52 protein-coding genes and 1 riboswitch (2 of these 53 only partly in view) are annotated in these 57,671 nt (G+C 44.8%); of the genes, 23 read left to right on the top strand and 29 right to left on the bottom strand.

Annotated elements, in window-relative coordinates:
* The 3 genes from FNC98_RS05795 to ltaE form a co-directional block, all read left to right on the top strand.
* Positions 1 to 146, top strand: the end of a protein-coding gene (locus tag FNC98_RS05795) for a cobalamin-binding protein (RefSeq protein WP_260680493.1). The gene continues 769 nt to the left of window position 1, outside the view; 146 of the gene's 915 nt are visible here — the last part of the coding sequence; its start codon lies beyond the left edge, outside the window; it ends in the stop codon at positions 144 to 146.
* 119 nt (positions 147 to 265) lie between these two features.
* Positions 266 to 436, top strand: a riboswitch (cobalamin riboswitch).
* A 28-nt stretch (positions 437 to 464) separates the two neighbouring features.
* Complete coding sequence (locus tag FNC98_RS05790) at positions 465 to 2,414, top strand: TonB-dependent receptor domain-containing protein (RefSeq protein ID WP_143580365.1); 1,950 nt, start codon at positions 465 to 467, stop codon at positions 2,412 to 2,414.
* Between the two features lie 1,708 nt (positions 2,415 to 4,122).
* Positions 4,123 to 5,160: a low-specificity L-threonine aldolase gene (ltaE, locus tag FNC98_RS05785; RefSeq protein ID WP_143580364.1), complete on the top strand. Its 1,038-nt coding sequence runs from the start codon at positions 4,123 to 4,125 to the stop codon at positions 5,158 to 5,160.
* Between the two features lie 100 nt (positions 5,161 to 5,260).
* Here the strand turns inward: ltaE and astB are convergent, their stop codons facing one another.
* Positions 5,261 to 6,598, bottom strand: coding sequence for an N-succinylarginine dihydrolase (gene astB / locus FNC98_RS05780; RefSeq protein WP_143580363.1), 1,338 nt, complete (start codon positions 6,596 to 6,598; stop codon positions 5,261 to 5,263).
* A gap of 379 nt (positions 6,599 to 6,977) precedes the next feature.
* Between astB and FNC98_RS05775 the strand changes: the two genes are divergently transcribed.
* The 3 genes from FNC98_RS05775 to FNC98_RS05765 all read left to right on the top strand — a co-directional run bounded on the left by FNC98_RS05775 (position 6,978) and on the right by FNC98_RS05765 (position 9,757).
* Complete coding sequence (locus tag FNC98_RS05775) at positions 6,978 to 8,702, top strand: acetolactate synthase 3 large subunit (protein WP_143580362.1); 1,725 nt, start codon at positions 6,978 to 6,980, stop codon at positions 8,700 to 8,702.
* Complete coding sequence (ilvN, locus tag FNC98_RS05770; RefSeq protein WP_143580361.1) at positions 8,702 to 9,202, top strand: acetolactate synthase small subunit; 501 nt, start codon at positions 8,702 to 8,704, stop codon at positions 9,200 to 9,202. The genes FNC98_RS05775 and ilvN overlap by 1 nt, the downstream gene beginning before the upstream one ends.
* 132 nt (positions 9,203 to 9,334) lie before the next feature.
* Positions 9,335 to 9,757, top strand: a complete 423-nt coding sequence (locus FNC98_RS05765) for a GNAT family N-acetyltransferase (RefSeq protein ID WP_143580360.1) — start codon at positions 9,335 to 9,337, stop codon at positions 9,755 to 9,757.
* Positions 9,758 to 9,848: 91 nt separating this feature from the next.
* Here the strand turns inward: FNC98_RS05765 and FNC98_RS05760 are convergent, their stop codons facing one another.
* The 8 genes from FNC98_RS05760 to FNC98_RS05725 form a co-directional block, all read right to left on the bottom strand.
* Positions 9,849 to 11,366, bottom strand: coding sequence for a parallel beta-helix domain-containing protein (locus FNC98_RS05760; RefSeq protein ID WP_143580359.1), 1,518 nt, complete (start codon positions 11,364 to 11,366; stop codon positions 9,849 to 9,851).
* Positions 11,359 to 12,705 (bottom strand): cytochrome-c peroxidase, encoded by a 1,347-nt coding sequence (locus tag FNC98_RS05755; RefSeq protein ID WP_221932921.1) that lies wholly within the window; start codon positions 12,703 to 12,705, stop codon positions 11,359 to 11,361. The genes FNC98_RS05760 and FNC98_RS05755 overlap by 8 nt, the downstream gene beginning before the upstream one ends.
* Before the next feature lie 14 nt (positions 12,706 to 12,719).
* The gene (locus FNC98_RS05750) at positions 12,720 to 13,373 is read right to left on the bottom strand and encodes a c-type cytochrome (protein WP_143580357.1); all 654 of its coding nucleotides are present in this window, start codon (positions 13,371 to 13,373) and stop codon (positions 12,720 to 12,722) included.
* 137 nt (positions 13,374 to 13,510) lie between these two features.
* Positions 13,511 to 14,560, bottom strand: coding sequence for a helix-turn-helix domain-containing protein (locus tag FNC98_RS05745; protein WP_143580356.1), 1,050 nt, complete (start codon positions 14,558 to 14,560; stop codon positions 13,511 to 13,513).
* A gap of 444 nt (positions 14,561 to 15,004) precedes the next feature.
* Positions 15,005 to 15,349: a hypothetical protein gene (locus FNC98_RS05740; RefSeq protein ID WP_143580355.1), complete on the bottom strand. Its 345-nt coding sequence runs from the start codon at positions 15,347 to 15,349 to the stop codon at positions 15,005 to 15,007.
* 160 nt (positions 15,350 to 15,509) lie between these two features.
* Positions 15,510 to 18,176, bottom strand: coding sequence for a TonB-dependent receptor (locus tag FNC98_RS05735; RefSeq protein ID WP_260680492.1), 2,667 nt, complete (start codon positions 18,174 to 18,176; stop codon positions 15,510 to 15,512).
* Between the two features lie 233 nt (positions 18,177 to 18,409).
* Positions 18,410 to 18,673, bottom strand: a complete 264-nt coding sequence (locus tag FNC98_RS05730; protein ID WP_143580353.1) for a hypothetical protein — start codon at positions 18,671 to 18,673, stop codon at positions 18,410 to 18,412.
* Between the two features lie 84 nt (positions 18,674 to 18,757).
* A complete protein-coding gene (locus tag FNC98_RS05725) occupies positions 18,758 to 21,418 on the bottom strand; it encodes a TonB-dependent receptor (protein WP_143580352.1) in 2,661 nt (886 codons plus the stop codon).
* A 216-nt stretch (positions 21,419 to 21,634) separates the two neighbouring features.
* On the opposite strand from FNC98_RS05725, the gene FNC98_RS05720 reads away from it, so the two are divergent.
* The 5 genes from FNC98_RS05720 to FNC98_RS05700 all read left to right on the top strand — a co-directional run bounded on the left by FNC98_RS05720 (position 21,635) and on the right by FNC98_RS05700 (position 26,158).
* On the top strand, positions 21,635 to 22,270 hold the full coding sequence (locus FNC98_RS05720) for a GDSL-type esterase/lipase family protein (protein WP_143580351.1): 636 nt from the start codon (positions 21,635 to 21,637) through the stop codon (positions 22,268 to 22,270).
* Between the two features lie 368 nt (positions 22,271 to 22,638).
* Complete coding sequence (locus FNC98_RS05715) at positions 22,639 to 23,199, top strand: DUF882 domain-containing protein (protein WP_143580350.1); 561 nt, start codon at positions 22,639 to 22,641, stop codon at positions 23,197 to 23,199.
* A 370-nt stretch (positions 23,200 to 23,569) separates the two neighbouring features.
* A complete protein-coding gene (locus tag FNC98_RS05710) occupies positions 23,570 to 25,108 on the top strand; it encodes a DNA-3-methyladenine glycosylase 2 family protein (RefSeq protein ID WP_143580349.1) in 1,539 nt (512 codons plus the stop codon).
* A gap of 35 nt (positions 25,109 to 25,143) precedes the next feature.
* Positions 25,144 to 25,626: a methylated-DNA--[protein]-cysteine S-methyltransferase gene (locus FNC98_RS05705; protein ID WP_143580348.1), complete on the top strand. Its 483-nt coding sequence runs from the start codon at positions 25,144 to 25,146 to the stop codon at positions 25,624 to 25,626.
* A 178-nt stretch (positions 25,627 to 25,804) separates the two neighbouring features.
* Positions 25,805 to 26,158, top strand: a complete 354-nt coding sequence (locus FNC98_RS05700; RefSeq protein WP_143580347.1) for a hypothetical protein — start codon at positions 25,805 to 25,807, stop codon at positions 26,156 to 26,158.
* 633 nt (positions 26,159 to 26,791) lie between these two features.
* Here FNC98_RS05700 and FNC98_RS05695 read toward each other — a convergent pair.
* On the bottom strand, positions 26,792 to 27,196 hold the full coding sequence (locus FNC98_RS05695) for a hypothetical protein (protein ID WP_143580346.1): 405 nt from the start codon (positions 27,194 to 27,196) through the stop codon (positions 26,792 to 26,794).
* A gap of 647 nt (positions 27,197 to 27,843) precedes the next feature.
* Between FNC98_RS05695 and FNC98_RS05690 the strand changes: the two genes are divergently transcribed.
* Both FNC98_RS05690 and FNC98_RS05685 read left to right on the top strand, forming a co-directional pair.
* A complete protein-coding gene (locus FNC98_RS05690; RefSeq protein ID WP_143580345.1) occupies positions 27,844 to 28,671 on the top strand; it encodes a MipA/OmpV family protein in 828 nt (275 codons plus the stop codon).
* 142 nt (positions 28,672 to 28,813) lie between these two features.
* Positions 28,814 to 29,089, top strand: coding sequence for a hypothetical protein (locus FNC98_RS05685; RefSeq protein WP_143580344.1), 276 nt, complete (start codon positions 28,814 to 28,816; stop codon positions 29,087 to 29,089).
* Positions 29,090 to 29,123: 34 nt separating this feature from the next.
* Here FNC98_RS05685 and rluB read toward each other — a convergent pair whose 3' ends face one another.
* From rluB to rnm, 5 genes are all read right to left on the bottom strand, one after another.
* Positions 29,124 to 29,978 carry a 23S rRNA pseudouridine(2605) synthase RluB gene (rluB, locus tag FNC98_RS05680; RefSeq protein ID WP_143580343.1) on the bottom strand — a complete coding sequence of 285 codons (855 nt, stop codon included), beginning with the start codon at positions 29,976 to 29,978 and terminating at the stop codon, positions 29,124 to 29,126.
* A gap of 30 nt (positions 29,979 to 30,008) precedes the next feature.
* Positions 30,009 to 30,578, bottom strand: a complete 570-nt coding sequence (gene scpB / locus FNC98_RS05675) for an SMC-Scp complex subunit ScpB (RefSeq protein ID WP_143580342.1) — start codon at positions 30,576 to 30,578, stop codon at positions 30,009 to 30,011.
* 72 nt (positions 30,579 to 30,650) lie between these two features.
* On the bottom strand, positions 30,651 to 31,430 hold the full coding sequence (locus FNC98_RS05670) for a segregation and condensation protein A (RefSeq protein WP_144035473.1): 780 nt from the start codon (positions 31,428 to 31,430) through the stop codon (positions 30,651 to 30,653).
* Between the two features lie 93 nt (positions 31,431 to 31,523).
* Positions 31,524 to 32,144 carry an L-threonylcarbamoyladenylate synthase gene (locus tag FNC98_RS05665; RefSeq protein ID WP_143580341.1) on the bottom strand — a complete coding sequence of 207 codons (621 nt, stop codon included), beginning with the start codon at positions 32,142 to 32,144 and terminating at the stop codon, positions 31,524 to 31,526.
* Between the two features lie 38 nt (positions 32,145 to 32,182).
* Positions 32,183 to 33,016 carry an RNase RNM gene (rnm, locus tag FNC98_RS05660; protein ID WP_144035472.1) on the bottom strand — a complete coding sequence of 278 codons (834 nt, stop codon included), beginning with the start codon at positions 33,014 to 33,016 and terminating at the stop codon, positions 32,183 to 32,185.
* A gap of 395 nt (positions 33,017 to 33,411) precedes the next feature.
* Between rnm and FNC98_RS05655 the strand changes: the two genes are divergently transcribed.
* From FNC98_RS05655 to FNC98_RS05620, 8 genes are all read left to right on the top strand, one after another.
* A complete protein-coding gene (locus FNC98_RS05655; protein WP_143580340.1) occupies positions 33,412 to 35,109 on the top strand; it encodes an anthranilate synthase component 1 in 1,698 nt (565 codons plus the stop codon).
* Positions 35,109 to 35,717, top strand: coding sequence for an aminodeoxychorismate/anthranilate synthase component II (locus FNC98_RS05650; protein ID WP_143580339.1), 609 nt, complete (start codon positions 35,109 to 35,111; stop codon positions 35,715 to 35,717). The genes FNC98_RS05655 and FNC98_RS05650 overlap by 1 nt, the downstream gene beginning before the upstream one ends.
* A gap of 31 nt (positions 35,718 to 35,748) precedes the next feature.
* Positions 35,749 to 36,756, top strand: a complete 1,008-nt coding sequence (trpD, locus tag FNC98_RS05645) for an anthranilate phosphoribosyltransferase (RefSeq protein WP_143580338.1) — start codon at positions 35,749 to 35,751, stop codon at positions 36,754 to 36,756.
* The gene (gene trpCF / locus FNC98_RS05640) at positions 36,749 to 38,146 is read left to right on the top strand and encodes a bifunctional indole-3-glycerol-phosphate synthase TrpC/phosphoribosylanthranilate isomerase TrpF (protein ID WP_143580337.1); all 1,398 of its coding nucleotides are present in this window, start codon (positions 36,749 to 36,751) and stop codon (positions 38,144 to 38,146) included. Before trpD ends, trpCF begins: the two co-directional genes overlap by 8 nt.
* Before the next feature lie 91 nt (positions 38,147 to 38,237).
* Positions 38,238 to 39,452, top strand: coding sequence for a tryptophan synthase subunit beta (gene trpB / locus FNC98_RS05635; RefSeq protein ID WP_143580336.1), 1,215 nt, complete (start codon positions 38,238 to 38,240; stop codon positions 39,450 to 39,452).
* A complete protein-coding gene (gene trpA, locus FNC98_RS05630) occupies positions 39,449 to 40,267 on the top strand; it encodes a tryptophan synthase subunit alpha (RefSeq protein WP_143580335.1) in 819 nt (272 codons plus the stop codon). The genes trpB and trpA overlap by 4 nt, the downstream gene beginning before the upstream one ends.
* A 200-nt stretch (positions 40,268 to 40,467) precedes the next feature.
* Entirely contained in the window at positions 40,468 to 40,635 is a 168-nt protein-coding gene (locus tag FNC98_RS05625; RefSeq protein WP_143580334.1) for a DUF2897 family protein, read from the top strand.
* A 212-nt stretch (positions 40,636 to 40,847) separates the two neighbouring features.
* Positions 40,848 to 41,096 carry a GlsB/YeaQ/YmgE family stress response membrane protein gene (locus FNC98_RS05620; RefSeq protein WP_143580333.1) on the top strand — a complete coding sequence of 83 codons (249 nt, stop codon included), beginning with the start codon at positions 40,848 to 40,850 and terminating at the stop codon, positions 41,094 to 41,096.
* A 136-nt stretch (positions 41,097 to 41,232) separates the two neighbouring features.
* Here the strand turns inward: FNC98_RS05620 and FNC98_RS05615 are convergent, their stop codons facing one another.
* Both FNC98_RS05615 and FNC98_RS05610 read right to left on the bottom strand, forming a co-directional pair.
* Positions 41,233 to 41,955, bottom strand: a complete 723-nt coding sequence (locus FNC98_RS05615; RefSeq protein ID WP_185968076.1) for a DUF4919 domain-containing protein — start codon at positions 41,953 to 41,955, stop codon at positions 41,233 to 41,235.
* Between the two features lie 509 nt (positions 41,956 to 42,464).
* Positions 42,465 to 42,743 carry a peptidylprolyl isomerase gene (locus FNC98_RS05610; protein ID WP_143580331.1) on the bottom strand — a complete coding sequence of 93 codons (279 nt, stop codon included), beginning with the start codon at positions 42,741 to 42,743 and terminating at the stop codon, positions 42,465 to 42,467.
* A 178-nt stretch (positions 42,744 to 42,921) separates the two neighbouring features.
* Between FNC98_RS05610 and can the strand changes: the two genes are divergently transcribed.
* On the top strand, positions 42,922 to 43,515 hold the full coding sequence (can, locus tag FNC98_RS05605; RefSeq protein WP_143580330.1) for a carbonate dehydratase: 594 nt from the start codon (positions 42,922 to 42,924) through the stop codon (positions 43,513 to 43,515).
* Between the two features lie 90 nt (positions 43,516 to 43,605).
* Here the strand turns inward: can and FNC98_RS05600 are convergent, their stop codons facing one another.
* On the bottom strand, positions 43,606 to 44,973 hold the full coding sequence (locus FNC98_RS05600; protein WP_221932920.1) for a metal-dependent hydrolase family protein: 1,368 nt from the start codon (positions 44,971 to 44,973) through the stop codon (positions 43,606 to 43,608).
* Between the two features lie 92 nt (positions 44,974 to 45,065).
* On the opposite strand from FNC98_RS05600, the gene FNC98_RS05595 reads away from it, so the two are divergent.
* Positions 45,066 to 45,266, top strand: a complete 201-nt coding sequence (locus FNC98_RS05595; RefSeq protein ID WP_143580329.1) for a hypothetical protein — start codon at positions 45,066 to 45,068, stop codon at positions 45,264 to 45,266.
* Here the strand turns inward: FNC98_RS05595 and hppD are convergent.
* From hppD to nuoH, 11 genes are all read right to left on the bottom strand, one after another.
* On the bottom strand, positions 45,263 to 46,315 hold the full coding sequence (gene hppD / locus FNC98_RS05590) for a 4-hydroxyphenylpyruvate dioxygenase (RefSeq protein WP_143580328.1): 1,053 nt from the start codon (positions 46,313 to 46,315) through the stop codon (positions 45,263 to 45,265). The two genes, FNC98_RS05595 and hppD, sit on opposite strands and share 4 nt — an antisense overlap.
* 608 nt (positions 46,316 to 46,923) lie before the next feature.
* Positions 46,924 to 48,684 (bottom strand): DEAD/DEAH box helicase, encoded by a 1,761-nt coding sequence (locus FNC98_RS05585; RefSeq protein WP_143580327.1) that lies wholly within the window; start codon positions 48,682 to 48,684, stop codon positions 46,924 to 46,926.
* 318 nt (positions 48,685 to 49,002) lie between these two features.
* Positions 49,003 to 50,022, bottom strand: a complete 1,020-nt coding sequence (locus FNC98_RS05580; RefSeq protein ID WP_143580326.1) for a lyase — start codon at positions 50,020 to 50,022, stop codon at positions 49,003 to 49,005.
* A 115-nt stretch (positions 50,023 to 50,137) separates the two neighbouring features.
* On the bottom strand, positions 50,138 to 50,899 hold the full coding sequence (locus FNC98_RS05575; RefSeq protein ID WP_143580325.1) for a DUF4097 domain-containing protein: 762 nt from the start codon (positions 50,897 to 50,899) through the stop codon (positions 50,138 to 50,140).
* A gap of 309 nt (positions 50,900 to 51,208) precedes the next feature.
* Positions 51,209 to 52,705: an NADH-quinone oxidoreductase subunit N gene (locus FNC98_RS05570; RefSeq protein WP_143580324.1), complete on the bottom strand. Its 1,497-nt coding sequence runs from the start codon at positions 52,703 to 52,705 to the stop codon at positions 51,209 to 51,211.
* Entirely contained in the window at positions 52,702 to 54,180 is a 1,479-nt protein-coding gene (locus FNC98_RS05565) for a NuoM family protein (RefSeq protein WP_143580323.1), read from the bottom strand. Before FNC98_RS05565 ends, FNC98_RS05570 begins: the two co-directional genes overlap by 4 nt.
* Positions 54,177 to 56,024: an NADH-quinone oxidoreductase subunit L gene (gene nuoL / locus FNC98_RS05560; protein ID WP_260680490.1), complete on the bottom strand. Its 1,848-nt coding sequence runs from the start codon at positions 56,022 to 56,024 to the stop codon at positions 54,177 to 54,179. Before nuoL ends, FNC98_RS05565 begins: the two co-directional genes overlap by 4 nt.
* A gap of 2 nt (positions 56,025 to 56,026) precedes the next feature.
* Complete coding sequence (nuoK, locus tag FNC98_RS05555) at positions 56,027 to 56,335, bottom strand: NADH-quinone oxidoreductase subunit NuoK (protein WP_143580321.1); 309 nt, start codon at positions 56,333 to 56,335, stop codon at positions 56,027 to 56,029.
* A complete protein-coding gene (nuoJ, locus tag FNC98_RS05550; RefSeq protein ID WP_143580320.1) occupies positions 56,332 to 56,847 on the bottom strand; it encodes an NADH-quinone oxidoreductase subunit J in 516 nt (171 codons plus the stop codon). The genes nuoK and nuoJ overlap by 4 nt, the downstream gene beginning before the upstream one ends.
* Before the next feature lie 22 nt (positions 56,848 to 56,869).
* On the bottom strand, positions 56,870 to 57,385 hold the full coding sequence (gene nuoI, locus FNC98_RS05545; RefSeq protein ID WP_143580319.1) for an NADH-quinone oxidoreductase subunit NuoI: 516 nt from the start codon (positions 57,383 to 57,385) through the stop codon (positions 56,870 to 56,872).
* Positions 57,378 to 57,671 carry the 3' portion of an NADH-quinone oxidoreductase subunit NuoH gene (gene nuoH / locus FNC98_RS05540; protein WP_143580318.1) on the bottom strand. 711 nt of this gene lie beyond the right edge of the window, so only the last 294 of its 1,005 coding nucleotides appear in the window; the start codon falls outside the window, past its right edge — the gene reads right to left on this strand; its stop codon occupies positions 57,378 to 57,380. The genes nuoI and nuoH overlap by 8 nt, the downstream gene beginning before the upstream one ends.

Raw genomic sequence — 57,671 nt, 5'->3', positions numbered from 1 at the left:
AGCATAAGCAGATGTTACGCCCCGATGCCGATATCTTGCATCGCATGACGTTACGACTGCCAAGCGAGATCACCAAGCTTTGCGAGCAAATCGACCAAAGCCGCCAAGTTTACGATGCGCTAAACAATGGGGTCAGAGTCAATTAGTAGAAATACAAACTTATGAATATCAAAGGGTTAAGTGCCATTAAACAATGACTCTGACCCCATAAAAGGAATTTGCCTGCATAAAACTTGCAGGCAAAATGTGGTACTGACCATTAGGTCAGTGAAGTGAATGCTGAAGTGCTCGTGGCAATGTTTGTTAGAACGAGCAATTAGGGAATCAGGTGCTGGGCTATCGCCCAAAATCCTGGACTGCCCCCGCAACGGTGATAAATGGTGGTTTATAACTGTCGTTTTAAGTCCGGAGACCAGCTTCAGCGAATTTTTTCAGGTGCGGTGGGCGCCTTGTGTGAGGAAAAAATGAAATCTAAAGCAATAAAAACAAATCGACGCAATCAGATTGCGTTGCCTGTAACCGCTGTGTCTCTAGCCTTAATCGCTAACACCTCGGTAATGCAACAAGCGAATGCCGAACAAATATCGTCCGTTGAAGATAGAATCTTAGTTACCGCTAATCGCAGCGAAGAACCAAGATCTTTAAGCTTATCGTCAAACGTGGTGATCACCTCGGTCGATATCGAACGTCTGCAGGCAAAAAATGTCAGTGAGATCCTTGATCAAGTTGCGGGTATGTCAGTGACATCTCAAGGCGGTCCGGGACAAGCCAGTTTCGTATTTACCCGCGGTAGTAATTCCAACCAAACGCTTCTTCTCATCGACGGGGTACGGGTAAATTCTGCAACCCTTGGCTTAACCGACTTTTCACAAATTGCGCCACAGCAAATCGAGCGCATTGAAATCATTAAAGGCCCTCGCTCATCCCTTTGGGGCAGTGATGCAATCGGCGGCGTGATTCAGATATTCACCAAGCACTATTCCCATGGCTCAGGTAATGTTGGCGCCAGTATTGGTAGCCATGGCTATTTGCAGGGCTTTGCCGGTATTGGCTTTGGTAATGACGATCACAATTTAAGCCTGAGCGTGAATGCTGAGCAGAGCGATGGTTTTAATATATTTGAATCGGATTCGAACAATCTTTATGACATCAACGAGCCAGATGAAGATGGCTTTGAACGCATGAATCTGTCGGTAAATGGTGAATCCTATATCAATGACGATTTACGCCTGGAATTAGTGGGCCGCTATCAAAAAAGCAATAATGAATACGATGCTTCCTATCCCGATTCACCTTGCTGGAACGACCCATCGCAATCCTGCCCGGCATTTTACGCCAATGAGCAGGACAGCGAAAACTCGCATATCAAACTTGCCAGTGTTTATGAAACCAGTGCTATCACTTCCAATTTATCGTTAGCAATTATCGAAAACTCCGCCAAGACATTCGGTAATGGCATTGACCGAGCTGACGGTGATGAAATCACTACCAAGCGCCAGCAAGTCGCTTTCATTAATCAATTTAGTGTTGCCGATGGTTTTCGAGTAAACCTTGGCCTTGACTGGTACAACGAAGAAGTCAGTACCAACCAGGATAAAGACCCCTGGACTGAAGGATTTCAGGAGTGGCAAATCGACAGTCGCGATGTCACTGCCGTTTTCGTTCAAGGCCGTCAAACCATTAACTCGTTGATTTTGGAAGGTGCGGTTCGTTATGACGATATCGAGAAAATCGGTGACAAAACCACTTACAACCTATCCGCTGGTTACAAAGTATCGCCAAACCTATTGGTAAGTCTGAACCGCGGCACTGGCTTTAAAGCGCCAAGTTTTAACGACCTATACTGGCCAGGAAGTGGTAACCCGGATCTGGAACCGGAAGAAGCGAGCAGTAATGAATTACTTGTCCGTTATTCTTTCGATTTTGGCCAATTGGAGCTTGCCGCTTTCGATTCTGATATTGATAACTTAATTGCCTGGGCACCAAACGAGTTTGGTTTGTGGCAGCCTAGTAATGTCAATGAAGCGAAAATCAAAGGCATTGAGAGCACACTTGAGTTACTGCTTGGTGCAACCACGAATACCCTGGCGGTATCTTATACCGATGCCAAAGATGCGGTTACCGATGCCGACCTTATTCGTCGTCCGGCGCTTACCGCGAACTACACCTTAGGGTATGAATGGCGAGATTATAACTTTACTGCCATCGCCAGTTATCGTGACAAGAGCTATGACAGTGGTATGCGTGAGCTACCAAGCTTCACCCGTTTTGACCTTGGCGTACAGTACCAGGTTATCGAAGATTTGCAGCTCGACTTTAAAGTGAACAATATCTTCGACCGTGAATATCAAACCGTTAGCCAGTATGTTGCTGACGGCATCAACGGCTATGCTGGGGTAACTTACAAGTTCTAGTCCAGTTTTCGATTTAAGCGGCATGGAATCGATTCATGCCGCTTTGCTCTTCATCTCCCACCTTCCAACCATCGTCCACCTTCCACCTCCCGCCTTCCACCGAAAATAGCTCCTTGCATTTTCGGCATATAGGCTGTTCCTGGCCAAAGCCTTCTAACTGCATCATCAACCCGTCATTTCCAGCTACGACTGGAAATCAAAGCCTTGGCCTAAACTTGAGATCTCCTTTTTCAAGGAGATGACGTGGTTAGAAAATTTTGAGCTAGCGTCATAGACTCCGGTCATTTCCAGCTACGACTGGAAATCAAAGCCTCGGCCTAAGCTTAAGATCTCCTTTTTCAAGGAGATGACGTGGTTAGAAAATTTTGAGCTAGCGTCATAGACTCCGGTCATTTCCAGCTACGACTGGAAATCAAAGCCTTGGCCTAAACTTGAGATCTCCTTTTTCAAGGAGATGACGTGGTTAGAAAATTTTGAGCTAGCGTCATAGACTCCGGTCATTTCCAGCTACGACTGGAAATCAAAGCCTTGGTCTGAGCTTGAGATCTCCTTTTTCAAGGAGATGACGTGGTTAGAAAATTTTGAGCTAGCGTCATAGACTCCGGTCATTTCCAGCTACGACTGGAAATCAAAGCCTTGGTCTGAGCTTGAGATCTCCTTTTTCAAGGAGATGACGTGGTTAGAAAATTTTGAGCTAGCGTCATAGACTCCGGTCATTTCCAGCTACGACTGGAAATCAAAGCCTTGGTCTGAGCTTGAGATCTCCTTTTTCAAGGAGATGACGTGGTTAGAAAATTTTGAGCTAGCGTCATAGACTCCGGTCATTTCCAGCTACGACTGGAAATCAAAGCCTCGGCCTAAGCTTGAGATCTCCTTTTTCAAGGAGATGACGTGGTTAGAAAATTTTGAGCTAGCGTCATAGACTCCGGTCATTTCCAGCTACGACTGGAAATCAAAGCCTTGGTCTGAGCTTGAGATCTCCTTTTTCAAGGAGATGACGTGGTTAGAAAATTTTGAGCTAGCGTCATAGACTCCGGTCATTTCCAGCTACGACTGGAAATCAAAGCCTTGGTCTGAGCTTGAGATCTCCTTTTTCAAGGAGATGACGTGGTAGAAAATTTTGAGCTAGCGTCATAGACTCCGGTCATTTCCAGCTACGACTGGAAATCAAAGCCTTGGTCTGAGCTTGAGATCTCCTTTTTCAAGGAGATGACGTGGTAGAAAATTTTGAGCTAGCGTCATAGACTCCGGTCATTTCCAGCTACGACTGGAAATCAAAGCCTTGGTCTGAGCTTGAGATCTCCTTTTTCAAGGAGATGACGTGGTTAGAAAATTTTGAGCTAGCGTCATAGACTCCGGTCATTTCCAGCTACGACTGGAAATCAAAGCCTTGGTCTGAGCTTGAGATCTCCTTTTTCAAGGAGATGACGTGGTAGAAAATTTTGAGCTAGCGTCATAGACTCCGGTCATTTCCAGCTACGACTGGAAATCAAAGCCTTGGTCTGAGCTTGAGATCTCCTTTTTCAAGGAGATGACGTGGTAAAAAGCTTCTGAGCTATTTTGATGGTGTCAGAACTTTCTTCCTCTTTCCTCTTTCCTCTTTCCTCTTTCCCTACTAGCTTGCAGCTTCCACTTATCCATATTAATCTTGCTGACATCTCCACATTAATGATGCGATACCCTTATCGCCACGGACAAACAGCAAACCATGACTACTTATATCGACTTTCGCAGCGATACCGTTACCCGCCCTACCCCGGAAATGCTAAATGCCATGACGGCTGCTCAACTCGGCGACGACGTTTATGGCGACGACCCAACCGTGAATGCTTTTGAGCAAAAAATGGCTGAACTTAGTGGTTTTGAAGCCGCGATGATAGTGAGCTCAGGCACCCAATCTAACCTTTGTGCCCTGCTTTCCCATTGTCAGCGTGGCGAAGAGTATATTGTTGGTCAGCATTATCACACGTATTTATATGAAGCCGGTGGCGCCGCGGCACTTGGTGGCATTGTGCCGCAACCGATTCCGGTATCCGCCGATGGCAGTCTGGCTGCTGATGCGATTAAAGCGGTGATTAAACCCAACGATCAACACTTTGCGATGAGCAAGCTTATTAGTCTGGAAAATACCCATCACGGGAAAGTGATCCCCGTTGAATACTTTAAAGCCATCAGGGATTTGGCGAATGAGCACCAGTTAAGTGTGCATTTAGACGGCGCCCGGGTATTTAATGCTCTGACTGAACTCAATATTGATTTGAAACAGCTATGCCATTACGTCGATTCAATTTCCGTATGTTTTTCCAAAGGCCTGGGCACGCCCATGGGCTCTGTACTTTGCGGCAGTGAAGCCTTTATCAGTAAAGCCAGACGTTGGCGAAAGATGCTAGGCGGCGGCATGCGTCAGGCAGGTATTATTGCAGCGGCGATGGATTATGCCCTCGACAATCATGTTGCTCAGCTTAAAAACGATCATAAGCGATGCCAGGAATTAAGCTCGAAATTGCAGGGCATTAACGGCGTTACTGTAACCGCCTGCGATACCAATATGCTGTATTTCAAATTAGCAGATAGCTTCAATCCAGCCTTAGTTGCTCAGCTTCTTAAAGCAGAAGGCATTCTGATAAGCGCTGGCGATGAAATTCGGTTGGTTTGTCATCGCGATATTAGCGATGCCGACGTGGTGTACTTTGCGCAAAGCCTGGAAGACATTTTGACGATTATGTCGCAGGTAACAGCCGAATAAGCAGATTAAAGTGGAAAGCTCAAAAATGAGCAGATACAAAACGGGCTTGTCATTAAATACGACAAGCCCTTTCTTAAGTTATTAAAAATAGATTCCGTCATTAACGTTGGAAGCGATACACAGAACCAATATTTAAGATTTGCGTTAATTCATCAAGTGCAGCACGGGATTCAACCAATAGGTTTGGATCACGCAAATCATCAAAGCTCAAACGATCACGATAGTGCTTTTCAACCCAGTTCACTAGTGTGCCGTACAACTCATCGTTCATCACACAGTTTGGATTTACTGCGGCAAGTTCCGCTTCTTTTAACGCCACTCGCAAACGCAGACACGCCGGGCCACCGCCGTTTTTCATTGACTCATTAACGTCAAAATATTTGACCTGTTTGATCGGGGTATTTTGCGTTACCAAATTGTCCAAATAAGCTTTAACACGCTCATTTTCATGACAGTGCATCGGTGCAATGATTGCCATCGTGCCATCCGCTAAGGTGATAATTTGAGTATTGAACAGATACGTATTTACCGCATCCAATACGCTTACATCATCACTGCTTACTTTGATGCAATGTAAATCGTCACCGCTGAACTTCTGACGCAGCTCGCCTAAGAACTCATCGGTATTTAAAAACGCCTGCTCGTGATAGAACAATACGTTTTGGTTACCGACAGCAATAACATCATTGTGGAATACACCCTGATCGATAACCGCAGGATTTTGTTGAACATAAACCACACGGCTGTCATCCAGCTGGTGCAAACGGGCTACTGCCTGGCTGGCTTCTAATGTCTGACGCGCTGGGAATTTGATTGGCATCGGCTTAGAGCGGTTGAACGCATAGCGACCAAAAGTGAAAATCTGCACACCAGCTTCATCGTATTCAGAACATAAACGCGTGTGGTTCGCCGCACCTTCGTCACCGAAGTGGTCGTTATCATTCAGGTGTAAGTGATGCGCGAATACCTTGTCATCATTAAAAACCGCTTTCAGGATATTACCTGTGGTTTCTGGCTCTAATGAACGGTGAAACTTATTGGTTAAGTTGGCGGGCGTGAAATGCACTTTACCATCCGCAGAATCCGCTGACGGGGATACCGTCGCAGCATTGGCAGTCCACATCGAAGATGCTGAACAACAGGCAGACAATACCGCTGGAGAAACTTTTGCTGCCTGCGCAAGTACTGAAGCATCGTCACCACTAAAACCAAGACGACGTAAAGAGAAAATGTCTGGACGTTCCTGAGGCGCCAGCACACCCTGAACCATGCCCATATCGTGCAGGGCCTTCATCTTTTTCAAACCTTGCAAAGCTGCATTTTTCGGACTGGATAAGTCCTGGGCATTGGAAAGCGATGCAACATTTCCTTCTGATAAACCCGCATAATTGTGGGTTGGTCCAACTAAGCCGTCAAAATTTACTTCAAAACTCTTCATACTTCGCCCCATTTGGTGGTTTAATACTCAACAAAAATCTGTTCAGTTTTTGTCATTGTTTGTTAAATTTTGCAGCTATTGTAACGACTTAAATTCCCTTGTAAATGGCACGTTCGGAGCAAAATTGCGAATTTTTCGGCCAATTGTTAATTAGTTGTTGACAACACCAAACAAACCACTTAAATATAAATGAACAATTCTTAATTATAAATCTACAGTGAAATTTATTAACTCAGTCATCACTCTCCTGCTGGTCGTGGTTTTATTACCAAGGGCCGGGTTTTGACTGAATAATTAAGAAACGCATAAAAATTCACGAAACCCTCGCCTAACCACCGAGGGTTTTTTATTTTTTCAGGCTTAAAAAAAGGCAAAAAAAATGACAACAGAGTTGTACAGTGGTTCCCAATTATTGATTAAGGCCCTGGCCGAGTTGGAGGTGGATTACATCTTTGGCTATCCCGGAGGGTCAGTTTTGGATATATATGACGCGATTTTTCAGCAGGACAAAGTCGAACATATCCTCGTCCGTCACGAGCAAGCTGCCACCCATATGGCAGATGGCTACACCCGCGCTACCGGTAAAACCGGTGTGGTGTTGGCAACGTCAGGTCCTGGCAATACCAATTGCATAACCGGTATTGCAACTGCATATATGGATTCCATTCCTATGGTAGTTCTGGCTGGCCAGGTTCCATCACAGTTAATTGGCGACGATGCTTTCCAGGAAACCGATATCATCGGTTGTTCCCGCCCGATTGTTAAACACAGCTTTAACTGTCGCTCTGTTGTTGAATTACCTAATGTCCTTGCCAAGGCTTTTTATCTGGCAGAAACCGGCCGACCAGGCCCGGTCGTTATCGAATTACCGAAAGACATCTTAATGCCGAATAACACGGCGCCATTTGTGTTAGATAAAGAAGTAAAGCTTCGCTCCTATAACCCGAATGTCAAGGGACACAGCAAACAAATTCGTAAAGCGGTTAGCACCATTTTAGGCGCTGAGCGTCTGGTTATTTACACCGGTGGCGGTATCGTTTTGGCTGATGCCAGCGACAAACTAACCGCATTAGTAGAACGTTTAAATGCGCCAACCACCAATACCCTAATGGGCCTTGGTGGTCTGAGTGGCTTACACCCTAATTTCCTTGGAATGCTTGGTATGCATGGTTCGGTTGAGGCCAATAGGGCCATGGCCAATGCCGATGTTATCCTTGCCCTTGGTGCTCGTTTTGACGATCGGGTAACCAACAAGGTTGAGAAATTCTGTCCAAACGCCACCATCATTCATGTTGATATCGACCCAACGTCGATTTCTAAAACCATCAATGCTCACATTCCAATTGTTGGTCTGGTTGATGTCGTCATTGATCAATTGATGGCAGGATTAGATGAAGCCAACCATCAACGTGATGAAAACGCTTATGCCGATTGGTGGCAGCAAATTAATGAATGGCGTTCATTGAACAGCTTCAGCTATGAAAAAGACCCTGAGCGTATTAAGCCCCAGGAAGTGGTCGAGTCCATCTATAAGCATACCGAAGGTAAAGCCTACGTTACCTCTGATGTAGGTCAGCACCAGATGTTTGCAGCGCAGTATTATCCGTTTGATAAACCTCGCCAATGGATAAACTCCGGTGGCCTTGGCACCATGGGCTTTGGTTTCCCTGCCGCCATGGGCGTTAAAGTTGCATTCCCTGACGCAGATGTGGTTTGTGTTACGGGTGATGGTTCGATTCAAATGAACATTCAGGAATTATCCACCTGTTTGCAATACAACCTTCCGGTAAAAATTGTCTCCTTAAATAATCGCTCGCTAGGTATGGTAAGACAGTGGCAGGACATGATTTATGGTGGCCGTCACTCGTCTTCTTATATGGAGTCATTGCCGGATTTTGTAAAACTGGTGGAATCTTATGGTCATGTGGGCATTCAGGTGAATCACCCAAGTGAGCTCGATGAAGCAATGGAACGTGCATTTGCACTGAAAGATCGTCTGGTTTTCGTCGATGTATTGGTTGATGAAACCGAACACGTTTACCCAATGCAAGTGCGTTTTGGCGCGGTTGATGAAATGTGGCTGAAAAAGGGAGAGAAAGTCTAATGCGCCGTATTCTATCTATTTTGCTGGAGAATGAACCCGGCTCTTTATCCCGAATTGTCGGATTGTTTTCGCAACGTGCTTATAACATCGAAAGTTTAAGTGTGGCGCAAACCGATGACGCCAGTTTGTCCCGTATCACCATTACAACTCGCGGAGATGACAAAGTACTTGAGCAGATCACTAAGCAGGTAAACAAGCTTATTGATGTTATCAAGGTTGCCGATTTAACCGAGCGTGCTCACATTGAACGTGAAATTGTTTTAGTTAAAGTGTTGGCGATGAGCGACAAAGCTCGTACTGAAGTAAAACGCATTGCCGATATTTTCCGCGGCGATGTCATCGATATTGGTAAGCAGATATACACCATCCAGCTTACCGGCGATGAGGAAAAAACCTCAGCATTTATCAAAATCCTGAGCCATGAGACGGAAATCATCGAAGTGGTTCGTTCCGGCACCGTCGGCATTGCCCGCGGCGAAAAAGCCCTGCGCGCTTCTTAACCGAAGCGCTTTTGATGAGGGTCAGAGTCAATTATCAAAAAACATTACTGATAATTATCAGTAGTTTACACCTTATAAGTTAACGACTCTGTCCCCCTAAAATTTCCAACTCGATTTCCTATACGATTTTCCATGTCAGATTTTTTCATCGAAACCGCCGATAAATCCGATAAAAAAGCGATTCAACGCTTTTACAAGCAGCAGCGCTATTCCGCCCGCTTTCTTGGTGACGACATGACCTACCTGGTCCGCGATAATCAGGACATCATTGCCTCGGTTATTATCTCTTTTAAAGACAGTCATTCGTTTCTGCATGCTTTGGTCGTAGCAGAATGTTGGCAGCATCAAGGTCTTGCGACAAAATTACTTATCGAATGTCAGAAACATTACCCAAGACTCATATGTTTTTGTGCACCCGAACTAAGCCCCTTGTATACCAAAAATGGCTTTACCGCCGTGTCATTGATTGACCTACCAGAAGATCTACAATTGCGTTTTAAGGCCTACCGTAAAAACCACGAACTAGTGCCCATGATTTGGCGCCATTGCGAATAACCTCATTTTCTTGAATATCTATTGTTAGGTAATTAACAGGTACAAAAAAGCCAGGTCAAATACCTGGCTTTTTCATGCATAAACTAACGGATTAGTTTTTAGCGGATAACATGTATTTTGCTACCGCTAGACGAGTCTCTTCATCAAGATAGTTTTGCGGTGGCATTTCCGGGAAGTCATCACGCTTCTTGGTTGGGTTGGCAATCCACTCAGCTAAGCCTTCAGGATTATCCATGTACAATGCCTGGATGGTTTGTACCGGAGGACCAATCATAGTGCCTGAGTAGGTATGACAACCAGTACAGATACCAAGGTAAGCAATTTTACCACGCTCAGATGGGTCGATATCACGCGGTGGAACTGGAGAATCTAACAGATAAGTGTCAATGTTGTCAGTATTGGTGAAATCACACTCTTTCCAATCATCTACACCAACGGTCACATAACGGTGACGGTTGATGATACATGAATCGATACCACCACCAACTTTTACGATATCCGGCTTACCTTGTTTGAACTCAGTTAGCATTAACGCTTTGACTTCATCAATGGTGTCGTAGCCGTTATCCATCATCAGGTTATCCAAAATCATAGTACGATCTGGGTAAGGTTCTGAGTCTGGGTCACCAGTAGCATTACCAAATGAGATATGGTCAGAAATCAGGATACCTGCGGTTTTGTTGTTAGTGATAATATTGCCTTCAATGATGACATCATCGCCAGCCCAAACTACGATACCTGAACCTGGTGGGATCATCGCAACCATAGAGCCTGGAATTGCGAAGTTTTCGTGGTTGTTATCAACCACAAAGTTGTTACGGATAATAACGTCATAGGTGGTTTTGATTGGCAGACCCGGAGTGATGAACGCCAGGATACCGCCGGTGTTGTTGTGAACATAGTTGTTCTCAACAATGGCATGACGAGAGTTTTCGATTTCAATACCGGCTACCGATTCAAATACGTCGTTGTATGCAACCTGAATATTGTCACTCATACCAACGTAAATCGCCGCATCTTCAATACCAGAGATTACGTTGTGCTCAACCACACCGTTTTTACCAAGTTGCGGGAAGATACCGTAGATACCGGTATCAACGATTACGTTGTTGCGGATCACAAAGTTGTTACCCGCCTGACCCATGATACCGTTACCCTTGTATTGAGTAATTTTCAGGTTCTCAACAACGAAGTTGTTACCTGAATATAAAATCGCATCATTGAGCACGCCTTTACCGTCTAAAGTTGCGCGCTCGCCTTCTTTAATAACACCTACTAAAGAAATGCTTTCTTTGTCGACGTAAACGGTTTCGTGATAGGTACCTGGCATAATTTGAATGGTGTCACCTGGTTGCGCAGCTTTTACCGCGTCCATGATTAACTCACCTTCATTTACGACGATAACATTACCTGTAGCTTTTAAGTCGACAACTTCTGTGGTTCCGGCCTGAGCCTGGATATCCTTCGATTTGTCGTAACCACCGGTAAAGCTCGCGCCACCAGCACTTGAGGTGATCACTGGCGCACTATTTTTACCGCCATAATACGTGCCCCCAGCAAAGGCAGCAGCAATCAGTACTGCCGATAATATAACCTTTCCTTTACTCATAAATATCTCCGCTTACTTCCTCTGTGTGTTCTTGTTGTTGATTGTTAATGGATGATGCCCCCAACTTTTTATTATTGCTCACTGAAGGCATCGGTTTATCCCCTGATAAAACTTTATTGTTCTGCAGACTCGCTGCATATTTTGCATCTACCGCTGGCAAACCTGATGGTAAAACCGATGGTATTTGCGGTGTCAGACTTTCATCCGTTAAAGCATGGAGAAAATCGACAATTCGGTCCAGTTCTTCATCGGTCAGATTTGGTTCCCAAATATGCCAATGAATGATTAACTCTTCCCCTTCCGGCACCGCATGTCCACGGCCCTTGGTATAAAATCCTGCCGCTTCTCTTAAGCTTTTCATACCACCAGAATGCATGTATGGCGCGGTTTTGGCAATATTGCGAAGCGTGGGTACTTTAAACCCGCCACGCATACGCTTGTCATTGAATGGCACTTCCGCACCCGGGTCAAAAGGCATACCTTCTGGCTCTGGCGTACCAATCACCGCAATTTGATTATTGGTAAACAGTGGCGGTTGATGACACTCAGCGCACCTTGCCACGAAGGAACGGAAAATATTCATCCCCTTAATTTCATTTTCACTCAATGCATCATGAAAGCCATGGGCATATTGATCATATCGCGAGTTCAGTGAAATTAATGAGGTCTGGAATGCCGCTAAAGCAGTTGCCACTTGCTCGATTTCAATTTGCTCGGTTTCTGGAAATGCCTGTTTGAACATGCTCGGGTAGCTGTCATTGCCGCGCAACGATGCCAATAGCTGTTGCGGGTTGTTACCCATCTCTTTTGGGTCAAACAATGGGCCAACGGCTTGCTCTTCCAGGGTATCGGCACGACCATCCCAGAAGAATCTATCTAAAAACGCCACGTTCCATAAGGTTGGTGCACTGCGCGGCACTTTCTCCCCGGTTACACCGACGCTTCTGTCCATATCATCACTAAAGCCTTTGTCCGGCTGATGACAACTGGCACAGGATAGTGAACCATCTTTTGACAATAACGGATCGAAAAACAAGTAACGACCTAAATCGATTTGCGCCGGAGTGAAGCCATCACGATGATCAGGCAATGAGGTTTGGGTGCCGCCTACGCCGCGGTTTTGTACCGAGTTATAAAACTCGTACATGGTGCGCAGCATGCAATGGCCTTTGGCGTTTTTCTCAAAACTTGGTGGACAATGTTGCTTTAATTCGAAGTTCGCCGCGTCGCTCGCCTGAGCTTTTGACATGGAGGCGAATACCAGTGCCAAAGACAGTCCTGCGATCAGGGCGATTCCTAAACTTATCAGGTTTTGAAATTTAGATTTAACTGCAATCATAAATTTCATCTCAATTATTTATCTAAGGTTTGGATAAATGAAACGATGTCCTTGAGATTTTTATCATTGCTGATGGTGTTAGCCATCATACGCATTTGACGACCGTATTTATCATCCTGATGATAGCCGCGAATACCCGCTTTGTAATTTTGTAATTGGCGAGTTAAGTAATCTGCTGAAAGTGTGGTGAGATTTGGTGATTTTAACGCTTCGTTTCCTTTAGCGTTATTGCCGTGACAGGCTGCACACTGTGATGTGTATTGGCGGTTACCATTGCGCAGGGTATCGGCATCTAGTTCAGGTTTAGCAGCAGCTTCTACTTCGAAGGTCGCAATGTAGGCCAATACATCAGCTTTGGCTTTTTCATCGGCAACCAGTTTCGCCATCGGTACCATTTGCATACCAGCAGTATCACCTGCTTGGGTACCACGTTTGCCGGCATTGTAATTATCCAGCTGCATCGATAAATACCAGGTGTACTGACCTGCTAACGATGGTGCTTGCATGGCGTCATTACCCTGGCCTTTATCACCATGACAAGCGACACAGGTTTGATATAGATTTTTACCGTTTTCGGCATCACCCTGAGCTTCAGAAAAAGCCATTGCCGAATTAAAAACCAGAGACAGGAATCCCAAAGTAAAAAAAGAGGAAATTGTTTTTGTCATTTTACTTATCACGAAAGTCACCTTTGAGGTCTGCAATATGTTCTATCTTCAATCGTAGTTGGTTCAACTATACAATTTGCAGATTTAAATGCTTACGGATTCGTAAAAAAGTCTGACGGATTCCTTGAAAACCCGCATTATTTATAGGTTATCCCGCTATTTTTACGATATTGGCTTGGGGTGACACCATGGGTGTCTTTAAACGCCTTATTGAACGAACTTAGCGATCGAAAACCGCTATTCATAGCTAACGTCAGGATTGGCGTTGATGAATTTTCCGGCACCAGCAATTGCTTGCTGACTTCTTCGATACGGAAAAAATTCAGGTAGTCATTAAAGTTCCGATAACCTAAAACGCCATTGATTAACGACCGCAGTTTTTGTTCTCCAAAGCCCAAATGGCGGGCAAGTTTTGCTATGGTCAAACCTTCCTGTTGATACAACTTTTCTTCTCGCATTGCTTGTTCGAGTTGTTGCAATGGTGCCTCATTGCTATCAACTATTTCGACATTTTGCTTAGGCGGTTCGAACATGGAGTTAGGTCTGGTTTGCAACAACATGATATTTAACCCGGTTGCAAGAATGGCCAACATACCGAGCTTACCGGTAATCAACCAGAGACCGCTCACCCCTAATAGTTGCTCTACCACAATCACCAATAAGATATATGCTGCGCAAAAACTAATGACAGAACCGCGGATAAAACGACGTTCAGCAACCAAATCGTCACGCCAGAATTTCAGGGCGATAAACAATGCATAGGACATTAGCCCTAGCTCAATCAGCATGACGCAAACTTTAATGACCGATGCCAACATGGCTATTGAATCGGGCGGCGGATTATTCAACGCCAACAAAATTTGTGCCATTGAGGCTAATGCCAGGGGCAGGAAGGCCAGTGAATATTGCCAGGGTTTTATCTCAATGCGGTCACTAAATACACTCAAGCCGACTAGGTAAAACACCCCGGGTAAGATATTCGATGCAACAAAGACCACTACCCAGGCAACACTGTACAACGGCAAGGTGCCGAACATCTGTGGGATCAGGTACAACATTACGGTCGCCATCAGGATGCAATACAAACGTACCTGCAATGACTGCTTTGCTCGGGGAAAAAGAATCAAAAATGCCAGGGTAAATTGGGCAAAAGCAAAGTGACTTAAGAACAGGTTCAATGAACTCATTTAAGGGAAGAAAAACCGGGTTGCTGTTTGAATGTGGGCAGAGATTAACATTGCACCTAAGCATTTGCCAGTGATTTGCCATATTGCAATTGAGTCAATTTTTAGTGAAAACAAAAAATGTTTGTTTTTCAGAATCTTTGTCTAAAAATACGGCACAATTAGATTGATTGCTCTAATTTAACTGGTCCGATCTTGTTGACAGCAAAGGAATTATTTGGGATTTTAGTCCCTGATTTAACCGTGGTTAATATCTAACCAAAATTAGAATATTTGTTCTAGAAGGTTAATTTTAGTGCACCTAAGGATGGGTACATAGAAAGCAAATGTGAGGTAAAAAATCAGGTTTGTTTTTGATTTCTGTAAGAAAATAGGATTAGGTATGCTTGTTTGAAAATGTGCATATCTAATCCTTTTTCTACTATCTTAAAATCTTTTTTCTACTATTTATAATCCATTCTTTGACAGAAAATCGACAAAATGTTGGCGATTGTGCTGGTATGTGCCGTCCACCCCAAGATACGCGATCAGGAAGCTACCTGACTCACCCGCTTTAAACAATAATTCTTGATGAAGTAAGATATCTTCGTTGTAGGTGTAGATGCTTGGCGAATCCCTCACTTGTTTTGCTTTCGCTTGCTGCAGCGAAAATTGCTCAAGCCAATAATCCTGAAACTCTGCAAAATCTTTCGTCGCTGAATTGATAATACCAATTGCACTGCAAGTGTTAATCGATATTGCGAAGTCCTTCCTTTTCTGTTGTTCTTCCTGACATTCAAACCATGGATACACAGGGTTTGTTAAAAACCAATAAACCACAATAAACAAAGGAAATCAAAGAACTACAGGATCATAACAATTCACTGCCGACAGCCTATTTTGACATGTTTTTAAGGTATAAAAAAAAGCGGGTGCTCATCACCCGCTTTTCAAAAGCTTAAATCTGACTTGATTAGAAGCCGTATTTAACTTCTACGCCGGCTTCTAAACCACGGTTTACGGTAACGTATGGCGTACCTAGTACATCAGCAGTACGACCGCCTAAGCTACCTTCAACATAACGGTTATCTAGCAGGTTTTTACCCCAGATAGCCAATTCCCAGTCTTCGTCTTCACTCGCCCAGGAAATACGTGCGTTAAGATCTTTACGGTCATCGAAGTAATTTGGAATGTCTTCAACAAACGCTGGCTGACCTACTTCAAATACACGAGTGTTTTCTGCAAACACATAATCGATGTGTAAACGGGTATCACCAAGGCCAATGTCCATCATCCAGTCATAAGTCAGGGTGTAGTTTACGCTAGACTCACCAGAGATAGTCATTGCAGGGATCAGCTCACCAACCGCATTGTAGAAAGCTTCAGAGTCCTGATCGGTTTCACGATAATCAGTTACCGCACCAAATACCATGCCATCAACGATTTCCCACTCAAGGGTGATTTCCACACCATTAAGCTCAAGATCTTCGTTAACAACCGTAGGCAATGCCTGGTTTTGGCCTGGAGGCTTAGATTCAACGCTACGTTGTCTGCCATCAAGGATGGTGTGGTAGAAAGCTAACGTGGTACGTAAGCTATCCGCTAGTACGCCCTTATAACCAATCTCCAGGTTGTTAACTTCTTCTGGCTCAAATGGCTGTGCGGCACTTGAGATATTCAGAGAATCATAACCACCGGCCTTGTAGCCTGTCGCATAAGAGGCAAATACCATGTGATCATCGTTAATCTGGTAACCGGTACCGATTCGGCCAGTTAACTCGTTCCAGGAATCTTCCGCGCCGAACATAGGTACTGCCGGGAACAGGATATTCGTTACACCCGGACGTTCCTGAGCAAATTCTGTTTCGGTAATTTCCCAGGTGAACTTTTTGTCATCACGGGTATAACGTAAACCAAAGAAAGCATTCCATTTATCAGTAAACTGATAATCGAAATCAGAATAAACACCGTAACTGGTGAATTCACCGGTATTTACAAAATTCTCTGACCAGAACATACCACCAAAGCTAGGGCCGAAAATTCTAGGCTCACCAAACATTTGCGCTGCTAAGTCATAGGTTAAATCGCCTGTTGCAGCTACAAAACCAGCACTCGCGTCCATACCAAAAGCAGACAACACGTTTGCCCACTCATCGGCGTTCCATAGGTGATCCATTTCTAAACCAGAATCAGCGTAGGCTTGATCAACAACATCAGAGAAGCTGATTTGACCGATACAAGCGGTTGGATCCGGAGCACCTTGCAGATTACACGCATAGATTGCCGCCGCAGCGTCAACATCACCGCCTGTCATTGCCAATAAACCCGCCTGTTCAAGGCCAGAAAGTACTTGTCCACCAACAACTTGTTTAACCTGACCGTTAAGGTCTTGGGTTACAAGACGAGCTACGGTATCGGTAGTAACGTTGATTTCAGATTCCTGCCAAACGTCTTCTTTTGAATACGTGAAACCACCCACGTAACTTAACTTGTCACCGGTGTAGTTAAACTGCAATTCGTTATAGAAAATATTGGAATCTTCGTTGTTTGACGTATCAAGATAACGGGTGATATCGGCCGTACCGTCCTCTTCACCGCGGTTTACGGTTTGCCACTCACGGTAGCTGGATACCAACTTCATTGACCAGTACTGGTCAAATTCGTGATTTACTTTCAGGGTGTAAGCCGTCATATCACGACCTTCCTGACCATTACGTAAATCGTTTTCAACTTTATCCGGGAATGGGTTGAAGTTACCTGGAACGCCGTCACCCGGGTTTTCGTCATATGCATAAGGGCTTAAACCGATAGCCATTGGAGGAGCCTGATCCAGGTCATCCCAATCGTATGAGAAAGTAACATCCGTACGATCGCTTACCTGCCATTTGATGGCAACACGCGCTGCATCATGGTTTTCTGCACCAATATCCCAGATTTTCGTACCTTCGTTCCATTCTGGACGGGCAACGTTTTCGATAAATCCGTCTTGTTCGTTGGTTAAGAAGTTTGCACGCACGTATACGTCTTCAACCAATTCGAAGTTGATCATACCTTCGATACGAACCAGGTTATCGGTACCAAATGTACCTTTAACGAAACCTTCAAAATCTTCCTGCGGCGCATTTGGGATCATGTTAACAACACCCATTGCCGCGTTTTTACCAAATAACGTACCTTGTGGCCCTTTCAGTACCTCGATACGTTGCATATCGGAGAACAGCACGTTTTGTGCGGCACGCGGCATGTATACGTCATCAAAGAAGGTTGCAGAAGACGGGTCCTGACCTACGGAAATATTTGGGCTGGAGATACCACGAATGGTTACACCCGCCTGAGTCATACTACCTTCAGAAAAGTCGAATCCCGGAATGAATTTATCGATATCTTTCAAAAGAATCGAGCCAGATTCTTCGATAGTGTCAGAGGATACTGAACCAACGGTAACCGGAACTTTCATGACATTCTGTACACGCTTTTGCGCAGTAACGACGATTACGTCATTAATGTCTTCTTCTGGTTCGTTTTGTTCAGCCGCAAATGCGGTAAAAGAGGCCGCAGCCAGTGAAGTTGCCACTGTCTGAGCAATAAGTTTTTTTCGAAATCTTGCGCCAGATTTCCCTGAGTTTAGTGTTAAGGACACTTCATTTCCCCAATAATTGTTTTTATATTCGGTTCGCTTTTGCATTCACAAAAAGCATTATCAGGTTCTTGAAGGCTAAATTTTAGTGAGCTGCACCCCTTGCAGCTAGGCGTATTGATATCACAAGCGGGTCGGAACAGAAAGTAATATTTGTGAATTTATAGGGGATTTTGTTGGCAAGATGTCAAAAACCGCGCTGATCGAGCAAAAAACGCACAATGCATTTCAATGACTTATCGACAATTTTGTCGATTAATTAGGTAACCAAGAATCTGCCGATAAATTACTGTCAATAAATCCACTGCGCCGTAAAGCATGCTGAGTCCACCAGTCATCAGGGCAATTTCTCTAACCGGTAAGCCGCGCACAAAATCACTGCCAGCATCCATACCAACAAAATTAGCAACCGTAGTTGCAATGAAACAGCCAGTGATAATCAACAGTAATGGGTTGGTAAAAACAGAGATGTTGAATCGTTGAATGAAATCAGCTGTCATAAACCGTGTAAAAAAAAGCGAAGAATATGAGGTCATACTCTTCGCTATTCGATTTGGTTTAGTTTTCGGGTTAGTCAGTGACAGTTAAAAACCGTACTTAACCTCAACACCGGCCTCTAAACCTCTGTTGATGGTAACGTATGGCGTACCTAGTACATCCGCGGTACGTCCACCTAAGCTGCCTTCCACATAGCGATTGTCCAACAGGTTCTTACCCCAGATGGCAAGTTCCCAGTTCTCGTTTTCACTGGCCCAGGATAAACGTGCGTTTAAGTCCTGACGGTCATCGTAGTAGTTCGGGATATTTTCCACAAAGGCAGGTTGGCCAACTTCAAACACACGGGTGTTTTCTGCGAATACATAATCGATGTGTAAACGGGTATCGCCAAGACCGATATCCATCATCCAGTCATAGGTAATGGTATAGTTAACGCTGGACTCACCAGAAATGGTCATCGCCGGGATAAGCTCACCCACGGCATTGTAGAACGCTTCAGATTCCTGGTCTGTCTCACGATAATCGGTAACCGCGCCTAAAATCATGCCATCGATGATTTCCCACTCAAGAGTTACCTCAATACCATTTAGCTCAAGATCCTCGTTAACAACCGTAGGTAGTGCCTGATTCTGACCCGGAGGCTTAGATTCGATACTGCGCTGTCTGCCATCCAAAATGGTGTGGTAGAAGGCAAGTGTCGTTCTTAAGCTATCAGCAAGAACCCCTTTATAACCAATCTCAAGGTTTTTAACTTCTTCCGGCTCAAACGGCATGGTCGCGCTGGAAATGTTTAATGAATCATAACCACCGGCTTTGTAACCCGTCGCGTATGATGCGAACACCATGTGATCATCGGTGATCTGGTAACCCGTACCGATACGACCTGTTAGCTCATTCCAGGATTCGTCGGCGCCAAACATAGGTACAGATGGGAACAGGATGTTGCGCACCCCAGGACGTTCCTCAGCAAATTCCGTTTCAGTAATTTCCCAGGTAAATTCTTTATCGTCACGGGTATAACGAAGGCCAAAGAAGGCATTCCATTTATCGGTGAACTGATAATCGAAATCGGAATAAATACCATAACTGGTGAAATCACCGGTATTGATAAAGTTTTCAGACCAGAACATGCCGGCAAAACTAGGACCAAAAATCAGAGGCTCGCCAAACATCTGCGACGCCAGATCATAGGTTAAATCCCCGGTACCCATGACAAACTCAGGACTCGCATCAATACCAAATGCAGAGAGCACATTGGCCCACTCATCCGCATTCCACAGGTGGTCCATTTCTAGACCAGAATCGGCATAAGCCTGATCGACAACGTCATTAAAGGTCACCTGACCGATACAATTAGATGGGTCAAGTCCCTGTAAGCTACAGGCATAGATGGCTGCGGCGGTATCAACATCGCCCATAGCCATATCGATTAAGCCAGCTTGTTGCAAGCCATTCAGTACTTCACCACCAACAACCTGTTTTACCTGACCATTCAAATCGCCGGTAACAAGGCGGGCAACAGTGTCGGTTGTAACGTTGATTTCAGTTTCCTGGTAAACGTCTTCTTTTGAATAGGTAACACCACCAACGTAACTTAGTTTTTCACCAACATAGTTAAACTGTAATTCGTTATAGAAAATATCGGATTTTTCGTTGTTCGACGTATCCAGATAACGAGTGATTTGTGCGGTACCGTCTTCATCCTGGCGGTTAACCGTTTCCCACTCACGGTAACTTGTTACCAGCTTCATTGACCAGTTTTCATCAAACTCATGGTTAATTTTCAGGGTGTACGCGGTCATATCACGACCTTCGACACCGTTGCGAACATCGTTTTCTGCTTTATCGGCGAATGGGTCGATATTACCCGGAACGCCATCGTTAGGATTTTCCCAGGCATATGGACTCAAACCAATGGCCATCGGTGGCGCTTGCTCAAGATCATCCCAGTCAAAGGAGAAAGTGACATCGGTGCTATCGCTTACCTGCCATTTAATTGCGGCGCGAGCAGCATCGTGGTTTTCCGCCCCCAGCTCCCAAATTTTTGTTCCTTCATTCCATTCCGGGCGAGCAACGTTTTCAACGAATCCATCCTGTTCATTGGTTAGGAAATTGGCTCGAAAATAAACATCTTCCATCAATTCAAAGTTGATCATGCCTTCGATACGTACCAGGTTATCAGTACCAAAGGTGCCTTTGATAAAACCTTCGAAATCTTCCTGAGGCGCATTCGGGATCATGTTCACAACACCCATCGCCGCATTCTTACCAAACAGCGTACCTTGTGGACCTTTCAGTACCTCAATACGTTGCATGTCAGAGAACAATACGTTTTGTGCCGCGCGTGGCATATAAACGTCATCAAAGAAGGTTGCCGAAGATGGGTCGAGGCCGACACTGATGTTCGGACTGGAAACACCACGAATGGTAACCCCAGCCTGAGTCATCGTACCTTCGGAAAAATCAAATCCCGGGATAAATTTATCAATATCCTGTAATAGAATCGAACCGGACTCTTCTATCGTATCCGATGAAACGCTATCTACAGTGACAGGAACTTTCATGACGTTTTGCACACGTTTTTGCGCAGTAACAACGATAACGTCATCAATGTCTTCTTCAGGCTCTGACTGCTCAGCGGCCAATGAGGTGAATGATGCCGCAGCCAGTGAAGCAGCCACTGTCTGTGCGATTAGCTTTTTGCGAAATCTAGCGCCAGATTTCCCTGAGTTGATTGTAAGAGACACTTATTTTCCCCAATAAATTATTGTTATATTTAGCGTTTATTAGGTTCAAAAAGGTTAAGTTTTAGTGAGTCGCAACCCTTGCAACTGATTTATTGATATCACAAGGGAGTATCAAGGCAAAGCAATTTTTGTTATCTTTTTGCAAAATTTGTCTAACGTTCGTTAATTTTCCCCACAATTTCAACGACATTCCATGCCATTAAAAGCCGTAAAAAAATGATTAAATTAAATAACTTCTCTCTCTGCAAACGCATCTCTCATTTTGCAACTGTATGCCTTTTCGCTTTACTTACCTTTGGTTGTGGAGGCCCACAGCTCAGTGCTCTGGATAACGATGCCACGATTCTCGCTTTTGGCGACAGCCTGACCGCAGGTAAAGGTGTGCCAGCTGCACAGAGTTACCCAACGGTGTTACAACAATTAACGGGATTGAATGTGATAAACGCCGGTATTTCCGGGGAAGTCACTGAGGATGGCCTGGCGCGCTTGCCGCAAATCCTGGATACCGAATCGGTAGACTTGATGATACTGATTGAAGGTGGCAATGATATTTTGAGAAATATGGACTTGAATCAAACTAAGCAAAACCTCGATCAGATGATTCAGCTCGCGAAAGCAAGGGGTATTGAGGTTGTATTGTTCGGGGTGCCAAAGAAGAGCCTTTTCTCTGACAGTGCCGACTTTTATCAGGAATTAGCCGACAAACACGATTTAATTTTTGAAGATGAAATAATCGCCTCGATGTTACGCTCTCCAGAGTTAAAATCAGACAGCGTTCACTTTAACCAGCAGGGTTATTACCAACTTGCCGCTCGAGCCCACGAGTTATTGCAGGACCACGGGGCGTTGTAAACATAGAAAATGAGCGCGTAATTAAAATTTAGTTTCGCGCTCAACTTGCTTTCTATTACTTTCACAAGACTCTCCTGAAAAACCCATCAAAGCTTATATAAGTACAAGGCTTATATGTAAACAGCCTGTAATCCCAGGGTAATAAAATGTAAATAGTGCATTTTTTATCCTTGCTTGTTACAAAGATGTAAACAATATTTCTCCGCGATTAATCATTGTAAAACATGATGTTAGAGACATTGTTAACAATACATAGCAATGGTTAATTATCGACCTATTGATGTCTTTTTAAAGAAATCTTAACCTTTCTCCACACTCTTACTGAATCTCCTGTTTTCTCTATTCAGTATCAGCCAAAGTGAGGTTATATGAGCACTGTTTCTAAAAATCGTCGAAATTTTATCCGTGGACTTGGTGGCATTGCGCTACTGGGTGTTACGGCGCCATTAATGAGCAACAAAGCGTATGCCAATATCATTACTGGTAATGGTAAAGCCCTGCGATTTTATAATCGTCATACCCAAGAAAAAGTTCAGGGTGTATTTTGGCAAAATGGTCAATATAACAAACAGGTTTTGGCATCATTTGACCATCACCTGCGCGATCATCGTCAACAGGAAGTGGCAAGTCTGGATCCGAAACTGTTCGATTTTCTCCATGCCATCTGTGAAAAGTTAGGCCTGGACAAAGAAATCCATATTATTTCCGGTTACCGCTCGCCGAAAACCAATGCGATGCTGGCCGGTAAAAGTACAGGTGTTGCCAAGAAAAGCTATCACATGCGCGGCATGGCGATGGATTTTGCTATCCCCGGCGTTGATTTAGCCTTGCTGCGTGATACCGCAAAGGCCTTGAAGCTTGGTGGCGTTGGCTATTACCCGGATTCTGGATTCATCCATATCGATACGGGTCGGGTTCGTAGCTGGTAATTTTTCACTATAATGTCGGGTTTTTGCAGGTAATCTAAAATGTGATGCCATACAATAATACCAATCCCATTAAATTATTGCTCACTCAGTGAGAATTTAAAGGCTTTTAGACAAGGCTTTGATTGCAGAGAATGGTTATTCCATTGTCAAAATCAGTAACGCGGGATAAACGCCTTTAAAACTCACCCGTAGGGAGTTAGTGAGAGGCCCATTTACTGCCCTATATTTCATTAATATAGAATGACTATATCAATAAAATCTATGTTGCAAATGAACCTCGGCCCTAACTCTGAGTTGTGCACAAACTTAGTGGGATTGGTATAGGGTCACTTGGTTGACCATATATTAGCTTTTTTTAGTATGGTGGATTATGAATCGTCCTCGAACTGACGATACACATACTGATTCGGAACCCTCAGAGCAATTTGACTTTACGGTAATTGATCCTGAGGTGTGTCATCGCGCTCGAATGAGTCGCGATGAACGTTTTGATGGCCAGTTTTATACCGCCGTTTTAAGTACTGGTATCTACTGTCGACCAATCTGCCCTGCCCGTTCCCCAAAAGAAGAAAACGTCCGCTATTACTTCAGTGCCGCACAGGCTGAACATCAGGGATACCGTCCCTGCAAACGCTGTCGTCCCGAATTAGCACCTCAATCTCGGCACTCGACATTATCATCCATGCTGAAGCAGGTTAAAGGTGATCCGGGTATTAAGGTTAAAGACCTTGCCAGATCACTTCACATCAGTGAACGGCAATTACAACGTCAATGTCAGGACGCCCTGGGCATGACACCTAAAGCTTTTATCAATCAACAGCGCGGAATTATTGGTCGCAAATATCTGATTGGTTCGAATTTATCGGTTACTGACGTTGCTTATTTAAGTGGTTTTAATAACCTCCGCAGTTTTAATCAACATATAAAAAGCCAATATGGTTGCAGCCCGATAGAACTTCGTGAACAAAAAAATCGACCGGTGGATAATACCCAAAGCTTTGACTATCGACTCAATTATCAAGGGGAGTTGAACTGGCCACTGATGCTGTCATTTTTAAGAGGACGGCAAATTCCCGGGGTTGAATATGTTGACGACAACAGTTATCAACGCAGTATAGAAATTGACGGCATTAGCGGCTGGTTTAAGGTAACCAATGCCAGTGGTGAAAACCTCAATATCAATGCTCTGAATTTAGAAATTTACCTCACTGATTACTCGGTATTAGATAAGGTCGTGCGCCGGGTAAGACATATGTTCGATTTAGACTGTGATCTTGAGCGAATTCGCAAAACGCTAAGTAGTGACAAACGGCTTGCAACGATTGTGGCTGACAATCCAGGACTGCGTCTTCCCGGTTGTTGGGACATTTTTGAATTTACCATTCGTGCCATCCTTGGCCAGCAGATCACCGTTAAAGCGGCGACAACCCTTGCTGGCAGGATTGCCAATCGATTTGGCACACCGGTGACATTACCGGACAGTCTAAACGCTAAAGTCGATAACCTGTTTCCGACGATTGATTCGGTGATGGCTCAGTGTTTCGGCAATTCTGCTGAGCTGAAGGATTTTCAGGATCTTGGCATTACCACCACACGCCAAACCACCTTGCTCGACTGGCTACGCTTTTACCAGCAACATCAGCATTGGTTTAACCCACAGGTAGATTTTGAAAAGTTCGTCGATTTATTGTGCCAGCAAAAAGGTATTGGCCCCTGGACTGCTCATTATATTGCGATGCGTGGTGTCGGCGTTGTCGATGCGTTTCCGGCCGAAGATCTGGGGATCATTAAGGCGCTTGCGGTTGACGGGGTAAGACCGAAGAAAAAAGAGATTTTAGAAAGCGCAGAAAAATGGCGCCCGTGGCGTGCCTATGCGGCCATTTATTTGTGGCACTCGCTTAGTAATTAATAGAGATAACAGAGACAATTAAAAGAGCAAAAACTATGTATTATCATGTTTTTACCAGTAAATTTGGCGATATTGCGTTGCTGGCCAATGAGCAAGGGCTTACGGAACTGAGTTTTCAACAAGGTAATGTACCTATCGACATCAAGGCTGAGTATCAACATGCGCCGGAAAAATTTACTCAGGTATGTGAACAATTGACCGAGTACTTTGACGGCAAGCGCACTGAATTCGATATCAAACTGGCGCCAGTTGGCACTCAATTTCAAAAACAGGTTTGGCAAGCGCTACAGAAAATACCATTTGGCAAAACCAGCAGTTATGGTGAGCTGGCAAACAGCATTGATAACCCGAAAGCCGTTCGCGCCGTGGGCACAGCAAATGGCGCAAATAAAATTGCCATCATCATTCCCTGTCACCGCGTCATCGGCGCCAATAAAACGCTTACCGGCTATGCCGGTGGATTGGATTTAAAGGCAAAATTACTCTCGCTAGAGGGTGCCGAATTTAAAGCGAAGTAACCAAAATCATCTGGCGTAACTTCGCAGATTCAGAATGCGGAGCGCGGCTAAGGCCGCTCGCAGACGGCAGTTATTCTTTATACTTTTTCTAATCACTGAATTCTCCACTCTGCATACTAATTTTGTTATCATCTTTTCACATTGAAACGCTCGATTAGATAACTTAGATAAGATCAAAATGGAAGCAGTACTGGTTAGCCTGGGGCTGGCAATCATCGCCTTTATGGTTTGGAAACTCATTCAGGCCCGACAATACAATGGATTTATCGATTGGTTAAATGTTGAGGTAAAGCCGCAGGTTCTAGAGACCATTGAACAGAAGCTTATCGAATCACGCTGCGAGTTAACGCCAAATAACGAAACCCATATCAAAGCCACCAAAACCTATTATGGCGCCTACCCTATTCGTATTTTTGAAGCGGCGCTGGCCCGAGAAATTATTCCGGTAGAATGGCTCAACGATAGTAAACATAAACGCTTCGCTGCACACATGATGGCAGCGCAAGGGCAATATCGGGCTAAACGGGAGTAGAGACTCGCTGAGTACGTATCGTAAACGATACTTCGAGTGCGTGACAGAAAACGTCACTGCGAGTACACAATCAAAGATTGTTCCGGGTACGCGACACAAAACGTCGCTTCGAGTAAAAAGCAAAAACCCTTGCGTCATTCCCTGATACTACAGGGAATCTTAGCTAGAGCCGAATGTCTCTGAAGTGCCAGGAACGGGAGTTGGAACTCCCTTAGTACGTATAGTAAACGATACTTCGAGTGCGTGACAGAAAACGTCACTGCGAGTACACAATCAAAGATTGTTCCTAGCACGTGACAAACAGACGTCACTCCGAGCACGCTGATTTCATCAGCTCCTGGTACACGTCGTTTTGAGTGAGGTAAGCTTCACTGGTGGAAGGTGGAAGTAAAAACCCTTGCGTCATTCCCTGATACTACAGGGAATCTTGGCTAGAGCCGAATGTCTCTAAAGTGCCAGCCAGAGTCATACGCTACCCCATTTATTTACACCGTCATCCCCTGCTCCGACAGGGGACCTCCCTTCGTTTTACTGATACTTGTTTACTTAGCTCTTTAGTTAAGAAGTTGAAATAAATAGGATCACAGCACGCGATAGGAGGTCCCGCATCAAGTGCGGGATGACGGCGTATTATTAAAAGAAAGTGGGAGGTTCAATAAACTCAAACTTATCAATTTGGTGCAAGCTGATAACACGATAATGTCCGGGCTTACCAAACAATAAATTTTCATCTTCTATCCTCGCAAAGCAGCTCAAAGAATGGTTATTGAACGGTACTACCGAGACGACTGGCTCTTGTCGATCAAATTCGATGTAAGATAACTCGTTTCCTAAAGACTCCAGAAACCTATAATATGCAGGGTACTTACTTAAGATAAAAGTCCCAATCAAGATAGACACTGCTGCAACCGCAAGTACCACCGACAACCATTGAGATAATTCAAATCCAATATGCAGAGCCGCTGCGAGAGCAATGATAACGATTAGAATTTTAATTGAACGTGGGGTGAGCCTTAATCCATTAAATCTTTTTTCCATTTACTTCCTCAACTCAAAAACAATAACCACGATGCACCAGTAAAACACTTGTGTTTAATTACAAGCTGCAACTAAAAATCGTTGATTTGATGTACAAAATTAGAGAACTAATACAAAACGATACGGGCACTAGGATAAAATTTGCAAGTGTTGCCTCAACGAAGGTGAACAATATCATTTCAGGCTCGTACGTTTGCTGGTAGTAAACATCAACGGTTAAAAAAGCCAAAAACAGGAGATAAGTTAGAATGCCAACGCCAACCAGACGCGTGTAAACGCTGCGTTTATGAAAAACAAATCCGGCAAATAACGCATATATAGCTAGTCCTGCTATCAACTCGATAATCCCTTTGTTGTATTACGGTGACCTAGTGCTTTCAACGAACAAAATGGTGACTCAAAACATCGGGTTCATTGAATATACACATTAACTTTTTCAATAGGTTAACGTCAAACCCAGTTCTAGAAAAAGCGCGATATCAACGGTTCATAGAAAATGGGCTTGGAAAGGGTTAGCTGATATTCTGCAATGGTTTTTAAAAAGAACACAGGTGCTAATCTCGATTCAAAAACTTAGCGTATACTTATCCTCGTATCAACTACAGGGGGGCAGTGCTCTGCCTCAATACCTCAGGCGGGGGGGTCCTATGAAAAACGTCAACGTTTTACTTCTTGCAGTGTCTGCAAATTTATTTACCTTTCAACCAGCAATAGCACAAGATGACAACGCAGCTTTGGTGCCATTGCCTTCCCTCGAGGATTTCACTCAGGGAGAGGATGGCTGGGCTTTTGGGCTAGGTTTAGGTGTTGAATACGAGTCTGCGTACGAAGGCTCGGACGAATACGAATTCGAAATCGATCCTGCGGGCGCCGTGCAATGGCGAAGTGGCGATAATATTTTTTACTGGGCAGGTGAAGCTCTTGGATGGCGAGGGTTGCGTTCTGAGATCTGGCTTTTCGAGGCACTATTGGCGTTCGAAGAGGGGCGTGAAGAAGGTGATTCCGACGATGGCCGATTGGATGGTCTAGGCGAAGGAGAGGAAGGTTTAGAGCTGGTATTACAAGCTCGTCGTGCATTTGGTGCCGATTGGCGATATTGGCTGGATGGCCGGATAGTGGCCGGTGAGAATGGAAATCTTGGCCTTTTTGGCATCGGACGTCGTTTGGGTGACCAAATCGATGGCAGCGGCCATGAAATCGCTATCGCGGTGGTATTTCATGACAGCGATTATGCGAATAAAGACTTTGGTATAGACGCTGAGCAATCGATTGCATCTGGCCTGGAACAGACGGATTTAAACGGAGGTTTTCGCTCAATTGGATTTAATTACAATTATCGCCACTACATAAACGACAACTGGCAGATTTTTGGCGAGGCCGTTTATGAGCATTACAGCGGCGACATCAAAGATAGCCCGATCGCGCGTAGCGACTATGAAGCGGAAGTAGGGCTTGGGTTTATCTATATATTCTAAAACCAATTCAATTTAGTCTTTGTGCAGCTCAGAATTAAGGAAGAGGTTCAAGCGAACCTCTGTTGGGCTGATTATGTGAAATTTGAATTCCACTTTAAACAACTCATACTCTTTAAATGCATGGCAAATTGTTGGAGTGAACATGGACCTTGAACAAAGAGACGAAGGCGTTATCGCCGTGATGGTAAAGCGGTTTGAAGACATCACTTACCCGCGAATTGCTGAGATGCGCGAAAAGGTAAATGGTGGCGGTGTGCTTGATGACAGAGACATCGCGTTTCTAGATAAAACCTTCAAAGATGGGCATCAGATGCTGTCCGTGTTAAAACGTCATCCAGACTATGATGCTTTGGCCAAAGGTGTCCTTTTGATGTACGAAGAAATCATGACCAAATCCCAGGAAAACAGCAAAAAGTAGAGCGATGGGGCAGCCGATGCCCCCATAGCCTTGACTAGCGTTTTTTAGGTGCCTGACGACGTTGTTGATGCTTCTTAACGTTGCGGCGAATCTTGCGGCTTTTGGTGTTATCGATGCGTTTTTCGTCGACCTTCACTTTCGATTGGGTTTCAACCGGCAACTGCACCAACTTGCGATAGTAGTTCACATCTTTTAAGCCAAGCTCTAACCAGCCCCCCAGAGGTAAACGGCGCTCCATTGTCATGTCACCATAACGAACTCGGATCAGACGAGATACCTGCACCCCCTGACTTTCCCACAATCGACGAACTTCGCGGTTACGACCTTCCGTTAACACCACATGGAACCAATGGTTGCGTCCTTCACCACCGCGATAGGTGATTTTCTTGAACTTAGCCATACCATCTTCAAGTTGCACACCATTGCGCAAACGCTGCAGCATGGCTTCATCAATCTCGCCAAATACACGAACCGCGTATTCACGTTCAACTTCATGGGATGGATGCATCAGGCGATTAGCTAGCTCACCATCATTGGTAAAAATCAGCATGCCTGAGGTATTGATATCTAAGCGGCCAACAGCAATCCAGCGGCTGCCGGTAAGTTTCGGGAGACGATCAAATACCGTTGGTCTGCCTTCCGGGTCTTTTCGGGTACACATTTCCCCTTCTGGCTTGTTATAAACCAGAACCCGGCAGATTTGCTCTTTTTCATCAACGATTTTAACCGCATGACCATCGAGTCGGATTTGTTCCGTGCCTTCGACACGGTCGCCAAGGTAGGCGACTTTACCATCAACACTGACACGACCAGCGCTGATCATGGCCTCCATCTCACGACGGGAGCCCTTGCCGGCACGAGCCAGCACTTTTTGCAATTTTTCAGACATTTATGTTCTCATAAACAGAAGCTTAAGTTGTTACGCTTCCACTAACTCTTCAACCTGTTCAGAATCGAGGTTAATTTCAGAAACTGGCATGAGTTCTGGTAACTCAGACAGTGATTTTAATGAAAAATAATCAAGAAATTCATCGGTCGTCGCCAACAGAGCTGGACGCCCTGGAACTTCTTTGTGGCCTACCACTTTGACCCAGTTACGTTCTTGCAATGTCTTAATTATATAACTAGACACAGAAACGCCACGAATATCTTCAATTTCGCCGCGAGTAATGGGTTGGCGATAGGCAATTAAAGACAATGTTTCTAACATTGCCCGGGAATAACGCGGTGCTCTTTCTTTCCACAGTAACGCGATCTGTTCAGAGTGTTCATTAGCCGCCTGAAAGCGATAGCCACTGGCCACTTCCACCAGATGAATGCCCCGCTCTGCATAATCCTGCTGCAATTCACTAATAATTGCCTGAAGTTGTTTGCCGGATAATGCGACATCATCTTCCAGGGTCGTTTGCATGGCTTTAATCGACAAAGGACCGTCGGCCACAAACAACATGGATTCAATCAGGTTTTTTAATTGCTTGTTATTATTCATAATTCGCCCTTCCCTTGAATCTACTCTGGTTATCAATACTTAAATTAATAGTTGAACTAAACCTTTAAACGCCTACGCGGATTTGACCTGAATATGGCCAAACACCTGAGATTGCACGCATTCTATCAAAGATTCCTTGATCAACTCCAGAATTGCGAGGAATGTTACCACCACCCCAGCTCGGCCTTCCTGAACCTGAAACAAGTCGCTAAATTCAACGAACTGCCCAGGTTGCAATTTCGCCAGGATCTGACTCATACGCTCGCGGGTCGATAGGTTTTCTCGTTGAATGTGGTGGTGCTCAAACGCTTCAGCGCGTTTCAATACACCCTGCATTGCCAATACTAAATCCTGTAAATCCACCTGAGCCTCGACAACGCGGGGCTTATAGGACTCCGGTAAATCGACATTTGGCAGATGAATATCCCGTTCAAGACGCGGCAACTCATCCATATCTGCAGCGGCCTGCTTGATCACTTCGTATTCCTGTAATCGGCGCACTAGCTCAGCACGAGGATCTTCCTCTTCGTCTTCAACCGTGGTTTTCGGCAGCAATAATCTCGACTTAATTTCCGCGAGAATGGCCGCCATCACCAAATACTCGGCTGCCAGTTCTAACTTCAATGACTTCATGACATCGACATATTCCATGTACTGGCGGGTAATTTCAGCAATCGGTAAATCGACAATATCAAACTTTTGTTTGCGGATAAGATACAACAACAAATCCAGAGGCCCTTCAAAGGACTCAAGGATGATTTCCAGCGCATCAGGGGGAATAAACAGATCCTGAGGCTTTTCTACCACCGCCTCGCCATGGACAAGCGCCAGCGGCAATACTTGCTGCTGCATTTCTCCCTGGTCAGTGTTTAACGCGGTTGTCGTTGCTGTGGTCAATGCCAACTTCCCTTATCTATTGATTTTATTGTCGTTTAACGTCTTCGATTAAGAAAACGGTCTTGGGTCACCTTCACCGAAGCGGATAACAATGGGATAGTCATCTGTCATGTCGACAACGGTTGTTGGTTTTTCTCCAAGATATCCGCCATTTAGGATCAAATCTACCTGTTTCTCTAAGTTATCACGGATCAATTCCGGATCATATTCTGTGCTGTCGTTACCTGGCAGGATCAAACTGGTAGACATCAAAGGCTCACCTAATTCTTCAAGCAGCGCCATGGCGATATTGTTTTCAGGGATCCGAATACCTATGGTTTTCTTCTTCTCATTTAACAAGCGCTTCGGGACTTCCTTGGTGCCTTTAAAAATGAAAGTGTACTTACCCGGTGTGTTGTTTTTCAGTAAACGAAAATGGCTGTTATCAACGCGAGCGTAAGTCGCTAATTCCGATAAATCTTTGCATAACAGAGTGAAGTTATGCTGTTTATCGATATTGCGAATACGGCAGATCCGTTCCAGTGCGGCTTTGTCGCCAATATGACAACCCAATGCATAACCCGAATCTGTAGGGTAAACAATCACTGCCCCCTGGTGGATCATTTCACAGGCTTGCTTAATTAGCCTTGGTTGTGGGTTATCGGGGTGCATATAGAAAAACTGACTCATGGTTTATACCTCGTTATGCCATGTATTTATTATTATTTTTATTCCGACCAGTGTTGCCAGACGACCTGAGTATCTTCGGGTACGCGCAGATTGCGTCCCAGATCACTCCAGCGGGTAGGATAATGAAAGTCTGAGCCCACCGATGCCAGTAAGTCGTACTCTTTGCAAAAAGCGAACAGCAATTGCTGTTGCTGAAGATTCATTTGCGGCGATGCAACTTCCATCGCCTGACCATCTGCGGCTTTAAAATCAACGATAAGGCGACGCAGCCACTTGGTGGATAGATCATATTTCATCGGATGGGCAATCACCGAAATACCGCCTGCAGCGCGAACGGCGGCAACCGCTTCATCAATTTCCACCCAACCTGGCTTTACATAAGCGCGCTTGCCCTTGCCTAAATACTTATCAAAGGCTTTTTGCATACCAGTAACATGGCCTTGATTGAGCAATACCTTGGCAAAATGCGCGCGGGTAATGCTACCCTCTCCCGCCAGTTTTTTCGCTTCATCGTAGGCGTCTTCAAAACCGGCTTTGGCAAGCTTTTCACCAATTCGAATCGCGCGATCTTCACGGGTGTCCTGTTGCCTTTGAACAATATCAATAATGGCGGGATGATTTTCATCAAAATTTAAGCCAACGATGTGAATTTCAAAGCCTTGCCAACTGGTAGATATTTCAATGCCGTTGATAAGTCGGATAGGTAAATCGTTTTCGGCAATATGAGCTTTGGCAATAGGGATTGCAGCCACCGTATCATGGTCGGTAATGGCAAGCTGTTCAATTTGATAAGTACTTGCCCGGTCGATTAATTCCTGAACGGTGAGATGGCCATCCGAACATTGAGTATGGGAATGTAAATCAACGCGAATATCATGCACAGACGCAACCTTATTCGCAGGCGATTCATCTGCGATTTTATCAGCGTTTATTTCACAACCTGAGGTATCCGCCGAGGTTGTTGAATCTGTTTTTGAATGAGTGTCGCCACTTTTTTTCAAGAGTTTTTACTCCAGAGGTTGACTTACAGTAAATTTTGCTGTTTTCTATAAAAAGAATTTTACATTTTACGTGGAAACAGACCGTAATGGTACAGGCAAAGCAAGCAATTACTATGATTATTTGGTGGTGGCATAACTCAACATAGTGGGTTATGAGGCTTTGCGCATTCGCGAAAAATTACTTAAAACCCGCTTTTTAGCGGGTTTTTTCGTTTTTAGGCTTATAAATCAATTAGTTATTAGATATATAGTTTCGGCAAAAAATAATGAATCATTCTCAACCGACACAATCGGCACATACATCAACAGCGAAAGTAGGATTTAAGACACAGGTACAAACCGAAATCCTCGCCGGTACCTATCAGGCAGATCCGCTGTCTTTGTTTGCTCAGCTGACCCGGGACAAGCACCATTGCCTGCTACTCGAGTCCGCAGAAATTAGTGATAAGCGTGCGCTGAAAAGTATTTTGCTTATCGATACCAGTTTAAAACTGGAATGCCACGGTAATCGTGTCGACCTATTTGCCTTAACCAATGACGGCCAAACCTTGTTAGAAGCATTAAAAGTTTACTTTGGCGGCGATGCGTTTAAAAACATCATTGATGTTGAGGATAATCTGGCAACGGCAAACATACCGAATCATTGTCTTGGTCAATGTCATTTAGTTTTTTCCGCGCCTGATTCTACCCTTGATGAAGCTTCACGGCTTCTGGCCAGTAATCCATTTCAGGTATTACGTGTATTGCAAAATATGGCGCCAGATAGCGCTAGTCCTTATGCCACGTTTTTAGGCGGTGCTTTCGCGTTTGATTTAATCAGCGTCAGTGAAGACTTACCCGAAGTCGCGAACAGTGCCAACCAATGCCCGGATTACGTATTTTATCTGGCACAATCTTTGGTATTGATTGATCACCAGCAACAATCGACCGAGTTTATCGCAAATTGTTTTACGGAATCAGAAAGCCTGCAGGTAAAACAAAGCCTGATTGAACTACACCAGCAATGTGAGCAATTAGCTTTGCCCGGTACAGATGGCAGTGGCAAAGCTGGAGCTGACGGCGAGGTAAACGAATTGCCGGTTTGTGTCAATGTCAGTGATGACGAGTTTTGTCAGCAGGTTGAAGCACTAAAAGAGCATATCCGCGCCGGTGATATTTTTCAGGTGGTACCATCGCGTACCTTCTCCATCGAATGTCCTGATACCGTGCAGGCATATCGCCAGTTAAAGAAGACCAACCCAAGCCCTTATATGTTCTACCTCAAGGACGAAAGCTTTGAGTTATTCGGAGCGTCTCCAGAATCGGCATTAAAATTTACCGCCAGCAATCGCCAGGTTGAACTCTACCCTATTGCCGGAACCCGAGGCCGAGGTTTTCGCCGGGACGGCAGTTACAGCGCCGATTTAGATGGTCGTATTGAACTTGAACTGCGCAACGACGTAAAAGAAAAAGCGGAACATTTAATGCTGGTAGATTTGGCTCGTAATGATATCGCCAGAGTGAGTGACGGCGGTACTCGTCATGTTGCCGAACTGCTTAAAGTTGATCGCTACTCCCATGTTATGCATCTGGTTTCTCGGGTTATTGGCACATTGCAGCCGCAGCTTGATGCCCTGCATGCGTATCAGGCATGTATGAATATGGGTACGCTTTCCGGAGCGCCGAAAGTTCGCGCCACCGAATTAATTCGTCAGTTTGAAGGCGAGCGTCGCGGCAGTTATGGCGGTGCAGTCGGCTACTTAAATGGAGACGGCGATATGGATACCTGTATTGTTATTCGTTCAGCATTTGTTCAGGACAATACCGCCCATATCCAAGCGGGCGCGGGCGTTGTTTACGATTCAGACCCACAGGCAGAGGCGGATGAAACCAGGCAAAAAGCGCAAGCGGTGATCCGCGCCATCCAATTAGCAAATAAGGTTAATCGCACTCAAAGCAAAGACGGTTCAGGAGAGAAAGCATAATGGAAAACGTCAAACTATATATGCTGGATAATCTTGATTCCTTTACCTACAACCTGGTCGATGAATTTAAAACATTAGGTTTTGCGCCGGTAATTTACCGAAATACCGTCAGTGCCGAATATATTTACCAAACAATGCTCGCAGAAACGGATCCGGTGATCCTGGTGGTTTCACCAGGTCCCGGTTCTCCGTCCCAGGCCGGCTGTCTGATGGAACTTTTAGCGCTTTGTTGCGGCAAGTTTCCAATACTAGGCATTTGTCTTGGCCATCAGGCATTGGTTGAACATTACGGCGGTAAAGTGGATAGAGCGGGTGAGATTGTGCATGGCAAAGCGTCATTAATAGACCATAGCGGTGAAGGTCCATTTGTAGAACTACCCAGCCCTTTGCCAGTGGCACGTTATCACTCGCTAATCGCGACGAAAATGCCAGAAGCTTTATATGTGATTGCCGATTACCAAGGCATGGCGATGGCCATCGAACATCCTCAGGACAAAGTTCTAGGTTTTCAGTTTCATCCGGAATCACTGCTAACGTCGAAAGGCAGTCAATTACTTGAGCAGAGCTTTGTGCATCTGTTAAACCAAGCGCAACCAACATCGAAATAAAGAATAAAGATTAAGTACTAGGAAACGCATCATGTCACAAATACTCGAACAATTAATGGCTGGCAACGACCTTAGCATTGCTCAGTCTGAACAGTTTTTTTCTCAGGTAGTTAATGGCGAAATTCCTGGCGAATTACTTGCCAGCGTTTTAACCGCATTAAAAATGAAACAAGAAAGTCCTGATGAAATCGCTGGCGCGGCGATTGCCATTCGCGATGCGGCTACCGATTTCCCGTTAAAATGCGACGGTTTAATTGATTGTGTAGGTACCGGCGGTGACGGCGCCCATACCATTAACATTTCAACAACTGCGGCGATTGTGGCTGCGGCCTGTGGCCTTAAGGTTGCCAAACATGGTAATCGCAGCGTTTCCAGTAAATCCGGTTCCGCAGATTTGCTAGAAGCATTTGGCGTAAACCTGCAAATGTCACCGGAAACGGCAGCAAAATGTATTGAAGCATCAAACCTTTGCTTCTTATTTGCGCCTCAATATCACAGTGGTTTTCGCCACGCAGCTCCGGTTCGAAAGGCCATGGGTGTGAGAACCTTGTTTAACATTCTTGGTCCTTTGGTAAATCCAGCAAGCCCGAGCATCATGTTGCTTGGCGTATACAGCCCGGCTTTATTAAAACCAATGGCCGAAGCGTTACAAAAAACCGGGGTGAAACGCGCCTGGGTCGTGCACGGTAGTGGCCTGGATGAAATTGCCATTCATGGTGAGACTCAGGTGATTGAAATTGATGGTGATAGCCTTAGAGAAAAAGTGGTTTCACCAGAAAACTTTGGTCTGGCTCAGTACAAACTTGAAGATATTCAAGGCGGAGAGCCTGAAGAAAATGCCGCTTTCACCAAAGCGATTTTAGCGGGTGATGGCGAGGATGCGCATCGAGATGCCGTGGTGATTAATACCGCCGCCCTACTCTACCTTGCAGGTAAAGCCGACAGCCTAAAACAAGCGGCGGACATGGTATTGACGGTACTGGCCTCAGGTGACGCGTTAAAGACTTTAAACACCATGGTGGAGACCAGCTGTGGCTAATATATTGCAAAAGATTGTTGAAGACAAACGCATTGAAATTGCACAGCGCAAACAGGAATTTCCCCTTGCCAGTTTCATCTACACATTAACACCGAGTCAGAAAAATTTTTACGGGGCGTTAAGCGAGGAAAACGCTGGCTTTATTCTCGAGTGTAAAAAGGCTTCTCCTTCAAAAGGTCTTATTCGTGACGATTTTAATGTCGAAGAAATTGCCGATATTTATCAAAACTATGCGGCGGTTATCTCCGTATTAACTGACGAGAAGTATTTCCAAGGCACCTTTGAATATCTGCAGCAGGTAACGCAACGAGTAAGCTGCCCGGTATTAAACAAAGACTTTTTTGTCGATGAATACCAGATTTATTTAGCCAGATACTATGGCGCTGATGGCGTACTATTGATGTTAAGTGTGCTTGATGACGAAGAATATCTGACGTTAAGCGAGTTAGCGCATTCATTAAACCTTGGGGTGTTAACGGAAGTATCAAACGTTGAAGAAACCGAGCGAGCGATTCGCTTAAACGCTCGCCTTATTGGTATTAACAATCGCAACTTAAGAGACTTAAGCACGGATATCACCCGCACCTTTGAACTGGCGCCGATGATCCCTGAAGATCGTTTGATAATCAGCGAGTCCGGTATTTATCATAACCATCAGGTTCGGGAAATCGCACCGGCAGTTGATGGTTTTTTGGTGGGTAGCTCGATTATGGCGCAAGCGGATATTGACCTTGCCTGTCGAACGCTTATTTATGGCAACCACAAAGTCTGCGGCCTGACTCAAGTAGAAGATGCGATAACCGCCGCCTCAGAAGGCGCGGTATACGGCGGCGTGATTTTCGTTGAAAAGTCGCCACGCTATGTTGAACCAAAGCAAGCCAAGGCCATTATCGATGCGGTGACAGCGAAAGGTCTGGCACTTAATTTTGTCGGTGTATTTGCCGATGATGATATTGAACAGGTTCAGCGCCTTGCTAACGTTTTAAAGCTCAGTGCGGTGCAGCTGCACGGCTCTGAAGACCAGGCGTATATTAATACATTGAAACCCGGGCTGCCATCTGGCTGTCAGATAATTAAGGCGGTTAAAGTTATCGATGCCGCGCCCGAGCTGAATTCGGATGAATTGGGCAACGATTTGTATTTACTTGATAACTACAAAGGCGGCAGCGGCAAGGCATTTGACTGGCAATTGATTGAAGACAGTGATGCCCTGTTTAACAATAGCTTTCTCGCTGGCGGTTTGGCCCCGGATAACCTCGATAAGGCGTTAACCCTGTTGGTTAATCAGGAGTTTTACGGCTTGGATATGAACTCAGGAGTTGAGGGTTCCGCAGGCGTAAAGTCTCCTGAAAAAGTGGCGCTAGCGTTTCGTAAAATCCGACGCTACTAACGCACTTGTAATGACACTCGAGAGACGCATTATAAGAGCTACTCGCAAATTTAGGTAATTGGAATTTAATTCGGACAAAAAAGGCAGGTCCATGAATAACACAGAAACACAATACAATGACGCGTATTTTGGCCAGTTTGGTGGCATGTACGTCAGTGAGTTACTGGTACCAGCGCTTGAGCAGCTGGATCAGGCATTCAAAGATTCTCAACAAGATGAAGCATTCCAACAGGAGTTCAACAACCTTCTGCATAGTTACGCAGGCCGTCCTACGCCACTGACACTTTGTAGAAATTTAGTATCCAATCCGTTAGCGAAGATTTACCTGAAACGTGAAGATTTGCTCCATGGTGGCGCCCATAAAACCAATCAGGTTTTAGGACAGGCACTATTGGCAAAGCGTATGGGTAAAACCGAAATCATCGCCGAAACCGGTGCTGGTCAACATGGTGTAGCTACAGCCCTTGCCTGTGCCCTGTTAGGCCTGAAATGTCGGGTATACATGGGTAAAGTCGATTGTGAGCGTCAACAACCAAACGTGTTTCGAATGAAGTTGATGGGCGCACAAGTGATCCCGGTGACCGCCGGCAGTGGCACCTTAAAAGATGCAGTTAACGAAGCCTTGCGTGACTGGTCTGCAAATTACGATAAAGCCCACTACTTGTTAGGAACGGCAGCGGGTCCTCATCCTTTCCCAACTATTGTTCGTGAGTTTCAGAAAATGATTGGTATTGAAGCCAAACAACAAATTCTCGAAGAACAAGGTCGTCTGCCTGATGTCGTCGTTGCTTGTGTTGGTGGTGGTTCGAATGCCATTGGAATGTTTACTGACTTTATCAAAGAAGACAGCGTCAAGCTGGTTGGCGTTGAAGCCGGTGGTAAAGGGGTTGATACCCATAGCCATGGCGCAACCTTAGTAGCAGGTACCAAGGGCATGCTACACGGTGCTTATACCTACATCATGCAGGATAATTTTGGCCAGATAGAAGAGTCATATTCGGTATCTGCGGGTCTCGATTACCCGGGCGTTGGACCACAACATGCCTATTTGAAGGAAACGGGCAGAGCTGATTATGTGCCTGTCAACGATGACGAAGCCTTAGAAGCCTTTCAGCTACTGGCACAAAAAGAAGGGATTATCCCGGCGCTGGAATCATCCCATGCCTTAGCGCAGGCGCTCAAAATTGCTGATGCAGCAACCGAAGAGACGGTGATTCTGGTGAACCTATCAGGTCGTGGTGATAAAGATTTACAACACGTTTATGACATTTTACAAGGCGATAATTACCGGGAGGGTAACGCATGAGTCAGGCAGGATTAAGATATACCCAATGTTTTGCTGATTTAGCCGAAAACAATCAGGGTGCGTTCATCCCTTTTGTCACCATTGGCGATCCGAATGCCGAGCAATCGTTGAAGATCATAAAAACCTTAATCGATAACGGCGCCGACGCCCTGGAGCTAGGTATTCCCTTTTCAGATCCAAGTGCCGATGGCCTTACTATTCAGTTAGCAGGTAATCGCGCTTTAGAAGCGAAGGTAAATACCGAAACCTGTTTCGATATTCTTAGCAAAGTCAGAGGGTACTCTGAGAAAACACCAATTGGCCTGTTGCTTTACGCCAATCTTGTATTTGCATATGGCGTTGATGAGTTTTACCAAAAGCTTGCGGAAATTGGCGTTGATTCGGTATTGCTTGCCGATGTGCCAATTCGTGAAAGCCGGTTGTTTGTGCAAACCGCCGAAAAGTATGACATCGCGCAAATATTTATCGCCCCACCGAATGCTGATGATGCGACGTTGGAGAAAGTCGCCAAGCTTAGTAAAGGCTATACCTATGTATTGAGCCGTGCAGGGGTTACCGGTACCGAAGTGGCGGCAGCGATGCCATCTGATAAGCTACTTAAAAGACTCGCCGCCTTTGGCGCGCCAGCACCAGTACTTGGTTTTGGTATCTCAACCCCTGAACATGTAAAAGCGGCCATTAGCAGTGGTGCCAAAGGTGCTATCAGTGGTAGCGCAACGGTAAAAATTATTGAAGAAAATCTCGAGCAGCCTGAATTGATGCTGGAAAAACTCGGGGGTTTTGTGCAAAGCCTGAAAGCGGCAACCATTTCCTAGAATCGCTCAGTACTGATATAGTAGGACCTGTTGGTCGTTGATGGATTATTTGCATAATTCTCACTAACTAGTCCTGACAATAAACGCCCTTGAAAACGCAATCAGCTCGAGTAGCCAGTTGCTGACTAAATTGCGATACCCGGACAGCAGATTTTTTACTGACCGGTTATCGCTCATTCAACACCCAAAAGGCTGAAAATATGAGCACAACCCACTGGCTAATCGTTCTGGCTGTATTCGGATTTATCGTCAGCAGCGTTTATTACATTTATAAATCGGCGCGAAAATTCAATCTTACTGAAGAGCAAAAACAGAAGATTGCCGAGCGCAATAAAGCCTGGGAAAAAGAAGAGCGAGAAGAGGATTAGAACTTCGACTTAGCGTTTGAATCGCCCGCCTGTTACCTTTTCTGGCAACCTCTACATAAAAATCAAGCCCTTAAATTCAGGGGTTTAGTGATTTTTAAACTATCCTTTATAGCATCACTGACTTGCAATTGGCGTTACTCCCCCCCTGCCCTAAGTGGCAAACGCGCAACGTTTGCAGGTTTCTTTCTGGTTTTCATTGATTGAGGTGAACTATGGAAACACAAAGTTTAATCGTATTTTTAATTATTGGTGGTGTTGCTGGTTGGTTAGCGGGTCTGCTTATGAAAGGTGGTGGCTTTGGCATTATCGGTAATATTATCGTTGGTATCATTGGTGCAGTAATAGGCGGCTACGTCTTTGGACTATTGGGAATTTCTGCCGGTGGATTTATCGGCTCGATCATTACCGCGACCGTCGGCGCTGCAATACTCTTGTTTATCGTTAAGCTGATAAAAGGTTGATTAGCGACAACTGACTTATCTCATAGAAGGCGACAAATCACTATTATTTGTCGCTTTCAGCATGAAAGCGTAATACCTTTAACATGGTTCGCTGCAGTAGGTAAGCCAAGCGCCTACTGTAGTCATTTATCCTTAATCAATCTTCTAATCCAGCTAATCCACTGGAAAACTGATGAGTGATATTAAAGTAAAGTTCCGTCTGCTCATTGGTTTCCGGGTTCTTTACGTCCATCAAATCATACACCCCATTATCACCATGCAATAGTGACTGACTGATAATCTCCAAACCATGAAGATGGATAAACGCTCTTAACTCATCGGTAGTATAAGTGTGAAAAGCCGTTGTTTCAGATTTACCATCGCCTGTTGACCAGATAGCTTCAATAAATCCGTCTAAAGCAAGTTTGTGTTGCTCACCTAGCCCGACATTACCCAGCTCGAAATTACAAACCATGCTCAAATATTGACCATTCAAGTTGGTATAATTGACATCAATGGCACGACTGGCGTAGCCAACACATTGTGACCAGTTTTCCTCATTCATACTGGCAAAGGCCGATTCAATGTATGCATATTCCGGATTTAAATAAGGTTGGTAACCATCGGAATGAGCGTAGGATACCCGCAAGCGTTGATAGTCTTCGGCTGATGCGGCAACACCTTTGCGAAGAAGGTTCTCTAGCTCTACCATATATGGTTTAGTCACAGTTGCCTTTGGCAGTTGTGCCCCTTCTTTGGCGAAAACGGCCTCTGATAAAATAGTTTCTTGCTTGGTTTCTGCCGGTGCTTCAGCAGTTTTTTTATCGGTACTGGCACAGCCAGTAACGACGAAGACAAACAATAGCCTCAAAATTCTCATAATCATTCCTTTACTCTGCCAGCGTTTTTGGGGGCTATCGTTTGCGATAATGAATGCTGACGAATTGAAAAATCCAGATAATACCAATCCCATTAAGTTTGTGCACAACTCAGAGTTAGGGCCGAGGTTCATTTACAACATAGATTTTATTGATATAGTCATTCTATATTAATGAAATATAGGGCAGTAAATGGGCCTCTCACTAACTCCCTACGGGTGAGTTTTAAAGGCATTTATCCTACGTTACTGATTTTGACAATGGAATAACCATTCTCTGCAATCAAAGCCTTGTCTAAAAGCCTTTAAATTCTCACTGAGTGAGCAATAATTTAATGGGATTGGTATAAGTTATGAGGTTATCAATACCTGTGTATAAAAACAACAATGGTGAATTTGTGAATGGGCTTCGCTGGTGATGTCGAAATTATCGAGTGAGTGATGAGGTGTATAAAGAATTACAGCAGAGCACCTAAGGGTTACGATGCCCTGTTCTTGTTTCGCTGAGGCAATTAGTTACGGTAAATGGTCTGAATCAAATGAAAGCCAAACTGAGTTTTTACCGGTCCGTGAATCTTCAAAATTTCCTTTTTAAACACCACATCGTCAAATGCTTTTACCATTTGTCCTTTGCGAAACTCGCCGAGATCTCCACCACGCTTTCCCGAAGGACATGTCGAATATTTCTTCGCTAATTGCCCAAAATCTTCGCCCTTTTCCAAACGTTTTTTTAGCTTTTCTGCCAAAAACTTATCGTTAACTAAAATGTGTCGGGCACTGGCCATTGCCATTTCTGTTCTCCATTAGATACTTCGAGTAACACAATTTTAATTTAAGTTGAGGTTTTTGCATAACCTTTATCAATTGATATGCGTGGTTTTGAACTGATTAGACCATGTTCTTATCTCTTCACTTAAATCTTTATTTTACCTACAATAGCGAAAATTTAAATTAATCAGGAAATCCCATATGGATGATATTAATTATCTGTTCAATCAAAACAAACTCTGGGCCGAAAAAATCACCCAAGAACAACCCGAGTTTTTTGACCAGCTTGCAAAGCAACAGACCCCTGAATATTTGTGGATCGGTTGTTCTGATTCCCGGGTTCCTGCGAATCAATTGTTGGGATTACCTCCCGGCGAAATATTTGTTCATCGCAATATCGCAAATGTAGTGGTACATACCGATTTAAACTGTTTGTCAGTTATTCAATATGCCGTTGAAGTTTTAAAAGTAAAACACATCTTTGTCTGCGGACATTATGGCTGCGGCGGCGTGGCTGCCTCAATGACCGAAGACCAACACGGCTTAATCGATAACTGGCTACGCCACATCAAAGATGTGCAACGCTTCAATAAATCCGAATTGGACGCCTTAACTGAAGAAGAGAGGTTTAATCGCTTGTGTGAATTAAACGTTGTCGAGCAAGTGAAGAATGTATCGAATACGACTATGGTGCAAAATGCCTGGGATCGTCAGCAACCTCTCACGGTGCATGGCTTTATCTATGACATCAAAAATGGCATTCTTAAAAATCTGGACGTTAGCGTTAGCAATTAATGCCTAATATTGGCACAAAAAATTGGCGTTTAAGTGCCCCAGTAAAAAGCCGATGCTCTAGCATCGGCTTTTTGCTTATTACGAGTGGAGCTAATCAATAATGTTTTTATGGACTTCACCATTTTTCATAATCAACTTAAATTTGGTTTCATACTCATTTAACAATTCCAGCTGTTCTAAAGGATTACCGTCAACCAGCACCAGGTCGGCATAAGCGCCCTCTTTTATCACCCCTAAATCGCCATATTTATAGGGATTCATATCTCCAGACCAACTAAGCACCTCAGCGGCATTTGATGTTCCCATCTTCATAATTTGATAAGGGGTTGCGCCGACTTTTTGCATCCAGACCATGTTATCAGCCTGACGATTATTGTAAGCAGGGCCAAACATATCGCCACCGGTTACAATTAACACATCGTGCTCCAGTGCCCACTTAAACATTTGCGTAGCGCCTTTATTAACAGCTTCAGCTTTTGCTTTTTGATCCGGGCTGAAAAAGGTAATGGATTCCGGGTCGCCAAAAGCTTCTAACGACATAACTGCCTGTGCTGAGAGGGCTACGCCTTCGTCCGCCATGCGTTCAATCGTATCTTCGGAAACCAAAAAGTTATGCTCAATAACTCTGACACCGGCATCGATTGCGCGGTTTACACTACGATCATGATATGCATGAACCAGGACGTAAGAACCATAATCCCTGGCTACTTCTACCGCCGCTTCGAACTCTTCTACAGAGAATTGCGTAGCATGAATGGGATCGAATTCACTGGCTACACCGCCACCAGCCATAAGTTTGATTTGCGTGGCACCGGCTCGGAAATTTTGTCTGGCCGCACGGCGAACTTCGGTTTTGCCGTCAACGATATAACCAAAGCCATGACGCTCTAAATCATCAGTAGAACCAGGTTGGTCGTTAAAACTGCCGGTATCAGCATGACCGCCAGTTTGACTTAAAAAGCCGCCGGAAGGAAAAATTCGTGGACCTTTTAACAGGCCATTATTGATCGCTTTGGCGATGCCTAAATCGTTACACCCGGCACTTCTTGCCGTGGTAAAACCCTGATCCAGGTATTGCAGCATAGCGACATAGGCCCTTGCGCCCATTGCCATCTGATCATAATCATTGCGTCCGACGAGCATGCCTTCCTGAATACAGAAATGTGAATGCATGTCGATTAACCCGGGTATCATGGTCATCTCTTTACCATCGATGACTGTAGCATCATTATTGGCCTTCAGGCCTTTGCCAATGGACTTAATTAATTCGCCTTCGATTAATACATCCTGAGGACCGCTCAGCTTCTTGGAGGTACCATCCCAAACCTTTACGTTTTTAATTAAGGTTTGCGGTAATGGCTCTTCCTCAAAAGAAAAAACCGAAATGGAAAACGTAATACATGACGTGACCAGAGCTAGCTGGGTAATGGATTTGAAACCACGTAAAAACATAGACATCAACCTAAATTCATTGTTTGAATAAAGCGTCGAAGAAAGATAACCATCGAAAGGCTAAAGAGTTTCTTCGTCTGACATTAGGTATAGTCGATATGGGAACAGGTATTGATTTAGCGTTAGATAAAGCGAATAAAATGCTTTCGGGTTGGCGTATTCTGGTCATAAATGCTCAAAATAACAAATCGTTTTGCCATCTTGAAGCAATAAAAAAGCACCAAGACTACAATCTTTGGTGCTTTTCGTTGGGAACAAGGTTCAGGGTTTTAAACCCTTTAGTAGCGCGCTGGAATTAAAGCGTACCACGCTCCATTTGATTCAGCTCAATGGATTCAAACAAGGCCTGGAAGTTACCTTCACCAAAACCAAAATCACCTTCACGCTGGATCATTTCGATGAAAATAGGGCCAAAGATGTTCTTAGTGAAAATCTGTAGCAAATAGGTATTTTCTTTCTGGCTATCAACCAGGATCTGGTGTTCCTGAATACGTTGCTTGTCTTCTTTGATCCATGGGATGCGATCAAAAACATCATCATAATAAGATGGCAGAATATTTAGCGTATCGATGTTATCACGACCTAGTTTGTCTAACGAGCCCACCAAATCTTTGGTGATAAACGCTAAATGTTGTACACCAGGGCCGTTGTATTCATCAAGGTACTCATCAATCTGGTTGTTGTTAGTACCCTTACCTTCATTGATTGGGATACTGAAGTTACCGCATGGAGACTGAAGTGCATATGAAACCAAAGCGGTTTTCTGGCCTTTGATATCAAAGTAACGTACTTCCTGGAAACCAAATACTTCTTTGTAGAAGTTTGCCCATTTCTCCATCGTGCCCTGATAAACATTGTTGGTCAGGTGATCGATTGCCATGAAGCCTTTGTCTTCAACCATGTTACGGTCGGCTTCAGGTAATAATTCGAAATCGTTTTGATAAATGCTGCCTTTATCACCCCATACATCGATGAAGTAAATCAAGCTATCGCCGATACCATAGATTGCCGGATAAGGTAGATCTTTATTGGTAGCATCAGTAGCTGGCTTGGCACCACGACGCACTGCTTCTTCAAACGCGAATTGCGCATCTTTTACGCGCCAGCCCATGGAGCAAATAGCCGGGCCGTGAGACTTTGCAAACTCAGCAGAAAATCCACCACGTTCATTGTTCATCAGAAAGTGGATGTCATTCTGGTTGTAATAAACAATATCTTTGCCTTTAAATTTACGGACACGTGAGAAACCGAATTCCTCGAATACTTTATCCATAAAATCTGTATCTGGTGTGGCGTACTCAGTAAATTCAATACCACATAAACCGATAGGGTTTTTAACGTCTGTCATAATTCTTCTCGAAAACTAGCGATAACTTGATTATTAATCGAAATAAGAGGAGGAAAAAGCCTATGAAAATGCCTGATACAAGCAAAGCGTAAAACAATTTTTACATTATTTTTGAATAACAGGACATCAGCTTGTCGCCAGCGTTTACAGGTGCTGACTGGGAGCTGTAAGGAATTAATTACAGCCTGATTTGTCGCTGATAAAACGGCGGATGATTTCATCAAGGTGCTAAAGATTGCGGCCTCTGTCAAATAGGTTTGCTTAGTCAATTATTGAGTGATGGTCCTCAATTGTAAGCTTCTACTCAATGTCTTCTGCACTGTTAATTTGCACTTAAAACGAAGCCATTAATCAAGACACCCACCTTAATATGCCCGTTATTGACGGGTGTCTTGATAAATAACCATGGGTGTCTTGATAAATAACTATGGGTGTCTTGATAAATAACTATGGGTGTCTTGATAAATAACTATGGGTGTCTTGATAAATAACTATGGGTGTCTTGATAAATAACTATGGGTGTCTTGATAAATAACTATGGGTGTCTTGATATACACCCATAAAAAAACCCGCAAAAATGCGGGCTTTTTTCAGAATACTAAACCGTATTAGCGGCTTTGGCGGTTGGCGCGAGGGCGGCGTTGTTGGGTAACCACAGGTGCTTCTGAGACAGAAATATCCAGTTCCTGACGACGCACACGTACTTTACGCAGCTGGTTGTAAGCTTCTTTAGGCATGCCTTTAGGAAGCTGAACAAAGCTGTGACGATCGTGTAAGTTGATCTGGCCAATATAAGCACTATCCAAAGCAATCTCGTTAGCGATGGCACCAACGATATCACCTGGTTTTGCACCATGCTCTTTACCAACTTCCAGACGGTAGGTCTGCCAATCAACATCAGAGCGAGCTGCCTGACTGCGACGACGCTCTGGACGCTCACCACGACCGCCGCGTTCACCGCGATCACGGTCACGACCACGACGTTCATTGCGGTCACGAGAACGACCTTCACGATCACCGCGCTCACGACGTGGTTTTGGATCTTCTTTCGGCTGGAATGGTTGCTTAAGCTGGGCTTTGTAAAGCATCGCTGCAGCAAGTTGCTCAACACTTAAATCCGACTCTTGGGCCATCTTAGTTAAGATTTCCACCATGTTATCCAGCTCAACATTAGCAACGGTTTCTACTAATTCCTGACGTGAACGTTCGATTCGGCGCTGACCAATTTCCTGAATGCTTGGTAATTCAAAGGTATTGATATTACCTGAGGTAGCACGCTCATAATGACGCAGGTTATACATCTCGCGAGGACGAACGAATGAAATCGCAGTACCTTCACGACCAGCACGGCCGGTACGACCGATGCGATGAACGTAAGATTCGGTATCGCCCGGTAAGTCATAGTTCAATACCAAATCAATACGAGGAATATCTAAACCACGAGCAACAACATCGGTGGCGATCATGATTGAGATCTTGCCATTTTTCAGCTGTTCCACAGTACGCTCACGTTGTGCCTGGTTCATGTCACCGTTTAGTGCCGCACACGGATAACCAAGACGTTCTAATTGCTCTGCAACAGTAATGGTGTCATTACGAGTACGTACGAAAATCAATAACGCGTCGTAATCGTAGGTTTCAACGATACGTTCAACTGCGGTATTTTTGTTGATACCTGTAACTTTCCAGGCCAACTGGGTAATATTCGCTTTTGCCTTTTTCTCGGCAGCAATTTTAACGTGCTCTGGGTCAACCAAAAATCGGTTCGCAACTTTGCGAATTGCCGGTGGCATGGTTGCCGAGAACAATGCCATTTGCGTTTGTTCTGGTAAGTGATCAAGGATCCACTCGATGTCTTCCAAAAAGCCCATGTTCAACATTTCATCGGCTTCATCAAGGGCACAGAAAGAGATATCACCTAACTTTAAGGTTTTACGACGTAAATGGTCCATTAAACGACCTGGCGTGCCTACAACTACCTGAGCACCTTTCTCAAGTTGTGATAATTGTGGACCATAAGATTGACCACCGTATAAGGTCGCGATACGCAGACCACGCATATTTGCGGCAAATTCTTCCAGAGCTTCAGCAACCTGAATCGCCAGCTCACGAGTTGGAGCCAAAACCAGCATTTGCGGCTTGCGGATGCTTACATCAATATTGGCTAGCGCAGGCAAACCAAAAGCAGCGGTTTTACCGGTACCTGTTTGAGCTTCACCAAGCACATGGCGGCCAGCCATCAAAGGTCCAATAGTTTTTTCCTGAATTGGAGTTGGCGTTGCAAAGCCAAGCTTTTCAAGTGAGGAAAGGATAAATTCAGGCAAGCCAAGGGCTTCAAAGCCGTTTTTGGCATTGATAATATCAGTCATTAAATTGTCTTCTCAGTAGGCAGGTAAAACCTGCAGTATAATTAGAGGAAACCACCGGAAGACTTATGGCACATAAAAGAGCATGTTGGAATAATGCTCGGCAAGTCAGTTGGCGGATAAACCCCAATCCCAATTCTGGCCAAACACCTTGTCAAATATGAAAGTGTGAAATTTCGGCGCAGAAGTAATCAAGGCGCGAATCATACCCGCTTAATATTTAAATGCAAGAAAAACCGAACAAAAATCACTCATTAGTAACAATGGATTACATTTATGCAAGGTTTTTCTACTTATCGCGCCTATTTCATCGAATTTAAATCAATTACCTGCTTGGTTTAGCTTTGCTCGACCTATGGTGTTAGCATCCGTTCCAAACCACACGGTATCGTCCTTAGCGTGGTAATACATATAGCGAATGGTTCCGCCGCCGCTTGGAATGTCCGCTGACGAGATAAAGGCTTCTTTTTCGGTATCGAACACTCTCAACTGATTTGGGCTGGTGCCGGTAACGGCAACCCATAACCGCTGTTGATCATCTAATGCCGAGCCATACAAATTAGCCTGAGCGCCTTCAGGCATCTGCCATTGACTAAAGCGCTGGGTCTCTGGCTGATAACGTCCCATATACCCTAACTCATGATCCAGAAACCAAACCTGATCTTTATTGTCAATCTCCAATCGACGTGGTCGCTCCCCTGCTTCTGGCAGAGCATGTAAGGCAAATTGCATACGTTCGCTTTCAACTTTTGCCAACTGATTGGTACCAAACAACACGACCCAGGGGTTGTTGTCAGAATCGATTTTTATGCCATAAGGGCGAGATTCGGGCAAAGGCGAATCCACTAGATCGACCTGTAAACTTTTGACGTTCAGCCGCCCTACTTTGTTTCCCCATTGAGCGGTGAACCAGATATTCCCGGCATTATCAAAGACAAGCGTGTGCGGGTCGATAGGGTTTTTAACTGGCATATCGATACGTTGAATTGCACCATTGTTTGGGTTTAGCCTGCCGATATGGCTATTGCGATTTCCGGCATACCAAATGTAATCGTCTTCATCGATTATCAAATTGTGCGGATAGGTACCATCGGGTAATTCATATTGCTTAAACTCTCCCGATCCAGGATTGAGAGATGCAAGGTAATTGCCTGATTGCCCACAAAACCATACCAATCCGTTGCTATCAACCGCGGGATCCCGTGGTCGGGTATCCGCCCAGGGAACCTGCCACTCTTTAATATCAATCGAAAGTTGAGAATCCGCACCTTTACTCGGTATGGCTGTTAACGTAACAGCGAGAGCCAGACCAAAATTTATCAATCTTTGTAACCTTCTCATCTTATTGCACTTTTTCTATCCACTAATGGACAAAGAATAGCAGACAGTTAAAATAAAAAAGCCACTGAGTATCGCAACCCAGTGGCTAAAATGACAGATCTTCGAAATACTGTGGTTAGCTATCGACGTTGAAGCCACCTTTGACGCCACTGACGTTAAGGCCGCCAGAGCCAGACTCGGTAATTGTCAGGCCTCCAGCATCTTTTACGGTAATTGAGCCAGAGCCATCGTAAATGGTTACTTCACCAACTATGTCTTTGATAACCAGTTCACCTGATCCATCATCAACTTTAACATCGCCGCCAACATTGGCTACGGTTGTAGAACCAGAACCGTCATCAACGTAAACATTGCCACTTACCTGACTGATGCTTAGCGAACCAGAACCATCTTCAACATCTACCTTACCCTGAATACGGGCAATATCCATTGAGCCAGAACCGTCATTAACCTTAAGATCACCATTGAGATCGGTAATCGAAGTTTCACCGGAACCGTCATCAACCGTCAGCATCATGTCTTTCGGTAAGGTAACCTGAACATTGATGTGTGGAGAATTGCCATTCCAGAAACCATCGGTGCTGCCGTGCTCGGCAACTAATACCGCGGTATCTCCGTCCTGCTCCAAGGTAAAGGTAAAGTTTTTGTCGTCAGTGGTGTGAATTTCGGCATTTACAACGATTTCGGTTGCGCCTTCAAGGCCAACAACATTTAAGCTACCCGCACCAGCGCTGATATCTAAATGTGCAATACCTTCAGCTGGCATGGTCAATTCTTCATTTAATTCTACGTCAGCGGAAGCTGCGCCAACGTGAATGATGCAACCGGAAAGTAATAAAGTAGAGGTTAAAACTGCAGCAATGGTTTTATATTTCATGTCCCTGGACCCAATCTTTAATTTGTTAATACGTTAGGTGAATACCTTAACAGTTAATCTATTTACTAGTGTTGTTTAACTAAACGCAATTAATAAATAGATAGCCTTCGTCAGTTATCGACAAAAGTCGCTGTTGGCTTTACGTTTTCAAATTATTCAAATACCAGGCCAAAAAACTTAAATCATTGTATTTATTTGTTTTTTAATTTATTCCATGTCTCTAGGATACTGTAAGGCGAAAGTGTGTTAGTCAAATCGATAAAATTATTACAATTTCTACAACTTTATCGTCAATTCAACCACTCACTATTAAAACTTTTGACTCGCCTCACTAAAAATGACGGTTATTTGTTCGGATTGGAAAATCAATTGACTGGCGAGAATATCCGGAAATAAGCCAAGCAAAAGGATAATCGCCGTAAGCATGGTCATTACCGTAGCGTGAGAGATCGTGAAGTTACCAAGGTTTGTACCCGTCGCTTTATTGACTGGCTCTGTGGCTTTTTCTGGTTTGGCAACAATACAAAAGATGATGCTGAGATAATAATATAAGCCAATACCGCTACCGACGATAAGCGCTGCAATCGCCCCCCAAAGCTGATTTTCGATGGCGACCGTAAACAAATAAAACTTACCAATAAAGCCGGCTGTCAGAGGGATCCCAGCTAAAGATAACAGCGCCAGAATCAGACAACTTGCCTGCAATGGTCGCTGCCAAATCATTCCCTGCCAATCCTGCCACTCATCGTTGTCGTGCTCTCCATGAGCTTTTGAACGCCCGGACAGATAAATCATGATCACCAGTGTCGCGATGATATAGACAAGAATATAAAACACCCCGGATTTTAGTGCCCAGGCGACGGATTGCTGGCTTTGTATTGCCAAAACAATAATTAAATACCCCATATGAGCGATAGATGAATAGGCAAGTAATCGTTTGATATTTTTCTGGGTTAGCGCCAACAAATTGCCCACTAACATTGAAGCTATGGCGATACCAAGGAGCAAGAACTGTAACGTCTGGTTCTCGAATATGGCTGATACCAGCCAGAACTTGATTAAAATGGCGAACATCGCCGCTTTAGAAACGGTAGCAAGCATCAAGGTTACTGGCATGGGTGCGCCGTGATAGACATCGGGTGTCCAGGTATGAAAAGGTACGAGCGAAAGCTTAAAACAAAAACCAACCATGATTAGCACCAGGCCAGCCTGCCCCAGCAGCTGCAAATCCTGTTGCTGTGGTGTCTGATATGCCAGCGTCATGTCTGCCGTGGCGCCATACACAAACGCCATTCCCAGCAACATTATCGAGGACGCGGTGGCACTAAGAATCAAGTACTTGAATCCGGCCTCAAGGGTATGCTCGCGAAGGTGGAGGTAGCCAATCATTCCAACTAACGACAAGGACAGGAGTTCAAAGCCAAGAAAAATCGCGGCGAAATGGTTTGATAACACCAGGATATTGGCACCAAGTACCGCCAGCAATAACAACACATAGTATTCATCATGAAACTCAGCAGCGGAACGCAGGTAACCATAGCTGACCCAAACCGCCACTAGGCTACAGGATAAGATCAACACATTTAACGTTAATGAAAACACGTCAACGAATAGCAGTGGTGTAACGGCTAAATTGACATGGGCGATTGCTGGGTAATGGGCAAATAGAGCCAGCAATATCGCACTAACCGTAAAGAAAGCAATGCTGTGCTGCGAGCGCTTAAAGGCAATTAACAATAGCTGCATAACGATTGCCAAGGACAGTATTAGCTGCGGTGCTATGGCAATAAAATGTTCAATATTCATAGCCTGCCTCCAATGATTTGTGCATCAGCCGTCGCCGGATAAATCGCGTCAAAGTGCATCAGTAACGCTTGTGGAAATAAACCAAGATAAAGCAACAGACCGAACAATAAACTACACAACAACCATTCATGGGCACGGAGATCCTGGATATCGGCATTGGCGCCCGGTTTGCCCTGAAAACTTTGCTGGAACAGATACATGCCATATATCGCTGAACCAATCATCGCTGTTGCCGCGAATACTGTTGCGGTTGGATAATTAGCAAAGGTGCCGGTCAGGGTCATAAATTCGCCGATGAAATTTAACAACCCCGGCATTCCAAATGCACCGGCAACAAATGCTAATAACATACCGCCCATTCTCGGGGCTGAAGCAAACAGCCCGCCCATTTTACTGAGCTCCCGGGTGTGTAAGCGCTGATACAGCATACCTGCCATCGCGAATAATGCAGCACTGCTTAAACCATGGGCAACTAAGGTGACAATAGCGCCATGGTAAGCAATGGTTGAAAAAGAGAATAATGCCAGGGTGACAAAGCCCATATGACTGATAGATGAATAGGCCACCAGGCGTTTAAAATCGGTTTGCGCAAACGCCATTACCGCCCCATAGATTATCGACATCACCCCTAAAGTAATCGCGATCGGAGCGAAACTTATCGCCGCCTGTTCGAACAATGGCAAGACAAAACGCATCAAGCCATAGGCTCCGGTCTTTAATAAAACTCCGGCAAGTAAAACCGAACCGGCGGTGGGCGCCTGGGTATGGGCGTCAGGTAACCAGGTATGAAAAGGAAAAGACGGTAATTTAACGGCGAAAGCAACAAAGAAGCCTATCATCAACCAGTATTGCAATGGCATGGCAATATCAAGTTGTTGCCAGTCAAAATAATTAAAACTCATCTCGCCAAATTGCTGCTGATAGATAAACGCCATGATAATGATGGCAACCAGCATTAACAGGCTGGAGACCTGAGTGAAGATAAAGAACTTTATCGCGGCATAGCGGCGATTTTCATGTCCCCATATTGCAATCAGTGCTGTCATTGGCAACAACATGACTTCCCAGAAGAAAAAAAACAGGAATAAATCGGCGGCGGCGAACACACCGACAATACCGGCTAACGCGGCCAGCAAGTTGAAATAATAAAATGGTTGGTTTTCGGTAATTTCCCGAAAGGACACAAGGATGCACACTAGCGCCAGGATCAGAGTAAGAGCCACCAGAATAAAGCTCAGGCTATCGATGAATGTGGCGTATTCGATACCAAGGCTCGGGATCCAGGACACAGACAACAAAGGCATTGGCTGATGGAAAAGATCATGATTATTATTGGCAAAGCTTGCGAGCAATATGAAGCTAAATATCACCCCGGTTGTTGCCACATACGGTAATGCGCTTACCATGCGTTTGCCAATCAACAAACTTATCAGGGCACTGACCATCAGGATCACGATAATATGCGTAAAAATCATAACATGACTCCTAATAACAATATCCCTGTGCCTATGCCTAGCGTGGCCGCATACCAGCGTAACCGACCACTTTGCACCGCTTTAAAGGCGCTGCTCCAGGTAAAGGTATTCCAACTAATCAGTTTCACTATCTGATCAACAAGATCACTGCGATTGAGGTGTGCTATCCACACAAAAGGTTTGACGAAAAAGGCATTGTAGGTGTCATCAAAGCCAAGGCCACTGCGATTAAACTGATATAGGAATGACATGCCGGGACTGGGTTGTGGCGAATCTTTGTGAGGGAAATAGATAAAATAGGCCACCGCAATACCGATTAAAGGTATAGCGATTGCTGCGGTATGCAGCCAGCCAGGTGTATTGGCTTGCTCTCCTTCTGGCGCAATAAATACCTGTTCCAGCCCGGTTGGGATATATCCGCCGATAATGGCCAGCACGGCGAGCAAGGATAAGGGTAAAACGATAAGAAAGTGGCGCTGTGCATGTAACTGATGTTCACCGCGATAATCACCAAAAAAGGTAATAAACACCAGGCGGAAGCTGTAAACACTGGTAATAAGCGCGCCAATTACCGCCATCCACCAAAATACAGGTCCCGCGGTTGGCGATTGCCAGAGCTCGCCGATGATCGCTTCTTTTGAGACAAACCCCGAAGTCCCCGGAAATGCAATCAAGGCAGCAATACCAATCAGGAACAATACCGAAATCAGAGGCATGCGTTTGAGCAGGCCGCCCATTTTGAAAATATCCTGCTGGTGGTGCACGGCAAGAATAATGGCTCCTGCCCCTAAGAATAATAAGGCTTTGAAAAACGCATGGGTCATCAAATGAGTGATCGCGGCAACATTGGCACCGGCACCGAGACCGAGCATCATGTAACCTATCTGACTCATGGTTGAGTATGCCAGAACACGCTTGATATCTTCCTGTGCAAGCGCGGCAAATCCGGCGATTAATAAGGTAATACTGCCAACCCAGGCGACCAAGTTGAGAATTTCCGGAGCCAGTAAATAGACTCCCTGCATTCTGGCAATCAGATAAACACCGGCGGTAACCATGGTTGCGGCATGAATCAGCGCACTAACGGGTGTGGGTCCAGCCATGGCGTCCGGCAACCAGGTTTGTAGGGGCAATTGTGCAGATTTACCTACAGCACCACCTAATAGCAATAACGCAATCCACCATGCGGCATCTGCTGAAAGCGGTGATTGTTGTTGCTGCGCCAATATCTCCTGAATGTTGAGGGTATTGGTTTCCATAAACAGATAAAACAAGCCCAAGGCCAACAAGGTATCGCCGATTCGGGTTACGATGAAAGCTTTTCGGGCGGCAATGGCATTAGCTGGGTCTTTGTACCAAAAACCAATCAGCAAAAAGCTGCATAAACCAACGCCTTCCCAGCCGAGATACAGCAGTACCAGATTTTCAGCCAGTACCAGTAACAACATGGCGCAGATAAACAAGTTCATATACGCCATAAAACGGCTGTAATCTTGATCATCGCGCATATAAGCGGCGGCGAAACCATGAATCAAAAAGCCAACCCCGGTAACGACAGCGATCATTACGGCGGTTAGATGATCCACATAAAATGCAAACCTGACTTCATGCTCGCCGAGCATAAACCAAGTCCATAACACCCGGGTCAGGCCATTTTCAGCGGCATCACTGCCTTGACTAATTTGGTTTAACTCACCAATAACGGCAATACTCGCAGTAAAGCTAAGCCCTACCCCCACAAGCGCAATGATTGTCGCCAATGTCCAACTCAAACGTTTCGACAATACGATAAGTAGAATAAAGCTCAGTAGCGGAAAGAAAGGTAGCAGGCTTAAGGTATCCATGATCAGCCTCGCAACTGTGACAGACCATCAACGTCGACATTCTGACGTTGATGTTGCATCCGAATGAGTAGTGCCAAACCAATGGCGACTTCGGCAGCGGCCAGGGTCAGGATCAGGATAAACATGATCTGACCGTCAGCTTGTTGCCATAAAGAACCAGCACCAACAAACGCCAGACCAACGGCGTTTAGCATGACTTCCAGGCTCATTAACATAAACAGGGTATTACGTCTGGCGAGTACACCAATAAAGCCAACACAAAATAACAATGCGCTGATCAGAAAAACATGAGTAATGGGAATATCTATCATAGAGGCTCCCCTTCATTGGTAGTTCGGGCAAAGTGGTAGCCGGCAATTAGTCCCGCCAACAATAAGAACGATGCAATTTCCACCGCCAGCAAATAAGGCCCGTATAAAGCGATGCCTACCTGTTTGGCACTGACGATCCCAAGTTCAATATCTTTATCAGCCGAGCCAGTCAGCAAGATATAACCCAGCATTGCCGCAAGACTAACGGTAAGCAGTAATGGTCCTAACCAGGTAGCTGCCCAGGACTGCTGAAACAACACCGGTTGTTTATCGCCCTGTAAATCAAACATCATTACCGCAAATACGAATAGCACGAGAATCGCGCCTGCATAAACAATGACTTCAAGGCCCGCCGCAAATGGTGCACCGAGCAGGTAAAAACAAAGCGCCACGGCAAGCAAAGACACCACCAGATACAACAATGCGTGTATCGCGTTCTCGCCGGTGACTACTTTGATACTGGCAATAAATGCAATGGCTGCGGCCAGATAAAATATCCACTCGAGATTCATAGGCACCTTCCCGTTGTTATCATCATGGCATCAACCCCTTCACGTTTACCGGAGGTTTTTCTCCCTCAGCTTCACCTTTTTGCTTCGACTTAATGGCAATGCCACTGTGCTGATAAAAGCTGTAATCCGGATATTTCCCAGGACCATCTATCAGTAAATGCTCTTTTTCATACACCAGGTTCGGACGTTCATATTCAGCAAGTTCCACGTCTGGAGTTAACTGAATCGCGTAAGTAGGACAGGCTTCTTCACAAAAACCACAGAGAATGCAGCGAGAAAAATTAATACGGAAAAACTCTGGTCGTTTGCGGCCGTCTGGATCTGTGGTTTGTTGCAAGGCGATGCAATCTACCGGACAGGCTACTGCACATAAATTACAGGCAACACAACGCTCTTCTCCGGATGGGTCGCGTGTTAACACAATGCGGCCGCGGTATCTTGGCGCCAGGTAAGGTTTTTGCTCAGGGTATTCGACGGTATCAGCTTTATTAAATGTGTGCTTTAACACTAACCACATGGTTCGAAACTGACTAAACATTGGCACCTCCTAAAACGCCAGTGAGGCGCAAAACAGCGGTAACCAGCAGGTTAATTAACGACAGGGGCAGCATCACTTTCCAGCCAAAGGCTAGTAGCTGGTCGAATCTTGGACGTGGTAATGAGGTACGAAGGAGAATAAAAAACATAATGAAGAACAGCACCTTAAGGGTAAACCAGACAATCCCTGGAATGTCAGCGAACGCAGTGTCGGCGAGAAAACCCGGTGGCAGATAGCCGCCAAAAAATAGAATGACTGTCATCGACGAAATCAAGGTAACCCCCAG

The organism is Thalassotalea sp. PS06 (genome assembly GCF_007197775.1).
Lineage (GTDB): Bacteria > Pseudomonadota > Gammaproteobacteria > Enterobacterales > Alteromonadaceae > Thalassotalea_A.
This window is presented reverse-complemented; position numbering and strand designations above follow the sequence as displayed.

Bases quoted from the DNA above. Each gene is read 5' to 3' on its own strand.
- ltaE (WP_143580364.1), top strand. From the start codon at position 4,123: ATGACTACTTATATCGACTTTCGCAGCGATACCGTTACCCGCCCTACC.
- rluB (WP_143580343.1), bottom strand. From the start codon at position 29,978: ATGTCTGAAAAATTGCAAAAAGTGCTGGCTCGTGCCGGCAAGGGCTCC.
- FNC98_RS05705 (WP_143580348.1), top strand. From the start codon at position 25,144: ATGTATTATCATGTTTTTACCAGTAAATTTGGCGATATTGCGTTGCTG.
- hppD (WP_143580328.1), bottom strand. From the start codon at position 46,315: ATGACAGACGTTAAAAACCCTATCGGTTTATGTGGTATTGAATTTACT.
- FNC98_RS05620 (WP_143580333.1), top strand. From the start codon at position 40,848: ATGGAAACACAAAGTTTAATCGTATTTTTAATTATTGGTGGTGTTGCT.
- FNC98_RS05745 (WP_143580356.1), bottom strand. From the start codon at position 14,560: ATGAGTTCATTGAACCTGTTCTTAAGTCACTTTGCTTTTGCCCAATTT.
- FNC98_RS05585 (WP_143580327.1), bottom strand. From the start codon at position 48,684: ATGACTGATATTATCAATGCCAAAAACGGCTTTGAAGCCCTTGGCTTG.
- FNC98_RS05655 (WP_143580340.1), top strand. From the start codon at position 33,412: ATGAATCATTCTCAACCGACACAATCGGCACATACATCAACAGCGAAA.
- FNC98_RS05600 (WP_221932920.1), bottom strand. From the start codon at position 44,973: ATGTCTATGTTTTTACGTGGTTTCAAATCCATTACCCAGCTAGCTCTG.
- trpB (WP_143580336.1), top strand. From the start codon at position 38,238: ATGAATAACACAGAAACACAATACAATGACGCGTATTTTGGCCAGTTT.
- FNC98_RS05775 (WP_143580362.1), top strand. From the start codon at position 6,978: ATGACAACAGAGTTGTACAGTGGTTCCCAATTATTGATTAAGGCCCTG.
- nuoL (WP_260680490.1), bottom strand. From the start codon at position 56,024: ATGGATACCTTAAGCCTGCTACCTTTCTTTCCGCTACTGAGCTTTATT.
- trpA (WP_143580335.1), top strand. From the start codon at position 39,449: ATGAGTCAGGCAGGATTAAGATATACCCAATGTTTTGCTGATTTAGCC.
- FNC98_RS05750 (WP_143580357.1), bottom strand. From the start codon at position 13,373: ATGACAAAAACAATTTCCTCTTTTTTTACTTTGGGATTCCTGTCTCTG.
- scpB (WP_143580342.1), bottom strand. From the start codon at position 30,578: ATGAATAATAACAAGCAATTAAAAAACCTGATTGAATCCATGTTGTTT.
- FNC98_RS05695 (WP_143580346.1), bottom strand. From the start codon at position 27,196: ATGGAAAAAAGATTTAATGGATTAAGGCTCACCCCACGTTCAATTAAA.
- FNC98_RS05685 (WP_143580344.1), top strand. From the start codon at position 28,814: ATGGACCTTGAACAAAGAGACGAAGGCGTTATCGCCGTGATGGTAAAG.
- ilvN (WP_143580361.1), top strand. From the start codon at position 8,702: ATGCGCCGTATTCTATCTATTTTGCTGGAGAATGAACCCGGCTCTTTA.
- FNC98_RS05580 (WP_143580326.1), bottom strand. From the start codon at position 50,022: ATGAGAAGGTTACAAAGATTGATAAATTTTGGTCTGGCTCTCGCTGTT.
- FNC98_RS05700 (WP_143580347.1), top strand. From the start codon at position 25,805: ATGGAAGCAGTACTGGTTAGCCTGGGGCTGGCAATCATCGCCTTTATG.
- FNC98_RS05575 (WP_143580325.1), bottom strand. From the start codon at position 50,899: ATGAAATATAAAACCATTGCTGCAGTTTTAACCTCTACTTTATTACTT.
- FNC98_RS05760 (WP_143580359.1), bottom strand. From the start codon at position 11,366: ATGAGTAAAGGAAAGGTTATATTATCGGCAGTACTGATTGCTGCTGCC.
- FNC98_RS05690 (WP_143580345.1), top strand. From the start codon at position 27,844: ATGAAAAACGTCAACGTTTTACTTCTTGCAGTGTCTGCAAATTTATTT.
- FNC98_RS05710 (WP_143580349.1), top strand. From the start codon at position 23,570: ATGAATCGTCCTCGAACTGACGATACACATACTGATTCGGAACCCTCA.
- FNC98_RS05665 (WP_143580341.1), bottom strand. From the start codon at position 32,144: ATGAGTCAGTTTTTCTATATGCACCCCGATAACCCACAACCAAGGCTA.
- FNC98_RS05720 (WP_143580351.1), top strand. From the start codon at position 21,635: ATGATTAAATTAAATAACTTCTCTCTCTGCAAACGCATCTCTCATTTT.
- FNC98_RS05715 (WP_143580350.1), top strand. From the start codon at position 22,639: ATGAGCACTGTTTCTAAAAATCGTCGAAATTTTATCCGTGGACTTGGT.
- FNC98_RS05570 (WP_143580324.1), bottom strand. From the start codon at position 52,705: ATGAATATTGAACATTTTATTGCCATAGCACCGCAGCTAATACTGTCC.
- FNC98_RS05565 (WP_143580323.1), bottom strand. From the start codon at position 54,180: ATGATTTTTACGCATATTATCGTGATCCTGATGGTCAGTGCCCTGATA.
- nuoK (WP_143580321.1), bottom strand. From the start codon at position 56,335: ATGATAGATATTCCCATTACTCATGTTTTTCTGATCAGCGCATTGTTA.
- FNC98_RS05755 (WP_221932921.1), bottom strand. From the start codon at position 12,705: ATGATTGCAGTTAAATCTAAATTTCAAAACCTGATAAGTTTAGGAATC.
- FNC98_RS05765 (WP_143580360.1), top strand. From the start codon at position 9,335: ATGTCAGATTTTTTCATCGAAACCGCCGATAAATCCGATAAAAAAGCG.
- can (WP_143580330.1), top strand. From the start codon at position 42,922: ATGGATGATATTAATTATCTGTTCAATCAAAACAAACTCTGGGCCGAA.
- FNC98_RS05625 (WP_143580334.1), top strand. From the start codon at position 40,468: ATGAGCACAACCCACTGGCTAATCGTTCTGGCTGTATTCGGATTTATC.
- astB (WP_143580363.1), bottom strand. From the start codon at position 6,598: ATGAAGAGTTTTGAAGTAAATTTTGACGGCTTAGTTGGACCAACCCAC.
- FNC98_RS05670 (WP_144035473.1), bottom strand. From the start codon at position 31,430: ATGCAGCAGCAAGTATTGCCGCTGGCGCTTGTCCATGGCGAGGCGGTG.
- nuoJ (WP_143580320.1), bottom strand. From the start codon at position 56,847: ATGAATCTCGAGTGGATATTTTATCTGGCCGCAGCCATTGCATTTATT.
- FNC98_RS05790 (WP_143580365.1), top strand. From the start codon at position 465: ATGAAATCTAAAGCAATAAAAACAAATCGACGCAATCAGATTGCGTTG.
- FNC98_RS05650 (WP_143580339.1), top strand. From the start codon at position 35,109: ATGGAAAACGTCAAACTATATATGCTGGATAATCTTGATTCCTTTACC.
- FNC98_RS05610 (WP_143580331.1), bottom strand. From the start codon at position 42,743: ATGGCAATGGCCAGTGCCCGACACATTTTAGTTAACGATAAGTTTTTG.
- nuoI (WP_143580319.1), bottom strand. From the start codon at position 57,385: ATGTTTAGTCAGTTTCGAACCATGTGGTTAGTGTTAAAGCACACATTT.
- FNC98_RS05615 (WP_185968076.1), bottom strand. From the start codon at position 41,955: ATGAGAATTTTGAGGCTATTGTTTGTCTTCGTCGTTACTGGCTGTGCC.
- FNC98_RS05730 (WP_143580353.1), bottom strand. From the start codon at position 18,673: ATGACAGCTGATTTCATTCAACGATTCAACATCTCTGTTTTTACCAAC.
- trpD (WP_143580338.1), top strand. From the start codon at position 35,749: ATGTCACAAATACTCGAACAATTAATGGCTGGCAACGACCTTAGCATT.
- FNC98_RS05595 (WP_143580329.1), top strand. From the start codon at position 45,066: ATGGGAACAGGTATTGATTTAGCGTTAGATAAAGCGAATAAAATGCTT.